Consider the following 57,041-nt stretch of genomic DNA (forward strand, 5'->3'; position numbering starts at 1 on the left):
TCTCGTCCATCGCCGCGAGCAGCACCAATTCGCTGGAGATGAACTGGTCACCCTTCTGTTGAGCCAGACGGTCAGCCTGGTTAAGCAGGCGCGCCAGATCCTGCGACATGTTGACGTCGCCGGTGGGGTTCTGGATTTTCGGTAATTGGTCGAGCTCTTTGGTCAGCTCTTTGCGCAAGCTGTTGACGTCGAAGCCCACCTGCATCAGCAGAGGTTTGATCGAACCACCCTGCTGTTCAAGCATGGCTTGCATCAAGTGCGCCGGCTCGATGGCCGGATGATCGTGGCCGACTGCCAACGACTGGGCGTCGGACAAGGCCAACTGTAATTTGCTGGTTAAACGGTCTATTCGCATAAGTCACCTTCCTTTTGAGCAGGCCGGACCTAAAAACCATCCTGAATAAAGAAACCTGCCAGATACCGCTATAGATGCGGTCGATTCTGCAAGATTCAAGCGTCAGGCAGTTGATGCAGATCAGACAGTCTAGCGGGTGAGCCAAACCAAGGAGGCGAAGCGACCGGTGCGTGAGGCACGACGATAGGAGAAGAAGCGCGGATCGGTCACGGTGCAGAAACCACCGCCGTAAACCGCTGTAACACCTCGGGCTGCCAGACGCAGGCGCGCCAGCAAATAGATGTCCGCCATGAACTTGCCGGCATTGTCGCTCGGTACAAACGCCTCTGCTGCTTCAGGCAGTTGATTGATGAAGACTTCCCGCACTTCCGGGCCGACTTCAAAGGCTTTCGGGCCAATCGCCGGACCGAGCCAGACCAGAACATCCTTGGGCGGAATATCGAGGCTATCGAGCGTGGCTTCAAGTACACCCGCCGCCAGACCACGCCAACCGGCATGGGCCGCCGCGATACGGGTTCCAGCGCGATCGCAGAACAACGCTGGCAAACAATCAGCCGTCATTGCCGCGCAGGCAATACCGGGCGTTGCCGTCCAGCTCGCATCGGCGGTCGCAACAATGCCCGGATCAGCATGCGCCACGGTAATCCCGTGCACTTGCTGCAACCAGGCAGGCTGTATAGAGAAGTGTTCGGTCAGGCGCCGACGGTTCTCGGCCACAGCCTCAGGACGATCATCGACATGATCGCCCAGATTGAGGCTATCGAACGGCGCCTCGCTGACACCGCCCTCGCGGGTGGTGACGCAGGCTTTGACGCTGGCCGGCGCAGGCCAGTCCGGCGTCAGCCAGTTCATCCGACGAATGCCTCGCGATCCTGCTTGAGCAGGGTCAGCAGCCAGACGAAATCTTCTGGCAGCGGCGATTCCCAGCTCATGCGTTCACCGGTCGTCGGATGATCCAGCTCAAGGAAGCGCGCGTGCAGGGCCTGACGCGGGAAATGCTTGAGCGATTCAACCATCGTCGGGTTCGCCGCTGGCGGAATGCGGAAACGACCGCCATACGCCGGATCGCCGACCAACGGGAAGTTGATGTGCGACATGTGCACGCGAATCTGGTGAGTACGACCGGTTTCCAGTTTCACCCGTACATGGGTGTGGGAACGGAAGCGCTCCAGCACGCGGTAGTGACTGACGGCTGGCTTGCCGCCTTCCATCACCGCCATGCGCTGGCGCTGCTGGCCGTGACGACCGATCGGGGCGTTGATCTTGCCACCGGCCGTCACCACGCCAATCACGATGCACTCATAGATACGGCTGACGCTGCGACTCTGCAACTGAGTAACCAGTTTGGTCTGCGCCTGAATGGTCTTGGCCACCACCATCAGACCGGTGGTGTCCTTGTCCAGACGATGCACGATACCGGCGCGCGGGACATTGATGATGTCCGGCACGTGGTGCAGCAAGGCGTTGAGCAAGGTGCCATCGGCGTGACCGGCAGCCGGGTGCACCACCAGGCCCGCAGGCTTGTTGATCACCAGGATGTCGTCGTCTTCATAGACGATATCGAGTTCGATGTCCTGGGCGATCCACTCGCCCTGGGCTTCCTGCTCGGCAGTCAGCTCAAGGATGGCACCGCCGTGCACGATGTCGCGCGGGCGGATGACCGCCCCGTCCACAGTCAGGCGACCTTCTTTGATCCAGGCGGAAAGGCGCGAGCGAGAGTGCTCAGCGAAGAGTTGGGCAGCGACTTGATCGAGGCGTTGGCCGCCCAATTCGGACGGCACCTCTGCGCGAAGTTCAATTTTATCGGACATGCTCTGACTGTGCGTCGGCACAGCTTTTGGTTTCGGCTGCGCGCTTGTGGTTAAATACGGCGTCTTTTGCCCCGAGGCTTTTCAACGGGGCGCTCATCATAACAGGACGGCCCCGCCCAAGACAGCGGCCGTCATAGGGACGCAAGCCGCCATGCAAGTGAAACACCTGCTGCTGATCGCCATCCTCGCATTGACCGCTGCTTGCTCATCGAAGGAAGTCGTAGACGAAAACCTCAGCGAAGCCGAGCTGTATCAGCAGGCTCAGACTGACCTGGACAACAACAGCTACACCAGCGCCACAGCCAAGCTGAAGGCTCTGGAGTCGCGTTATCCGTTCGGTCGCTACGCCGATCAGGCACAGCTGGAGCTGATCTACGCCAACTACAAGAACGCCGAGCCGGAAGCTGCAAAGTCTGCCGCCGAGCGTTTCATTCGTTTGCACCCGCAGCACCCGAACGTGGATTACGCGTACTACCTGAAAGGTCTGACCTCTTTCGACCAGGACGTCGGCCTGCTGGCGCGCTTCCTGCCGCTGGACATGACCAAGCGTGACCCGGGCGCCGCGCGCGACTCGTACAACGAGTTCGCCCAGCTGACCAGCCGCTACCCGAACAGCCGCTACGCGCCGGACGCCAAGCAGCGCATGATCTACCTGCGCAACCTGCTGGCGGCCTACGAAATTCACGTGGCCGACTACTACCTGACCCGTCAGGCTTATGTAGCCGCTGCCAACCGTGGCCGTTACGTCGTGGAAAACTTCCAGGAAACCCCATCGGTCGGCGACGGCCTGGCGGTGATGACTGAAGCCTATCAGCGTCTGCACCTGGACGAACTGGCGGCCACTAGCCTGGAAACCCTGAAGCTCAACTACCCGAACCACACAAGCCTGCAAGATGGCCAGTTCGTGCCACGGGTTGCCGAAGCCGACAACCGTTCGTTCCTGAGCAAAGCCACTTTGGGCCTGATCGAATCGCGTCCACCGCTGCCGCCGGGTGAAACCCGCGCCAACCAGGACGTGCAGAAGCAGTTCCAGGACGCGAAAGACGCGATCCCGAACGAGCTCAAGCCTAAGGACGAAAACGGCGACGTGATCGAAGAACCGGAGCCTGAGTCGAGCAGCACCGACCGCTCGTGGTTCAGCTACATGACTTTCGGCGTGTTCGACTGATCGCACTGGCAGTAGAGAAAAGGGAGATCTGCGGATCTCCCTTTTTTATTGCCACGCATTAATAGGCTGTGCGCTGGTCGGGAGCTTGGCTAAACTGCCGGATCATCAGTCGGAAAGCCGCTCATCATGCTTCGTTTATTGTTCTGGATCGTCGTGATTTTCGCCGCCATATGGTTGTGGCGTAAATTCAAGGCACCCGCCGCGTCCTCTCAGTCCAATCGCGCCCCTCGCGAACAGGACGCCCCGCCGATGGTGCGCTGCGCCCATTGCGGCGTGCATCTGCCGCGCGACCGCGCGCTGAGCGTGCAACAACAGTGGTATTGCAGCCAGGCTCACCTTGAGCAAGGCCCGGGTGCCAGTGATCGCTGAGGCCACCCACGCCGACAGCAAACAGGCTCAGCGCCTGCTGCGCCTTTATCATCTTTACCGTTTAAGCGTCGGCATCACCCTGGTGTTGCTGATCTCCAGCAACATGGACAACCGCCTGCTGACGTCGGCCAACGACGAACTGCTGCGCGGCGGCAGTTGGTTGTACCTGATCCTCAACATTCTGTTGGTGGTATTCCTGGAGAACACCCGACGGCCGGCGCAACTGTTCAGCCTGGCCCTCGTCGATGTCCTGCTTTTGTGCGGTGTATTCTTTGCGGCAGGCGGTGTTGGCAGTGCGCTGGGCAATTTGCTGATTGTCTCGGTGGCGATCAGCAACACCTTGCTACGCCGACGCATCGGCCTGTTGATCGCCGCCATCGGCGCGCTGGGCATCGTCGGTTCGAGTTTCCTGCTGAGCTTCAACCATCCCCTGAGCGCCAATGAATACCTGCAAGCCGGCACCCTCGGCGCCCTGTGCTTTGCCGCCTCGTTGTTGGTGCAGGGACTGATCCGGCGCCTGGAGGTCAGCGAAACACTGGCCGAACAGCGCGCCAGTGAAGTGGTCGGGCTCGAAGCGCTCAATGCGCTGATCCTGCAACGCATGCGCACCGGGATTCTGGTCCTCGACGAGGAGCGCCGGGTGCAACTGGCGAACCACAGCGCACAAACCCTGCTCGCGCAATCTCACCTTCAGGGACATTTGATCGACGACTATTCCAGTGCGCTGGTCGATCGCCTGCAACTGTGGATGAACAACCCGACCTTGCGCCCGCAAAGCCTGAAAATCCCCGGCAACGGCCTCGAACTGCAACCGAGCTTCATTGCCCTCGAGCAAAGTCCCAACCAGCAAACCCTGGTGTTTCTCGAAGACCTTGCGCAAATCGCCCAGCAGGCCCAGCAATTGAAACTGGCCGCGCTCGGGCGCTTGACCGCCGGGATCTCCCACGAGATCCGCAATCCGCTGGGTGCCATCAGTCACGCTGCACAGCTATTGGGGGAGTCCGAGGAACTCGACAGCGCCGATCGGCGTCTGACGCAGATCATTCAAGATCACTCCCAGCGCATGAACCGAGTCATCGAAAACGTCCTGCAACTGTCCCGGCGCCAACAGAGCGCGCCGCAACGACTGGATCTCAAGCCGTGGCTGGAGAATTTCGTTGCCGAAAGCCGCGAACAGGCGGGCGAGCGCCAGCAGATTCATCTGCGGATCAATTCAGGGGACTTCACCACGCTGATGGACCCCAACCAGCTCACGCAGATTCTCGACAATCTGTTACGCAATGGCTGGCGCCACAGCGCCCTGCTGCACGATCAGGCGCAAGTCTGGCTGGCCCTGTTCAGCGATCCCGACAGCCAGTTGGCGGTCCTCGAAGTGCAAGACAACGGCCCCGGCGTGCCTGCCGATGAACAGACACATCTGTTCGAACCGTTCTTCACCACCAGCAGCCAGGGCACCGGCCTTGGGCTTTATCTGTCCCGTGAGCTGTGCGAAAGCAACCAAGCGCGCCTAGACTTTCAATCACGCCAAGGCGGCGGCTGCTTTCGCATCACCTTTGCTCACGGACGGAAACAAAGTTGAACACGAGCCCACGGCAAAAATCCTCATCGTCGACGACGAACCGGACATCCGCGAACTCCTGGAAATCACCTTGGGACGGATGAAACTCGACACCTACAGCGCGCGCAATCTGACTGAAGCCCAGGCGCTGTTGCATCGCGAAACATTCGACCTGTGCCTGACCGACATGCGTCTGCCCGACGGCACGGGACTGGAACTGGTGCAGCACATTCAGCAGCGTTATCCACAACTGCCAGTGGCGATGATCACCGCCTATGGCAGCCTGGAAACGGCGATCAACGCCTTGAAAGCAGGCGCATTCGACTTTCTTACCAAACCAGTGGACCTCACTCGCTTGCGCGAGCTGGTCGGCACGGCACTACGCATGCCGGCGGCGGGCGGCAGCTCTACCTCGATTGATCGACGCTTGCTCGGCGATTCAGCACCGATGCGCAACCTGCGCAAACAGATCGACAAACTCGCCCGCAGCCAGGCACCGGTGTACATCAGCGGCGAATCCGGCAGCGGTAAAGAACTGGTCGCGCGACTGATCCACGAACAGGGGCCGCGCGCCAGCCAGCCGTTCGTACCGGTGAACTGCGGGGCGATTCCCTCGGAGCTGATGGAAAGCGAGTTTTTTGGTCATCGCAAAGGCAGTTTCACCGGCGCAGTCGAGGACAAACCCGGTCTGTTTCAGGCGGCCCATGGCGGCACCCTGTTTCTCGATGAAGTGGCGGATTTGCCGCTGTCGATGCAGGTGAAGTTACTGCGCGCGATTCAGGAAAAAGCCGTGCGCAGTGTCGGCGGCCAGCAGGAAAGCGTGGTCGATGTGCGGATTCTTTGCGCCACCCACAAGGATCTCGATGCAGAGGTCGCGGCCGAGCGTTTTCGTCAGGACCTTTATTACCGCCTGAACGTGATTGAATTGCGCGTGCCGTCGCTGCGTGAGCGCCGTGATGACATTGAAGTGCTGGCGGCACATATGCTCAAGCGTTTGGCCAAGGACACCGGCCAACAGGCAGCACGCTTGCATCCGCAGGCGTTGGAAGCGCTGAAGAACTACCGCTTTCCAGGGAATGTGCGGGAACTGGAGAACGTGCTCGAACGAGCGCACACCCTGTGTGAAAACCGCACGATCGAGGCTGAAGATTTACGTTTGAGTGAAGGCAACTGCGCGGCGGATGGTGGGATTGCCGATCTGACCCAGATCGATAATCTGGAAGATTATCTGGAGAACGTCGAACGCAAACTCATCTTGCAGGCGCTGGAGGAGACGCGCTGGAATCGTACGGCGGCGGCGCAGCGGTTGAGTCTTTCGTTCAGATCGATGCGCTACAGACTGAAGAAATTGGGCCTGGATTGAGGCCCCCCTTCGCGAGCAGGCTCGCTCCCACATTGGATTTTGTGAACGACAAAGATCAACTGTGGGAGCGAGCCTGCTCGCGAAAGCGATCTGCCAGACTACAGAGAAATACCTGACTAAATACGGCCTTCCGGTGCATACGGCGCCGGATCAATAATCGGCGCCCTTCCCAGCATCACATCGGCAAACAGCTGGCACGACGCTGGCGCCAGTACCAGCCCATTGCGGTAATGCCCGCAGTTCAACCACAACCCGTCGAACCCCGGCACCCGGCCAATATACGGAATGCCCTCCGGCGAGCCCGGACGCAACCCCGCCCAGTGCCCGACCACTTCGGCATCGGCCAACGCTGGCAATAACTCCACTGCCGAAGCCTTGAGGCTTTCCAGCGCAACGTCGGTCGGCGTCTTGTCGTAGCCTTCGTGCTCCAGCGTGCTGCCGATCAGAATATGGCCATCTCGGCGCGGGATCGCATAACGGCCCTTGGCCAATACCATGCTCGGCAGAAAATCCGCCGCACACTTGTAGAGAATCATCTGGCCTTTGACCGGTTCGACCGGCAATGTCAGATCCAGCGTCTTGAGCAGATCACCGCTCCACGCCCCAGCGGTCAGCACGACCTGATCGCCCTTGATCACACCCTTCGACGTCTCGACGCCAGTAACTCGCCCGTTCTCGCGGACAAACCCGCTGACTTCGCATTGTTCGTGAATGGTCACGTTCGGCAATGCCTGCAACGCCGCTTTCAGCGACTTGACCAGGCGCGGATTGCGCACGTTGGCGACATCCGCCATGTAGATCGCCCGGGAGAAACCACCACCGAGCACCGGCACCGCATCATGCGCCGCCGAGATATCCACAGCCCGCAACGGGCGATTTTCCCGCTCGGCCCAGGCCAGCGCTTCGGCTTCATCGTCCAGATCCAGCCAGTACAGGCCGGTGGTGTGTACTTCAGGATCCACCCCGGTGTCAGCGAACAAACGCTCGCCGAGCTGTGGATAAAAATCCTGCGACCAGTGCGCCAGCGCGGTGACTGCCGGGCTATAGCGCCACGGATACAGCGGCGAAACGATACCGCCGCCCGCCCAGGACGATTCCTGGCCGAGGTTCGAGCGATCGAGCAGCACCACGCTGCGCACTTCGGAGGCGAGATTGTAGGCGGTCAGCAGGCCAATCACCCCGCCACCGACAATCACCACTTGCTGTTGCCTGGTCATGTTTGTTCCAACCGTAAAAAAGACAGTGGGCGCAAAAGGCACCCGAAAGAAAGCGCCTCAGCGGCCCCAGCAATCCTTGGTGGTCAGCCCGGTGGTCGCGTTGTTCATGCTGCGCACACCGGTGTTGGTCAGGGTGAAGTCCCCGCACTTGTCGGTGGCCATCGACGTACCCGTCTTGCGGGTCGCGGTCAGCACAAAGGTCTGGTCAGCAATGGTCGGGGTGAGGGTGTAGAAGTCATTGCCCGTGCTGAGTCCGGTGATACCGGTGTAGACATTGTTCCTGGTGTAGAAACGCTCGAGGCTCTGCGCTTGCTCCGAGAGCAGCGACACCACTTCGGCGCGACGGCCCTTTTTCAGGTACTCGGTATAGCTCGGTGCGGCGATGGTGATGACGATCCCGATGATCGCAATCACGATCATGATTTCGATCAGGGTGAAACCTCGGTTGGATCTACGCATGCCTCAGACTCTCGCTTACTGTATTTGTCGCCACATGATACGACGACTGCCGCCGCCGCCCTTTTCCACCAGGGTGGTGATGTTACCGCTGGAATCGTTAACAATTTTGCGTGTTGCGCCGTTGACGATGGCGTTCAGGGTCGGAATGCCACCGGTAAATATCACACCACTGGAAATCGTGTCGCTGCTGTCAACCACTCCATCCCCGTTGGTATCGAACACCGCATAGTTGAGCATCTTACCGCTGAACGCATCGAGTTCGGCCACTTTGCCGGTTCCGAAACTGGAACAGGGATCGGTGGTATCGACGCTGGCGGTGGTGAAGACGATTCGCCCAAGCACCAGACTGGCCTGATTGATCACGCGCTCACCGATCAGCGCGTTGTTATACACCAAGGGCAGGTACCAGCCCTTCTCTCCCGGATAGGTCGTGTCGTTCTGGGTAGTTGTCACAAACTGCCCGGTACTGCCGGAGAACACGCCAGTCACCGCCTGCGCCTGCAAACTGCCAACAGTGATGTTTCCGGAGCCGCCATCGGCATCCCACACCGAATAGAACGCCTGCAAATCCTTGTTGGTTTTGTCAGCCGTCTCGTTGAATTTACCGGTACCGACGAAAATCTGTTTGCCGCCAAGCGCGTTGTCCGCCAGTAGCGGTTGCGCGGTGATCGGTTGAGTCGCCCCGCCCGCCGTGGTGAATAACGGCTTGCCGGAAAACGCTAAACCCCAACTGTCCGTCGAGGTCGCGCTCAAGTCGAACTTCCATAAGCGCCCTTTCAAATCACCGCCATAAGCGGCCTGCACGACGTTCTGTGAGTTGACCTTGAGTTTCACCGAGGACAAACCATTAGTGGTTTCGGTACTGTCGATGACGATTTTCTTGATCAGCGACCCATCACGTACGTCCAGCACATACAACGCCGCCACGCCGGAGTTGCTGCCGTAGCCATTGGCAATGAAAGCAGCCCAGCGACCATCGGCCAAGCGTGCCACTTCCGGGCGTGCGTAGGCGTAACCCAGATCATTGAAAGCGTTGGCGGTGCTTGCAGTCGCCGGCGCACTGACTTCCCACAATGCGCGCAAAACGTTACCCGCCGAAGCGTCAAACAGTTGCAGCGCGTAGAACGTCTTGCCTCCGGCACCGGTTCCGCCGATGGCCAGGGTTTTCCATGCGCTATTGAGCTGGGCGTCATACACGCCGACCTGGCCGTCGACCAGAAACTTGTGGCTGACGCCGTTGAAGTAGTTCGGATCGGCAATCAGCCGCAGCGACGGTAATACGCTGGAAGGCATATAAGCGTAACGACGGCTGCCGTTGGCCGAGTTGATGACGTTGACGAAACCGTCGTTGGCGTTCACCACCAGACTGGCATTCATGTTTGCCGCTTTGGTGGTCAGGTAAGCGGTGTACGTGGTGTCGCCCGACAGATCGGAGGCTGTCTTGTCCGTCGGTGAGGCCAGCACCAACGGCGAGTTGATGATGTCGCCGAGCAACACGCTACGCACTTTGAGCCCGGTCTTGTTGGTGCCTTTGCTCCACTCCACCAGATCACTACCGGTAATACCGGTGGTCAGGCCTTGGCTGAGTGTCGTCTGCTGGGGCGCGGAAAAATTACCATAGGCCAGCGCAACGGCGGCGTTGCTTGTAGTGTTCCACGACTGATAGGTCGGTGCGATCGCACTCGGTACGATAGTGGTGTCAGTGGTCCAGAGCACCGCAGAGGTATTCACCGCTCCGGATGCATTGAAGCCGAAGGACTTGATCGTGCCGCGCCAGTCCTTGGGGTCGTAACTGGTCTGAAAGTAACTGGAGCCGCTCGCCAGTGTGGTGCCGCTGGTGACACCACTACCGCCGGAACCGGCCTTGGAAGTGATATCACTCAACGCCGACGACAACGCGGCGTTGAGCCCGGTGCTGTCAGTCGCCTGGTAATACCTGCCCTGCCCGTAACTGGCCGCGTCCGACAGCATGTCGTTGTCGGCGGTGAAGCCCACGGTATAGGTGTTCATATTCTGCTTGGGAAAATCCACCGCGTTCCAACTCTTGCCCGCCGCGTCGGTACCGGTCGAGCGCATGTCGATATCGAAGGCGAACTTGGCGATATCATCCAGATACAACGTATCCCCTTCTTTGTCGCCATAGAGGTTGTTGCCGTCATTGCTGACACCGTCCCAGTTCGGTAACCGGCTGCCGCCCAATGGGTCGTTGCTCGGAAAGGTACGGTCGAAGGTCGGCAAGCCATCGGTTATCACCACGCCATAATTTTTCTGGCAGCGGTATTGGATCGGACTGGTATAGGTCGCGGGCGCGCTGTTGTAGTACGGCGCCATGCCGCGCATATAGCGGGTGATTTCATAGTAGGTTTCTGCCAACGGCGTGTTGGCCACGGCACTCAAACCATTGATCGATGAGATCAGCGCGTTGTAGTTGGTGTCTGCCTGCGCCTGCGTGACGCTCCCGGACACCGGCGCCAAGTCGCTGATCGAGCGGGCGATATAACCGCCATTACCAGAGTCGTTGTTGGTGACCGGGTTGAAAGTCGACAGGCCAATACGCAAAGTGCGATTGCTGGTGACCAGCGCCGTCGACACGTTACGCGCGACGTTGATTCGGTAGTCGTTGGGAATCGCCCCAGTGGTGAAATCGCGTGTGCCATTGTTGATGGCCAGACTGACGACGTAGGAAATGTAGTCGCCTGTATATCGCGTGTTGCCGCCACCCACAGGGTCCGGCAGTTTCAGACACAGTGGCGCGACACTGTTGTTGTAAAACGCGTACGCGCCACCCGAACACCCGGAGGTCGGAAGGCTTGATAAAAACACAGGATCGCCAGTGATCGTTGGCGCGTTCAGAGGGGTGCATAACCCGAGAAACGCATTGCACTGCCGCGCCGGCGTGCGATCAACCGTCGGGTCGAATCCAGCCGCATAAATGATGCTGTTCATACTCCCCGAATCGTCGATCAGCAGCATGACGTTGGGGGGAACCGCCGCTGCACTCAACAGCGGTGAATCGGAGGGGGTGAACGCATACGCCGGTGCCACCAGATAGAAGCTCAGCAGCATGCCGATCACCAGCGATGTCCAGCGTTCAATACTTCGCATAAACACTCTCCACCACGCTACGCGAAGTACCGGCGATGCCGACCGCTGTAACCCGATACAACGTCGCCGAGGTGTTGCTCGGTACGTTCACGGCCGTCAGAGTCGTACCGATGTTCTGTACTCCATAGAATCCATTGCCGGCCGCAATCCAGGTGACCCCGGAAGTCGAGTTCAGCCCCGCCGAGCTGACCACTGACGACTCCGCTGGCGGCGCGCATTGCGTGATACCGCTGCACACGGCCAGCGAATAACTGTCCAGTTGCACCGCACTTTCGCCAATCCGCAACGCCGCCTCGGCAGTCTGAAACGACTGATTACGCAGACTCACGCTGCCGGCCATTTTTTCCTGCAGGTTGGCGCTCTGCATCGACGACAAACCAATCAGGGTCAACAACAGCAGAAAGACCAGACTGACCAGCAACACCATGCCGTGCTGAGTCTGACGGGTGTGAAGAGAAATCCTCATCAGCGCGCCCTCACTGCAAGCGGTTGCGCAAAGCGGCAACCACGTTGAAGGTTTGACTGCGCACCCGATTGTTCGGATCGTTGAGGGTCAGGCTCAGGCGCACACTACGGATGCGCGCCGGATCACTGGGGTTGGCGCTATAAGTCGAAGCGGCCACATCTGTCGCGGAACTGGCCAGACCGAACATCACAGTGAACGCACTGACGTTGTTCACCAGCACCTGCTGCGTCGGTGTGCCGCTGCCGGTGCCCATGAGAATCTGATTGTTGCTGAAACTGTAGATCAGACGCCGGATCGGAAACGCGATCTGTCCGCTCGCCGGAGATCGCAAGCCGGTATACGCCGTCGCACTGTTACGGCAGTCGGAGAGCACCGTCCAGGTCGGCGTGCCCCCGCCGCTGCCGATATCGGCGGTGACCAGCGTCAGTTTCAGGTTGGCATTGTCCCAACTGATCGGCATGACCTGCGCAGCGTTGAAGTCGCCCGCGGAGCTCGAATCGAGGATCGTGCCCAGACAGCCGAACATCCCGACCATGCGAATTTCCTGAATCATTTTGCTCAACACGAACCGAGCGTCTTCCTGCATCGCGGCGGCGCTGTTCTGGCTGACATAAGTATTTTTCGCCGCGATGAAAATCTGCACCACGCCCAGCACCACAATCAGCCCCAGTGCCAGGGCGACGAGCATCTCGATCAGACCAAAACCACGCTGACCACGCCTCATGGTGTAGCCACCGGATCGACGGCGGCGCGGCTGGTCAGGACAAAACTGCGTTGAGCACTGGCGCTGTTGGCGGCTCGCGCATCGCTCCAGTTGATGGTAATCGTGTAAACCCGCTGATTGAGGGTGATGCTGCCTGTCGCGGTCGGGCCACCGAAGTTGACGATGTTGGTGGTGAAATCGTAGAGATCCTGGTCGCGCGCAACGCTGAGATTGGCCGAAGTCGGCGGCGTGACGGTGTAGTCGGCGCCGGAGTTGGCGCGGATGCGGTCCATCATGTCGTAGGCGATGAAACTGGCCTGGCTGGTCATCCGCGAGCTGTCGGTGTACTTCAGCGCATTCAGTTGCACCGCCGCCGCCCCCAGCAGCCCGACCGTCAGAATCAGCAACGCGACCAGCACCTCGATCAGCGTCATGCCCTGCTGTGTGTATTGACTCCCTGCCCTCATCCGCAACTTCCACCCAATTGAATTCGTCCGTTCAAACACACGTTCAGCGTCCTGCTTTGCGTTCCCAGCGTGTAACTGATGACCACCGCCGCCGACGGTGCCGCCAGACCGCCAAGGTTGTTGAAATCCAGTGCGGTCACTCCTGAGGGTAGCGTCAGAGTCGCGCCGCTGCTCATCGCGGGAACAACCCGCAACACATTGGCCGGATTGCCAGTACTGTCATAGACCGCCAGTTCACCGGTCCAGACGCTGCCACCAGCGGTTGGGCGCAGGCGTAGGGTGGTGCCACGGTCGATGGCTTCGAGCCTGGCGAAATTGATCGCCCTTTGCAGATCGCCCATCTCGGTATCAGCCTTGCTGCTCTGTATCGATCGGGTGAACGCCGGCACGGCCAAAGTGATCAGGATCACGAAGATCGCGAGTGCGACCAACAACTCGATCAGCGTGAAACCTTTTGTACGAAGATCCATCGATGCCCTCCGTTGCCGTCGGCTATACCTGCTTCTACACGCTAGAACATTCAACCGACCCGCGTCGGTTGATTTGCCCTGCCCGGCGCACGGAGCGCGCCGTTCATCACACTCCACGGAGGGAGCTTTCATGCCACAACAGGGGTTCAGCCTGATCGAACTGCTTATGGGACTGGCGATTGGCGCAATTGTTCTGTTGCTGGTCAGTCCGGCGTTTGCCACGCTCAGAGAAGCCAACTACCGGGACCAGGCGGCGCAATCCTTGCTCGATGGCCTGCGTAACGCTCGCAGCATGGCTATCACACGCAATCAGAGCGTGGTGATTCATGGCATCAATGGCGACTGGAGTCAGGGCTGGCGGATCATTCTGGATATCAGCGGCAAGGGGCCGAAAGACAGCAGCAACCCTCTGCTGGAGGAGCGGGCGAGTGACACGCAGGTGCCGATTGTCGGCAATTGGTCAGTGAGTCGTTACGTACGTTTCAGCAGTCTGGGGCAACCGCTGATGCCCGGGCGGGCGTTTCAGGCAGGGACATTACATGTCTGCTCGGCTCGCGAGCCGGTCAGCCAGCGCCAGATAGTGCTGGCGGCGACCGGTCGCGTGCGCCTGAGCAGCGAAGAAGCTGAGCAGGCGCTGTGTCAAAAAGCCAAAAGCGTCAGATCGAACGCACGCGCAGTTCTTTAGGCATCGAGAAGGTGATGTTCTCTTCACGCCCGGCCAATTCATCGGCACCGGTGGCGCCCCAGGCCTGCAATTGCTGAATCACGCCGCGCACCAGCACTTCCGGCGCAGAGGCACCGGCGGTGATACCGATACGCTCAACGCCATCGAACCAGCTCTTTTGCAGGTCTTCGGCACCGTCGATCAGGTAGGCCGGTGTGGCCATGCGCTCGGCGAGCTCACGCAGACGGTTGGAGTTGGAGCTGTTCGGGCTGCCGACTACCAGCACCACGTCGCACTCGTCGGCCAATTGCTTGACCGCGTCCTGACGGTTTTGCGTGGCGTAGCAGATGTCGTCCTTGCGCGGACCGCCGATGGCCGGGAAGCGCGTGCGCAAGGCATCGATGACGCGACTGGTGTCGTCCATCGACAGCGTGGTCTGAGTAACAAAAGCCAGTTTTTCCGGGTTGTGCACCTGCAACTCGGCAACGTCTTTCTCGTCTTCAACGAGGTAAATCGCGCCGCCATTGCTGCCGTCGTACTGGCCCATGGTGCCTTCGACTTCCGGGTGACCGGCGTGGCCGATCAGGATGCACTCGCGACCGTCGCGGCTGTATTTCGCCACTTCGATGTGCACCTTGGTCACCAGCGGGCAGGTGGCATCGAATACTTTCAGGCCACGACCGGCGGCTTCGGTACGCACGGCCTGGGATACGCCGTGAGCGCTGAAGATCACGATAACGTCATCCGGCACCTGATCCAGCTCTTCGACGAAGATCGCTCCGCGGCTGCGCAAGTCTTCAACGACGAACTTGTTGTGCACCACTTCATGGCGCACATAGATCGGCGGCCCGAAGACTTCCAGGGCGCGGTTGACGATTTCGATCGCCCGGTCCACGCCGGCGCAGAAGCCACGGGGGTTGGCGAGTTTGATTTGCATGCTGTGCCTCGTGTCTTGCGCGCGAAAACAATGAATTACCAACTGGGTGGGAGCGAGCCTGCTCGCGAAAGCTGACTGACATTCAACATCGACGTCGCCTGACACACCGCTTTCGCGAACAGGCTCGCTCCCACATTTTTACAGCGCTTTAACGTTGATGATCTCGACGTCAAAGGTCAGCGTCTTGCCCGCCAGCGGATGGTTGAAGTCGATGGTCACTTGCGTGTCGTCGAACTCTTTCACCACACCCGGCAGCTCAGTATTGGCCGCATCGTTGAAGATCACCAGCAAACCCGGCGACAACTCCATGTCGACGAACTGCGAACGCGGGATGATCTGCACGTTCTGCGGGTTCGGCTGGCCGAAAGCGTTTTCCGGCTCGACGGTCAGCGTGCGCTTGTCGCCGGCCTTGAAGCCGAACAGCGCCGCTTCGAAACCCGGCAGCAGGTTGCCGTCGCCGACCTTGAAGGTCGCCGGGGCTTTGTCGAACGTACTGTCTACGGTGTCGCCGTTCTCCAGGCGCAATGCAAAGTGCAAAGTGACTTCCGTGTTCTGGCCGATGCGTTGCTCAGCCAATACCTGTTCAGTCATGAACGGCTTCTCCGGTCTTTTTACTTTTGAACATATCCAGTGCCAGCATCACCGCGCCAACGGTAATCGCGCTGTCGGCGAAGTTGAACGCCGGGAAGTACCAGCGGTTCTGCCAGTGCACCAGAATGAAATCGATCACATGGCCCAGAGCAATGCGGTCATACAGATTGCCCAGCGCGCCGCCCAATACCAGCGCCAGCGCGACGGCCAGCCAGGTTTCATTGCGGCCCAGACGCTTGAGCCAGACCACCAGCACCGCACTGACCACAATTGCGATCAGGGCGAACAGCCAGCGCTGCCAGCCGGAGCTGTCAGCCAGGAAGCTGAACGCAGCGCCGGTGTTGTAGGCCAGGGTCCAGCTGAAGTAATCGGGAATGATCACGATCTGCTGGAACATTTCGAGCTTGCCTTCGAAGTAGAACTTGCTGGCCTGGTCGATGACCAGAACCAGCAAACTCAACCACAGCCAGCTCAACCGTCCGAAACGGCCAACGGCATTAGGCATAGTGACGAACCTCGCCAGCGCCGCTGATGTTGTCGACGCAACGACCGCAGATTTCCGGATGCTCCGGGTTCACGCCAACGTCCTCGCGGCAGTGCCAGCAACGTGCGCATTTCGGGAAGGCCGATTTGACGATTTTCAGCTTCAGGCCGCTGACTTCCGTCACTACTGCATCGGCCGGAGCCTGAACGAACGGCGCAACGCTTGCGGTCGAAGTGATCAGGACAAAGCGCAGTTCGTTGCTCAGCTTGGCCAGATCGGCGCTCAGCGCGTCTTCGGCGTACAGCGTCACTTCGGCTTGCAGGTTGCCACCGACAGCTTTCGCTGCGCGCTGGATTTCCATTTCTTTGTTGACCGCTACTTTGACCGCCATCACGCGTTCCCAGTAGTCGCGACCCAGTTCAACGTCGGCTGGCAGTTCGGTCAAACCTTCATACCAGGTGTTGAGCATGACCGATTCGTTGCGTTCGCCCGGCAGGTATTCCCACAGTTCGTCGGCGGTGAAGGCGAGGATCGGCGCGATCCAGCGCACCAGCGCTTCGGAGATGTGGAACAGCGCGGTTTGCGCCGAACGGCGGGCCTTACTGTTGGAGCCAGTGGTGTACTGACGGTCCTTGATGATGTCGAGGTAGAAACCGCCCAGCTCCTGCACGCAGAAGTTGTGGATCTTCGAGTAGACGTTCCAGAAACGGTATTCGCCGTAGTGCTCTTGCAACTCTCGTTGCAGCAGCAAAGTGCGGTCGACCGCCCAACGATCCAGCGCGAGCATTTCTTCGGCCGGCAAGATGTCGGTGGCCGGATTGAAACCGCTCAGGTTCGAAAGCAGGAAACGCGCGGTGTTACGGATACGACGATAGGCGTCCGCGCTGCGCTGCAGGATCTGGTCGGAAACCGCCATCTCGCCGGAGTAGTCAGTCGAAGCCACCCACAGACGCATGATGTCGGCGCCCAGCGTGTCGTTGACTTTCTGCGGCGCAATCACGTTGCCCAGCGATTTGGACATTTTGCGGCCGGCTTCGTCGACGGTGAAACCGTGAGTCAGCAGTTCGCGGTACGGCGCGTGGTTGTCGATGGCGCAACCGGTCAGCAACGACGAGTGGAACCAGCCACGGTGTTGGTCGGAACCTTCCAGGTACAGATCGGCACGCGGGCCGCTCTCGTGACCCATCGGGTGCGAACCGCGCAGGACGTGCCAGTGCGTGGTGCCCGAATCGAACCAGACGTCGAGGGTGTCGCTGATCTTGTCGTACAGCGGCGCTTCGTCACCGAGCAGTTCGGCAGCGTCCATCTTGAACCAGGCTTCGATGCCTTCGACTTCAACGCGCTTGGCGACTTCTTCCATCAACTCGACGGTGCGAGGGTGCAGTTCGCCGCTTTCCTTGTTGAGGAAGAACGGGATCGGCACGCCCCAGTTGCGCTGACGCGAGATGCACCAGTCCGGACGGTTGGCGATCATCGAGTGCAGGCGCGCCTGGCCCCAGGCCGGGACGAACTTGGTGTCTTCGATGGCTTTGAGCGAGCGCACCCGCAGGGTGTCGCCGCTGGTTGGCTCTTTGTCCATGCCGATGAACCACTGCGCAGTGGCGCGGTAGATCAGCGGGGTCTTGTGACGCCAGCAGTGCATGTAGCTGTGTTTGATGATGGCGGTGTGCAACAGCGCACCGACTTCGGTCAGCTTGTCGACGATGGCCGGGTTGGCCTTCCAGATGAACTGGCCGCCGAAGAACTCCAGCGACGGCGCGTAAACGCCGTTGCTCTGCACTGGATTAAGGATGTCGTCGTTGACCATGCCGTACTTCTTGCAGGTCACGAAGTCGTCCACGCCGTAGGCCGGAGCGGAGTGAACCACGCCGGTGCCAGCGCCCAGTTCGACGTAGTCAGCCAGGTACACCGGCGACAGACGGTCATAGAACGGGTGACGGAAATTGATCAGCTCCAGCTCTTTACCGGTGGTGGTCGCGATGACCGAACCTTCAACGCCGTAGCGAGTCAGGCAGGCTTCGACCAGCTCTTCAGCCAGCACCAGCAGCTTGTCGCCGACATCAACCAACGCGTAGTTGAATTCCGGGTGAACGTTCAGCGCCTGGTTGGCCGGGATGGTCCACGGGGTAGTGGTCCAGATCACGATCGAGGCAGGTTTGCTCAGCGACGGCAGACCGAACGCAGCAGCCAGTTGGGCTTCGTCAGCGATCGGGAAAGCAACGTCGATGGTCGAGGAGTCCTTGTTCTCGTACTCGACTTCCGCTTCAGCCAGGGCCGAACCGCAGTCGAAGCACCAGTTCACTGGCTTGAGGCCCTTGAACACGAAACCGCCCTTGACGATTTCGGCGAGGGCGCGGATTTCACCGGCCTCGTTCTTGAAATCCATGGTTTTGTACGGGTTGGCCCAATCGCCCAGCACGCCGAGACGGATGAATTCGGACTTCTGCCCTTCGATCTGCTCGGTGGCGTAGGCACGGCACAGTTCACGGGTCTTGTCCGCGCCCAGGTTCTTGCCGTGGGTCACTTCAACCTTGTGCTCGATCGGCAGGCCGTGGCAGTCCCAACCCGGAACATAAGGCGCGTCGAAACCCGACAGGGTCTTCGAGCGGATGATCATGTCCTTGAGAATCTTGTTCAGTGCGTGACCGATGTGGATCGTGCCGTTGGCATACGGAGGACCGTCGTGCAGAACGAACTTCGGACGATCCTTGCCAATCTCGCGCAACTTTCCGTACAGGCCAATACTGTCCCAGCGCTGCAGGATCTGCGGTTCGCGCTGTGGCAGGCCGGCCTTCATTGGGAAGGCGGTGTCCGGAAGGTTAAGCGTGGCTTTATAGTCGGTCATTTAAGGCTCTTCATTAGCGATGGGCGCTAGGTGCGGCTAGTGCACGGGCGGTGGCGACATCCGCATTGATCGCCGTTTTCAATGCCTCCAGAGAGGCGAAGCGCTGCTCTTCACGCAGCTTTTGGTGGAAAACCACCGTCAAACGCCGGTCATACAGATCGCCGGCAAAATCTAAAAGATGGACTTCAAGGTGGGCCTTGCCATCACCCTGTACCGTGGGCCGCACGCCGATATTGGCGACGCCGGGCCAGGTCTTGCCGTCGATATCGACATCCACCAGATACACCCCGGTGAACGGCACGCGACGACGCTTGAGTTGAATGTTGGCAGTGGGCGTACCCAGTTGCCGGGCCAGTTTCTGGCCGTGCAGCACGCGACCGGCAATCCGGTACGGGCGGCCGAGCAAACGTTCGGCCAAGGCAAAATCGGCGGCGGCCAATGCGTTACGCACCTGCGTGCTACTGACGCGAATGCCGTCCAGCTCGACGGTTTGCGCCGCTTCGACGGTAAAACCGTGCATCTGCCCGGCCTGCAACAGGAAATCGAAGTCGCCGAGGCGGTCGCAACCGAAACGGAAATCGTCACCGACCTCAAGATGCTGCACGCCAAGACCATCAACCAGGATGGTATCGACGAACTCACTGGCGCTGAGTTTGCTCAAGCGCTGGTTAAACGCCAGGCACAACACCCGGTCAACGCCTTCGGCGGCCAGCAGTTGCAGCTTGTCGCGCAAACGGGCCAGACGTGCCGGCGCGGTTTCGGGGGCAAAGAATTCCCGTGGCTGCGGCTCGAAAATCACCACGCAGCTGGGTACGCCCAACTCGAGCGCACGCTCACGCAGTCGGGCCAGGATAGCCTGGTGACCACGGTGAACACCGTCAAAGTTGCCAATAGTGGCGACGCAGCCCCGATGCTGGGGGCGCAAGTTGTGGAGGCCTCGAACCAGCTGCATAACGCGCTTCTTGCTCATAAAGTGGTCGATTATAACCACACCCGACGGCCGACGACAGGCAACACCGTAACGCAAAGTGAACGAGCCGACAAAACTGCCGGCCCGCGCCTGTTTATAAAGGGTAAAACCTTAACTCAAGGCCTTGCGATTGAAGTCACGCAAGCGGAAACCGAGCAGCAGCAACATACCGAAATAGGACACCACGCCCGCCGCGACCAATGCGCCCAGACGCAGGAAGCGCTCAAGCATGTGCCCTTGATCCCACGCCGGCATGAAATGCATGCCAAGCAGCAACACTGCCGACATCACCGCCACGGCGATCACCAGTTTGAAACCGAACTTGGCCCAACCCGGCTGCGGCTGATACATCTGTTGCTTGCGCAATTGATAGAACAGCAGCCCGGCATTCAGACAGGCACCGCCACTGATCGCCAAGGCCAGGCCGGCATGAGCCAGCGGACCAATCAGAACGAGGTTGAACAGTTGCGTAACGACCAGCGTGAAGATTGCGATTTTTACCGGCGTACGGATGTTCTGTTGCGCATAAAAGCCCGGTGCGAGCACTTTGATCACGATAATTCCGAGCAGGCCGACAGAATACGCAATCAGCGCACGCTGGGTCATTTCGGCGTCAAAGCCGCTGAACTGACCGTACTGAAACAGCGAAACCGTCAGCGGCTCAGCAAGAATCCCCAGCGCCAGCGCACAGGGCAGCACCAGCACAAAGCACAGACGCAGGCCCCAATCGAGAATCCGCGAGTATTCGTGGCGATCCTTGCTGGCATAGGTTTTCGCCAATGTCGGCAGCAGAATCGTCCCCAATGCCACGCCAAGCACGCCGGATGGCAACTCCATCAAGCGGTCGGCGTAATACATCCACGACACCGAGCCTGCGACCAGAAACGAGGCGAAGATGGTGTTGATGATCAGCGAAATCTGACTGACCGAGACACCGAGAATCGCCGGCAGCATCTGTTTCATCACCCGCCACACGCCGGTATCGCGCAGGTTCAGTCGCGGCAGTACCAGCATGCCGATCTTTTTCAGGTGCGGCAGTTGATAGAGCAACTGCGCCAGACCGCCGACCAAGACCGCCCAGCCCAGCGCCATCACCGGCGGATCGAAGTACGGCGTGAGGAACAGCGAAAACACGATCATGCTGACATTGAGCAGGGTCGGCACGAAGGCCGGCACCGAGAAGCGGTTCCAGGTATTGAGGATCGCGCCAGCCAGCGACGACAGCGAGATCAGCAATATATAGGGGAACGTCACCCGCAACAGATCAGAGGTGAGCTGGAATTTTTCCGGTGTATCGGTAAAGCCCGGAGCCGTTGCCCAGATCACCCAGGGTGCGGCGATCATGCCCAGCGCAGTCACTACCGCCAATACCAGCGTCAGCAGACCTGACACGTAAGCAATGAACGTGCGCGTCGCTACTTCACCCTGCTGACTTTTGTACTCGGCAAGAATCGGTACGAAAGCCTGAGAGAAAGCACCTTCGGCGAAGATCCTGCGCAGCAGATTGGGCAGTTTGAAGGCGATAAAGAAGGCGTCGGTCGCCATCCCGGCACCGAATATACGAGCAATCAGCGTGTCACGGACAAACCCCAAAATCCGGGAAAGCATCGTGATAGAGCTGACGGCGGCCAACGATTTGAGCAGATTCATTGAGGGAATTTGTGCCTGTCGATAAACAGCAGGCGAACAAAGCGCCTACTTGTGCGATACTCCGCGCCGCAGCAGCACAGAGCCAAAGCTCGCGAGTTTACAGGTCAAGCGCCGGAAATAAATATCCCGCCTCTTTATACCTACCACTTAGCGGAACGTTTCAAGTGCCCTTGACAAGACTTCAACTCATCGGCATGATTCGCGGCCTATTTTGTTTGCTATTTCCTAAAAAGTCTTTCGAGGAGCTCGACGGTGGCCAACTCACCTTCCGCCAAAAAACGTGCAAAACAGGCTGAGAAGCGTCGCAGCCACAACGCCAGCCTGCGTTCCATGGTTCGCACCTACATCAAGAATGTAGTTAAAGCCATCGACGCAAAAGACGCTGAAAAAGCTCAAGCTGCATACGTTCTGGCTGTGCCAGTTATCGACCGTATGGCCGATAAAGGCATCATCCACAAGAACAAGGCTGCTCGTCATAAGAGCCGTCTGAATGGCCACGTTAAAGCGCTGAAAGAAGCTGCTTAATCGACGTAGTCATTAAAAAACCGACCTTAGGGTCGGTTTTTTATTGCCTGTGATTTAACAAATCCAGCGCAAAAAAAATGTAGGAGTGAGCCTGCTCGCGATAGCTTTTAGTCAGATGTATATTTGCTGACTAACACACCGCTATCGCGAGCAGGCTCACTCCTACAGTTGGTTTTGCGGCGTTATTGCTGGACGGGTACCCACGGCAGGATCGGGATCGCGGTCACGGCATTCTGCGGGCTACCCTCGATCAAGCGATCGCTGTAGACCAGATACACCAGCGTATTGCGCTTCTTGTCGAGGAAACGCACCACCTGCATGGTTTTGAATACCAGCGAAGTGCGCTCCTTGAACACCTCATCGCCATCCTTCAGCTCGCCCTTGAACTTGATCGGGCCGACCTGGCGGCAAGCGATCGACGCTTCGGCGCGATCCTCAGCCAGACCCAGACCACCCTTCACACCGCCCGTCTTGGCGCGCGACAGGTAGCAGGTAACCCCTTCGACTTTCGGATCATCGAAAGCCTCGACCACAATGCGGTCGTTCGGGCCGACAAACTTGAACACTGTCGACACCTGACCGATTTCCTCGGCCGAGGCCAGCAATGGCATCGCCATCAGCAAGCCCAACAATCCTTTTGCTAAACGCATCGAGTTTTCCTTAAACCAGAATCAGGTTGTCACGGTGAACCAATTCAGGCTCCGCCATGTAACCGAGCAAACCGACAATCGCATCCGACGACTGACCGATGATTTTTTGTGCCTCCAGCGCGCTGTAGTTGGCCAGGCCACGGGCAATCTCACGACCATCCGGCGCCACACAGACCACCATTTCGCCGCGACGGAAACTGCCCTGCACCAATTTCACCCCCACGGGCAGCAAACTCTTGTTGCCCTGAGACAACGCCGACACTGCACCATCATCCAGCACCAGCGTGCCACGGGTCTGCAGATGCCCGGCCAGCCATTGCTTGCGCGCCGCGAGCATGCCTCGCTCAGGCGACAACAACGTACCGATGCGCTCACCCGCCTTCAAGCGATCAAGCACGCGCTCAAGGCGCCCACCGACGATAATGGTGTGCGCACCGGAACGCGCCGCCAGCCGTGCCGCACGCAGCTTGGTCTGCATGCCGCCACGCCCCAGCGCACCACCCGTGCCACCCGCGACCGCATCCAGCGTCGGATCATCAGCGCGCGCCTCGTAAATCATCTGCGCATCGGGATTATTACGCGGATCGGCGTCGAACATGCCGTCGCGATCAGTAAGGATCACCAGCAGGTCCGCCTCGACCAGGTTAGCCACCAGCGCCGCCAGCGTGTCGTTGTCGCCGAAACGGATTTCGTCAGTGACCACGGTGTCGTTCTCGTTGATCACCGGGATGACTTTCAGCTCAACCAATGCGCGCAGGGTGCTGCGGGCGTTGAGGTAACGCTTGCGGTCGGACAGGTCGTCATGGGTCAGGAGAATCTGCGCTGTGTGCCGACCATGCTCGGCGAAGCTTGATTCCCACGCCTGCACCAAGCCCATCTGGCCGATAGCCGCAGCCGCCTGAAGCTCATGCATCGCACTGGGTCGTGCGGTCCAGCCCAAACGACTCATGCCGGCCGCCACCGCCCCCGAGGACACCAGCACCAACTCGACGCCAGCCTCATGCAAGGCCACCATCTGCTCGACCCAGACACCCATTGCCGCGCGATCCAGCCCTTTGCCATCAGCTGTCAGCAAAGCGCTGCCGATCTTCACGACCCAACGCTGCGCACCTGTCACCTTGCTCCGCATCATCTTCAACCTTAGCTTGAGGGCTGCGCGACCCAGCGCCGCCCATGACGTTATTTGTGACTTGCGATTTCCAGATACTAAAACGCCGCTCGGTTGAGCGGCGCTTAAGTTTACTGCAACGAATCAGTCACGCACGTAAATGATTTCCGGACCGTCTTCGTCATCCACATCTTCTTCGTCCCAGTCATCATCGCCAATGTCATGGACCGACTTCACGCCGCTGCGACGCAGGGCACGCTTGTCATCCAGCGCCTGCAGTTGCGCGCGGGCTTCGTCTTCGATGCGCTGATCGAGATCGGCCAGCTCTTCCTTGTAAGCCGGGTCATTGGCCAGACGATCAGCACGATCTTCCATGTAACGCATGATGTCGTGGCACAGACGCTCGGTGCCAATCTTGGCGATGGCCGAGATCACGTAGACCGGACCGGTCCACTCCAGGCGCTCAACGATTTCCTTGACGCGCTCATCGTGCTCTTCTTCAAGGATCTGGTCGCACTTGTTCAGCACCAGCCAGCGATCACGCTCCGCCAGGGACGGGCTGAATTTGATCAGCTCGTTGACGATCACTTCAGCGGCATCCGGTGCACTGCTGTCATCCAGAGGCGCCATGTCGACGAGGTGCAGCAACAGACGGGTACGCGCCAAGTGCTTGAGGAAGCGAATGCCCAGACCGGCACCGTCGGAAGCGCCTTCGATCAGACCCGGAATGTCGGCAATGACGAAGCTCTTCCAGCGATCGACGCTGACCACACCCAGGTTCGGCACCAGCGTGGTGAACGGGTAGTCGGCGACTTTTGGCTTGGCCGCCGAAACGGAGCGGATAAAGGTACTTTTACCGGCGTTCGGCAAACCCAGCAGACCGACGTCAGCCAGTACTTTCATTTCCAGTTTCAGATCACGCTGCTCACCCGGCTTACCCGGCGTGGTCTGACGCGGCGCACGATTGGTACTGGATTTGAAACGGGTGTTACCCAGACCGTGCCAGCCACCCTGCACTACCATCAGTTTCTGGCCAGCCTTGGTCAGGTCGCCGATCACTTCCTGGGTAGCAGAGTCGATCACCGTGGTGCCGACCGGCACGCGCAGGATCAGGTCCTCGCCTTTTTTACCGGTGCAGTCAGTGCTGCCACCGTTGGAGCCACGCTCGGCGTCGAAGTGCCGGGTGTAACGGTAGTCGACCAGGGTGTTGAGGTTTTCGTCAGCCATCATGTAGATGGAACCGCCGTCACCGCCATCACCGCCGTTCGGGCCACCGTTTTCGATGAATTTTTCCCGACGGAAACTCATGGCGCCATTGCCGCCGTCACCAGCCTTTACGCGAATCGATACTTCATCAACAAACTTCATAACCAACGCCTCTCGCCATACGGACGAGCCGAAAAACAATCAAGACATAAGACTCTTGCAAAAATGAGCGCAGCGACCCCAAAACACGACCTGCATCGCACGCCGACAGCCCATACAAACAGTTTTGCAAGAGACTCACCCCACAAACGAAAAAGCCCCGTCGCGAGACAGGGCTTTTCCAGCGATCGCGCAATTAAGCTGCGACAACGCTCACGTAACGGCGGTTGAACGCGCCTTTTACTTCAAACTTGATCACGCCTTCGATTTTCGCGAAGAGGGTGTGATCCTTACCCATGCCAACGCCGTAGCCAGCGTGGAATTGGGTGCCGCGCTGACGCACGATGATGTTGCCCGGAATGATTTTCTGGCCGCCATACATCTTAACGCCAAGGCGTTTGGCTTCTGAGTCGCGACCGTTACGGGTACTACCACCAGCTTTTTTGTGTGCCATGAGTCAATTCTCCTAGTGAGGAATTAGGCTGAAATTAAGCCTGAATACCGGTGATTTTGATCTCGGTGTACCACTGGCGGTGGCCCATACGCTTCATGTGGTGCTTACGACGACGGAACTTGATGATGCGAACTTTATCGTGACGACCTTGGGAGATCACTTCAGCCACAACGGTAGCGCCAGCAACAACTGGAGCGCCGATATTCACGTCGTCGCCATTGGCAACCAACAGAACGCGATCAAAGGTAACGGATTCGCCGGTAGCGATTTCCAGTTTTTCGATCTTCAGGTATTCACCTGGGGCGACTTTGTACTGCTTGCCGCCAGTAACGATTACTGCATAAGACATGGTATTTCTCCGATAATCCTGCTCACCCAGCTCTTTATAAGAAGAGGTATTGGCTGGCATGGCTGCATAAGGCTGGAAGGCCCGTTGCAATTGCGTAAGGCAGGTGCTGCCCAGGAAGTTCAGGGTGCGCGATTGTACGCAAGCCGCGAGAGACGCGCAAGTAGCCGTCCATCGCGCCTTGACAGCTCTGGATGTGAGTCCTAGCATGCCGCGCAACCCTTCTGGAGCGACTCTCGCTGATGCAACCCCAAGCTTTCTACCGCGCGGTGGCGGACGATTTTAGCGCCGTCGACGGCATCATCAAGAAGCAGCTGACTTCCCGAGTACCGCTGGTATCGAAAATCGGCGATTACATTACCTCGGCCGGCGGCAAACGTCTGCGTCCTTTATTAGTGTTGCTGTGTGGCAAGGCCCTTGGTCGCGAAGGCGACGACATGCGTCTTTTGGCCGCCACCATCGAATTCCTGCACACTGCGACCCTGCTGCATGACGACGTGGTCGACATGTCCGGCATGCGCCGTGGCCGCTCGACCGCCAACGCCATGTGGGGCAACGCCCCAAGCGTGCTGGTCGGCGACTTCCTGTACTCACGCTCGTTCGAAATGATGGTCGAACTGGGCTCGATGCCAGTGATGAAGATTCTGTCCCAGGCCACGCGGATCATCGCCGAAGGCGAAGTGCTGCAACTGTCCAAGGTGCGCGACGCCAGCACTACCGAAGAAACCTACATGGAAGTCATCCGCGGCAAAACCGCGATGCTCTTCGAAGCCTCGACTCACAGTGCTGCGGCACTGGCCGGTGCCTCCGCCGAGCAGAGCGAAGCGCTGCGTACTTTCGGTGATCACCTCGGTGTGGCGTTCCAGTTGGTCGACGACCTGCTCGACTACAAGGGCGACGCGGAAACCCTGGGCAAGAACGTCGGTGACGATCTGGCCGAAGGCAAGCCGACCCTGCCGCTGATCTACACCATGCGTGAAGGTACGGCTGAACAGGCTGCTCTGGTGCGTCAGGCGATCCAGAAAGGCGGGATCGAAGACCTGGAAAGCATCCGCATTGCTGTGGAAGCCTCCGGCTCGCTTGAGTACACCGCGCAACTGGCCCGTGATTACGTGGCCCGTGCGATCAAGTGCCTCGATGCACTGCCGGCCAGTGAATATCGGGATGCGCTGGTTGAACTGAGTGAGTTTGCGGTCGCCCGTACGCACTGATTCTGCCCACTGTGGGAGCGAGCCTGCTCGCGAAAGCGATCTGCCAGTCGACTTCAATGTTGACTGACCTGACGCCTTCGCGAGCAGGTCGAATCGTCGCACCGTCGCTCCCACAGTTGTTTCTGCGCTATGCCCTCCCTCGCGTAAAACCCTATACAATGTGCGACTTTTAGCGATCCACATCCCAAGGAGCCTTAGTGAGCACGTTGCCACCCTGCCCGAAATGCAATTCCGAATACACCTACGAAGACGGCACCCAACTGGTGTGCCCGGAGTGCGCCCACGAGTGGTCTGCCAGCGGCGAAGCCGAAGTGGCGTCCGATGATGCCGTGAAGAAAGATTCGGTCGGCAACGTCCTGCAGGACGGCGACACCATCACCGTGATCAAGGATCTGAAGGTCAAGGGCACCTCGCTGGTGGTCAAGGTCGGCACCAAGGTCAAGAACATCCGTCTGTGCGATGGCGACCACGACATCGACTGCAAGATCGACGGTATCGGCCCGATGAAGCTCAAATCCGAGTTCGTCAGAAAGGTCTGATTCCACTGTCATCCATCCCGCGCCAGCCGTGGGATGGAGCTTCGCCCTCCCCGCTCCGCCCCAGCAAAACCAAGCAATAACCAAACGCCAGCCGTTTTGACCTTACGCAATCTTTACCCGGAAAATTTCACAATCCGCCAATAGACGCTTGCTATTTGACGAATAAGAATTATTCTCATTGAAACCCTACAAGGAGATGAGAACCATGACTTATTTGATCGACGCGTGGCTGGATCGCCCACACCCTTACCTCAGAATCCTCCATCGGGAAACCGGTGAAGTCTGTGCGGTGCTTGAAGAAGAAGCCCTGCATGAACTGCAAGACCAAGGGGATCTGGACGTCAGCAGCCTCAATTCCAGCGAGCCATTGGTGCTCAAGGAGCTGGTGCGCAATCTGTTCCTGTTCTGCTATGCCCGGGCGTTGCGCCCGACCAGTGAGCTGCATCACAAGATAGAACTATGAGCAGTAATACAAAACCTGTGGGAGCGAGCTTGCTCGCGAAGGCTTCAACTCGAATCTCAAGTTAGATCCAGTCGCCTGCATTCGCGAGCAAGCTCGCTCCCACAAAGGTCTTACAGAACGTCCAGCAGCTCGACGTCGAATACCAGAACGCTGTGCGGCGGGATGCTGCCAACGCCTTGAGCGCCGTAAGCCAGTTCGCTCGGCACGTACAGACGCCATTTGCTGCCGGCATTCATCAGTTGCAGGGCTTCGGTCCAGCCAGCGATCACGCCGCCAACCGGGAATTCTGCAGGCTGGCCACGCTCGTAGGAGCTGTCGAACACAGTGCCGTCGATCAGGGTGCCGTGGTAGTGAGTACGTACTTGATCTTCACGGGTCGGCTTGGCGCCTTCGCCCTGAGTCAGCACTTCGAATTGCAGGCCGGAAGCCAGGGTGGTGATGCCGTCACGCTTGGCGTTTTCAGCCAGGAAGGCCAGGCCTTCGCCAGCAGCGGCTTCAGCTTTGGCAGCGGCTTCGGCTTGCATGATTTCGCGGATAACCTTGAAGCTGGCGGACATTTCTTCCTGACCCACACGGCTTTCCTTACCGGCGAAAGCGTCGGTCAGACCGGCCAGGATGGCGTCCAGGCTAACGCCCGGTGGCGGGTTGTCGCGCAGCTGGTCACCCAGCTGACGGCCGATGCCGTAGCTGACGCGGGTTTCGTCGGTGGACAGATTTACTTCGGACATGACACTGCTCCGCTGTGCGGACGGCCACAAGACTTGCCGTGCGTGCACAGCGCGTCCCGGCGCGCCCGGAACCAAAAGGGCGAGCAGACTAGCACAGATGTTCCGGCGATGGCGCGCAACGCCTACAGGGCTGAACGCCAGGCGAGCGGCACCTTCAGGCTTTCCTCGCCACTGGGACCCAGACCACACATTTCGTCATGTACCGAGGTGTGTACAAGGTTGAATGGCAATACCGGAAAGGCATGCAACAAATCCCGCGCGTGCTCAACCGAGCGTAGCGTCAGCATGTTGCCTTTGAGATCACTCAACGGATACGCCGCGCCATGCATCCGTGCTTCGAGCAGGTAAATCCCGCCTTCCATGGAGATCAGGTTCAACTCATCAACCTTCCTGGCGATGGCAAACGCATTCAACTCTTGCAGGTTCATGAACGCACCTCACAACGTGGCGAGTCAGGACCTCTACAGGGATATGCCCGCGCGCACCAAAGCACAAGCCACAAACAACACCGCCCGTCTGTTTCGCAACAGACGGGCGGTGTTTTTGCAGCGATCAACGGTTGATCAGTGCTTGGTGACCTTGTCCAGGTAACCCATGGCGAACGCCGAAACGACGAAGGTCATGTGGATGATCACGTACCACATCAAGTGCTCGGGATCGACGTTCTTGGCGTCCATGAAGATGCGCAGCAGGTGGATCGAGGAGATCGCCACGATTGAGGCTGCCACTTTCATCTTCAGCGACGAAGAGTCCATGGTGCCGAGCCAGCTGAGCTTTTCCTTGCCTTCATCGATGTTCAGTTCAGAGACGAAGTTCTCGTACCCGGAAATCATCACCATGACCAGCAGGCCGCCGACCAGCGCCATATCGATCAGCGACAGCAGCACCAGAATCAGTTCCGACTCGGCCATCGAGAACACGTTGGGCAGGATGTGGAAAACTTCCTGGAAAAATTTCAGTGCCAGCGCCAGCAATCCGAGGGACAGCCCGATATAGATTGGCGCCAGCAGCCAGCGCGAGGCGTACATTGCGTTTTCGATAAAGCGTTCCATTGAGTCTCACACAGGGGGGCTGGAAATGGCGGCGAGTATAACAGCCACCTATGACAGCCAGAAACCGCCGAAAAATCCGCCACCTGCGTGTGTGAGTGATTTTTTTTCTGCTAGTGTCCAAACCATTGACAGCCCAGTGACTGTAGACAGGACGCGTGGAAATGGATGTGCGATTACCGATAACGACGGCCGGAATCTGCCTTGCACTGTTGATCAGCGGTTGCTCGCCTGGCGACGAGAAGCACGCCGCCAGCCTTGAAGAAAAGACCGCAACGTTCGAACAGTCGCTGGACGCCATCACCGATCCGAAACTCAAGGACGCCATCACCGAACTTGGCGGCTCACTGCTGTTGCTTGAACGGGCGCAACTCAAGCTGAGCGACAATCCACCGCGCACCGAATACGGCGAAGACGCACTCGCCGTGCTCAAGCACTACCCTGCCCCGCAGACGCTGGTCGACACTTTTATCAATGGCCTGTTCGTGCTGCACAAGGACGCCAGCTCCGATTACCTCACCGACCTGCAACCGGTGTTCCCCTTCAACCTGAACATTCCCGGCGGTTTCCTGTTTCCCCATGGGGTGGAATGGCAGTCGGTAACGTTGAGCAACAAACGCGTGATCGCTTATCAGCCGGAATGGTCGGAAACCGATCCGGGTATTCAGCTCAGCCCCTCCAGCTCCAACGTCACCAACCCCGATGACCTGACCGTAACCTACCCGTTCATTGACGGACTGGATGTGGACAAGAAGACCCTGCCGCAACCGGTCAGCCTCCAAGGGCGGATCGAAGTCATCGCGCCGCGCCGCCTGTACAGCTTCGACCTGACGCAAAAGGACGTCGGCCAGACCCGCACCAACGACAATCTCAGCGTCAAACTGCTGAAGCTTGAAAAGGACTACGCCGAGGTCGAATTCAGCAACAACCTGCCGCTGGCCGCGGAAGTCGCCGATGCCCAACTCAATCCGCTGATCGTCCAGGCCCGCGATAAAACCGGCCAGTATCTGGTGCGTGCCGGCTCGATCAACGAGAGTCCGGAGCAAGTCGCCTTCTACCAGAAACAACTGGCGTACCTGCAACAGCAGAAGAGCTGGAGCGATACGCTGGAAAAGCAGCTCACGCAAGAGCAGCAGGCATTCGAGGAGAAACATCCACGTCGCTATAACAAGGTCTACTTCAACGGCCCGATCGATACCCTGGAAGTCAGCGTGCTGGATTTTTCCTCGGCGACCGTGACGCGTAAACCGCTGGATCTGCCGATTCGCACGTTCAATCAGCACACCACGGAGAAAACCATCCAGCCACTGGATCCGTCAGTGACGGTTTACGACGACCTGGCGGTCAACTGGCTCAAGGGTGCGAGCCTCACCGAAGAACAACTGAAGGCCGGCATTCGCATCCATCAATCCGTGGAAGAACCGAGCGCTGCCCGCATCGAGTTCTCCCATCGCCGCACGTTCAACGATGAATTGCTGGGCGATGACTTCAGTCCGGGTGTCAGCCCCGTCACGTTTTTCACCGAAAAGCGCAGCGGCAAGCTCGATGAGCCGATCGAACTGCCGCCCGAGGCGTATCAAGTCGATCCGCTGCGCGCGACGATTACTTACGATTTGAATCTGTTCCCGGAAACCCCGGCGATTGCCGTCGGCTCAATGCCGCTGTTTCTCGCCACGGTGGCGAAACAGACGTACGACGCCAAGTCACTGCCCAAAGGCCTGGAGATCAAGAACAACATGCTGGTGGTGGACCTGAAACTGTTTGCGCCCAACGAATGGCGTTTCTTCGTCAAGGATGACAGCGGCAGCTATCTCAAGCAGATCCTTTCAGTCAGCCACGACGCGGGCGCAGAAGGCCCGGCGTTGTTTGGCGTGCATTACTTTTATGGCCGCCCAAGCCACGTGGAAACCTATCAGCGAACCGACCTCGCTACCGTGCAATACGGCTTTGAGGTCAAACTCGACAAGGCGCCAATGCCTGAGACTGCGCCTTGAAGTGCAGGATCAAAAGATCGCAGCCTGCGGCAGCTCCTGCAGGCGTAGATCCTAATTCAGGCTGCGGCCACGTCCACCGTTGATCTGCCGCAGCTGGGCTTGCAGGTGCAGGCTCCAGATCTGCGGATCGTCGGCCAGTTCGTAACCATGCAAGGTCAGGCTTTCGACAATGGTGTCGAGTATCGATTCAGCGGCGACCGGCCCATGAAACGGGCCCTGCGCCTTGATGGCGGAAGGTTGTTCGCCGGCCATGCCGGCGGCGAAGAGCAGCGTCCACATGCCGTTATCGCCGGCCAACGGCTTGATGGCGCATTCGATTCGGGTCACCAGACCCAGACATTGACGGGTGAGACAGAGGTTGCGCGACATGGCGGCGACCCTCGGTGAAGCCGGTATTCAGCCCCCACGGGAGGACTGGCTCGATCCAGTGATACTGTCGATATCCTTGAGCTGAGAATAGAAGAAAAGTGCGCTGCGCAAGCTGGATAGAACCAGAAGGCGCCGAATGGTCATTGTGTGAATATTGGCGTCAGAGATGTGGCGAATTCCCTGAAGATCAACACAAAACAAATGTAGGAGTGAGCCTGCTCGCGAATGCGGAGTGTCAGGCAACTTATTCGTCGTCTGATACAGCGTTTTCGCGAGCAGGCTCGCTCCCACAGTTTGTGACCGCGTTTAGGCTCAGGCCGGTTTGGCTTCGGCCAAAGCCTCCTGCGCCAGTTCTTTCTCGGCTTCCTTGAGGTCTTCTTCGCTGATCATCTCAGCGATGTCGCGCAAGCGCTCGACCACCCGTGCGTTGATACTGCCTTCCGGGAATTCGCCGTCGGCATTCGGCTCACCGGCCGGCTCGCCCACTAGCAGACTTAGCGCCTCGTCAGCCTGACGCACCGCGTACACGTGGAACTGCCCGGCACGCACCGCCGCCAGGACCTTCTCATCGAGCATCAGCGTGGCAACGTTGGCCTGCGGAATGATCGCGCCCTGCTCGCCGGTCAAGCCGCGTGCTTCGCAGAGGCGGAAGAAGCCTTCGATCTTCTCGTTGACTCCGCCCACTGCCTGCACTTCACCGAACTGGTTGATCGAACCGGTGATCGCGAAGCACTGCTTCAACGGCGTTTTCGACAGCGCCGAAATCAGTGTGCACGCCTCGCCCAACGACGCACTGTCGCCATCGACGTAACCGTAGGATTGCTCGAGTGCGATGCTCGCGGAAATCGCCAGCGGGAATTCCTGAGCGTAACGGCTGCCCAGATACCCGGTGAGGATCATCACGCCTTTGGAGTGGATCGGTTGACCAAGGTTAACCTCACGCTCGATGTCGACGATGCCGCTGCCGCCCGGGTACACCGTGGCGGAAATCCGCGCCGGCACACCGAACGCCGAATCGCCGACTTCGAGTACGGTCAGACCGTTGCACTTGCCGACCGCCGCGCCATCGGTGTCGATGAGGATGATCCCGGCGAGCATGTCGTCGAGAATCCGCGCCGACACACGACCAGTCCGTGTGGCTTTGGCTTTCAGCGCGCGTTCGATGTGCCCGGCATCGGTCATTTCATCGCCAGCCAGATGACGGATGAAATCCGCCTCGCTGACCAGTTGGAACAGATCGCCGATGCGCGCCGACAAACGCCCTTGGTGTTCGGCCAGACGTGCGCTGTAAGTGGCCAGACGCGCCACCGCATCGGCAGTCAGCGGTGCCATGCCTTCTTCCGAGGTACGGGTTTTCAAGAGCTGGGCAAATTGCTCCAGGCTCTCGTCGACCATCGGGATGTCTTCGTCGAAATCCACCAGAACGCGGAACATCTCCTGGAAGTCCGGATCGAGGTCTTGCAGCGTGTAGTAAAGCGAACGCGCACCGATAATGATGACTTTGACCTGCAACGGAATGTGCTGCGGGTTGAGGGTCACGGTGGCGAAACGGCCCATCTCGCCCAGCGGTGATTCCATTTTCAGTTTGCGCGATTGCAGGGCGCGTTTCAGCGCGTCCCACACGAACGGCTCGCTGAGCATTTTTTCCGCTTCAAGAATCAGGAAACCGCCGTTGGCGCGGTGCAAGGCACCCGGACGCAACTGGCGATAGGTGGTGTAGAGCGCCCCCTGATCGGTGGTGTATTCGATGCGACCGAAGAGGTTTTCGTAAGTCGGGTGCGGCTCGAACACCACCGGCGCACCGCCGCTGACCGGATGACCAACCACCAGGCTCGGCGCGTATTGCTCTTCCAGCAGCTTGCGCGCAACGGCGTCGGTCTTGCTGTCGTCGACCAGTTGCTCGACCACGGTTTTCAACAGATAGACCTGCATCGCTTGCAGGTAACCGCACACCGCAGCGTTTTCCGCGTACTTCTCCGACAACGGCGACAACAATGGCTGCAAGGCCAGGGTGATGGTTTCTTCGTTGAGCGAGCGCAGTTGATTGTTCGACTCGCGCTTCCATTGCGGCAGGCTGGCGAGTTCTTCGTTCAGACGTTCTTCGAGGCCGGAAATGTCATCGTGGAAACGCTCACGATCGGCTTCCGGCAACTGAGCGAATTCCGCTTCGTCCAGCGCTTTACCGTCGAGCATCGGTGTGAAGGCAATGTTGCTGGCGTCGCGGTACAAGGCGACGTCTTTTTCCAGGGCCAGGCGCTCGATGATGTCGAGGGCCTTGTCGTAGCGCTGGTTGAAGGCGCGGTCGATGGCGCTTTTCTTCTGCTGGTAGGAAGGGTGCTCGAACACCGCGGGAAATGTCGCCAGCAGGTTGTCGATCAAGCCGTTGATGTCACCGATAAAGGCGCCGGCCGTGCCCGAAGGCAACTCCAGGGCTCGCGGTTCGCGCGGCTCATCGAAATTGTTGACGTAGACCCAGTCCGCCGGGGTCTGCAGGCGTTTGCCTTCGGCCTTCAGGTAGCGTTTGACGAACGAGAAGCGGCCGGTGCCGGGCTCGCCCATGACAAAGACGTTGTAACCGGGGCGTGGCATGGCCACACCGAACTGCAAGGCTTCGACCGCGCGTTCCTGGCCAAGCACACCGCGAAAGGGCTCCAGATCATTGGTGGTAGTGAAGCTGAACTGTTCAGCGGAAAACGGACGGGTCAGCGCTTCGGGCGCAAGACGCAAGCTGGCAGCAACAGGATCAGGCATCGGGCTTCCTTAACAATCAGGCGGGGCAGATAGCGGCATTCTGGCGCCGCCCGTGCCCCACTGGCAAGGCGCGCCATGTGACAAAGCATAGACAACCGCGCCTCTGCACAGCAGCCCCCCTGAAACCGGGGTCATTACCGAATCTTTTGTAAAAAATCACGGAACCGCAGGAACGTGCCTAAACTCCAAACTGCGCGGCTGGAACTAATACCGGCCCACTGGCTTCGTTTGGGTCTGTCTTGTACAGAGCTTGGGGGCCAGAACCCTGTCCATTGGTATGCACACAAAGAGAAAAAAGCTATGAAACGGATTCTTCTCGGTACTCTCTTCACCGCTGTATCCATCAACGCAATGGCGCAAGCTCCAGGCGGCCCGGATTGCGGTTGGGGCAACATGCTGTTCGAAGGTCAGCGTGGCACCCCTGCTCACTTCCTCGCTTCCACCACCAACGGCACTTCCGGTAACGCCACCTTCGGGATGACGTCCGGCACCAACGGCTGCTCGACCAACGCTTCGCTGACCTACGGCGGCAAATCCTGGTTTGCCATGAATGGCATGATGAACGAGCTGTCCGAAGACATGGCCAAAGGCAACGGCGAAGCGCTGACGACTTATGCCGTGGTACTGGGCGTGGCGCCGGAAGATCGCGCGCACTTCGCGGCTGTGACTCACGAGCACTTCCAGCAGATCTTCAGCAAGGCTGACGTGACCGCTGAAGACGTGCATACCAACACCCTGGCCGTACTGAAATCGGATCCTCGTCTGGCCAAGTACGCAACTCAGGCTTAAGCTCGACCTCGCCCGCTTCCTTCGGGAAGCGGGTTTTGTTTTTTCGGCCCGTCCCTCCTTGGGTCTTTATTTCTTTCCTGTTCAAGTTGCCGACTATGCTCAAACGCCTTGCCTGGCTGGCGCTCTGTGTCTGCGCCCCGCTGTCCGCCGCGCCAACCATCGACCCTCAACGTTTGCAGCAACTGGCCAACGACCGCTTCTGGATTTCCCTCGGTCATTACGAAACCGCCAAACTCGGCGGCTGGCGCAGCTATGTCAGCGACAAGAAATTCTTTCTCGCGCCCGATGGCAATGAACATCCCGATCATGAACTGGCGGCCACCGTGCAAGCGCTGTACGCCCCGGCCAGTCTCGGCGAGCAACATGCGCAATGCGTTTATCCGGCGCGCACTCGCTGGTTGAAAGCGCAGCTCAACCTGACCGATCTGCCGACGCCCGAGTGCGCCGAGTACAAAAAATGGTTCAAGGATGTCTCGCCGCACAGCGCGGTGATGATCTTTCCGGCTGCGTACTTGAACAGTCCGTCGTCGATGTTCGGCCATACCCTGCTGCGTATCGATCAGGCTGACGTGCAGGCCGACAAAACGTCGCTGCTCAGTTACGCGATCAACTTCGGCGCCTACATCGAAGGCTCGGACAACAGCATTCTTTACGCCTGGAAAGGCTTGATGGGCGGTTATCCCGGCCTGTTCGCACTGGTGCCGTATCAGGAAAAACTCTCCGAATACCGCAGCCTGGAAAACCGCGATCTGTGGGAATACCGACTGAATCTGACGCAAGAAGAAACCGCACGCATGGTTGAACATGTGTGGGAGCTGAAGCAGATCCAGTTCGACTATTTCTTCTTCGATGAAAACTGCTCGTATCGTCTGCTGGAACTGCTGCAAGTCGCACGGCCGAGTCTGCGCCTGACCGAACAATTCCCGTTGACCGCGATTCCCACCGACACCGTCAAAGCGGTGAAAGAAGCCGGGCTGGTGGAAAGCATCGAATATCGCCCGTCCCGTGAGCGCGAACTGCTCAGCCGCGCCGAACCGTTGAGCGACGAAGAACAGCAATGGGTGCTGAAAGTCAGCGCCGACCAGCACGTGTTGCAGGATCCGGCTTTCAAAGCCCTGCCACGCGACCGTCAGGCGTTGATCATCGACGCGGCGTATCGCCTGGAGCGTTACCGTGCCAACGGTCAGGAGCGTGATCCGCAACGGGCGCAGCGCAGTTTCGAATTGCTGCGGGCGATCAATAAGAACCCCGCACCCGAGCTGGAAATTCCGCAACCGGGCCTGCCGGAAGACGGCCATGAATCACGCACCTGGCAAGCGGGTCTCGGCACCCGTGGTGATCGTGCATTCGGCGAATACGGCTTGCGCATGGCCTATCACGATCTCAACGACAACGCCGAAAGCTTCCCGCTTGGCGCGCAGATCGAGATCCTGCAGATGAAGTTGCGTCAATACGAAGGCAATCACTGGCAGTTCCAGCAACTGGATCTGGCGACGATTCGCTCGCTGACACCGCGCAATGAGCTGCTGCAACCGCTGTCGTGGCAAGTCACTGGCGGTCTTGAGCGCGTACCGGGCAAGCATGATGACGAAACGCTGGTCAGCCACGTCAACGGTGGTGGCGGCGGCACGTGGGCGCTGGGTGACGATGTGCTGGGTTTTGCCCTCGGCACCGTGCGCGTTGAACACAACAATGATTTCGCCGAGTTTGTATCCCCGGCCGGCGGTTTCAATACCGGCGTGTTGTGGAAAAACCCCCTGGGCAATCTGAGCATGGAAGCCAAAGGTGATTACTTCTTCAATGGCGAAGTGCGTCGTAGCCTGAGCCTGAATCAGCAGTGGGAGTTGTCGCGTAATCTGGGTTTGCGCCTGAGTGCGCAGCGTGAGTTCAGCCATCTCGCCACGCCGGAAACCGAAGTCATGCTTGAAGTGAAGTGGTATCACTATTGATCCTGAACACATCCCCCTTGTAGGAGTGAGCCTGCTCGCGATAGCAATTCATAAGTCACTGTTGCGGTGACTGATACACCGCTATCGCGAGCAGGCTCACTCCTACAGGGGATTTGTGGCGCTCAACGAATTACTCACACGCCTTTCACCAACGCCCGACGAATCCCCTTCTAGACTTTCCCCATAAGCCGGACAACCGGCGCGGGAGAGTGCGATGTGGCGGTGTGCGGGTTTGTTGGGTGTTGTTTTGTTGCTGGGCGGTTGCCAGACCACCCATGAAGATTTGATCGCGAAGGGTTATCCACCGGCCTTCGCCGACGGCTTTGACGATGGTTGCATCAGCGGCCGTCAGGCGGCCGGTTCGATCAGCGGCGAGTTCCGCAAAAACGTGCCGCGCTATCTCAAGGACAAGCAATACGCCGAAGGCTGGACCGACGGTTTTCGCCAGTGTCAGGCAATGCTCGAAAACAAGGATCGCGAGCAATACCGCAACGAACACTGGGATGAACGCGAACGTGCCTGGCAGCAACAGAAAGACCAGGACGCCGGGCGGGCCTATCGCTCGCAATAGGTCGCTCCCAGACATCCATTGAAACCAAATGCCTGCGAGCATGGCCCAAACCTCATACGAGGAGGACACCATGAGTCGCGCATTCGTCAACGAAGACAACGCCGCCGCGCAAGCCGATCAGCCGGTCGAACGCCAGGTCAGTGACCAGCCCAATTACGTCACGCCGCAAGGCTTGGCGCAGTTGCAGGCGAAGGTCGCTGAACTGCAAACCTTGCACGCCGAACAATCAGCCAAAGGCGAGCAGGCCGACAAACAACGGCTGGCCGATTTGCAAAGGGATTTGCGTTATTTCAATCAGCGCCTGAGCAGCGCACAAGTGGCGGTTGCCGCTACGTCCAGGGACAAAGTGCAGATCGGCAGTTGGGTGACCTACGCCGATGAGCACGACACCGAACGCCGCGTGCAACTGGTCGGCGAGGATCAGGCCGATGCCAGCAAAGGCCTGATCAATTGGGGCTCACCGCTGGGCCGGGCGCTGCTGGGTGCCCGGCTCAATGACGAGGTGCTGTGGCAGCGCCCCGCCGGTGATCAAGTGATTGAAGTGATCCGCATCGAACCGGCTTAAACCACACCCTGCGCCAACATCGCGTCGGCGACTTTGACGAAGCCGGCGATGTTAGCGCCTTTGACGTAGTTGATCCGCCCGTTCTCTTCGCCGTAATGCACGCACGCGTGGTGAATCGATTGCATGATCGCGTGCAGCTTGCTGTCGACCTCGCCCGCCGTCCACAGCAGACGCATGGCGTTCTGTGACATTTCCAGACCGCTCACCGCCACGCCGCCAGCGTTGGATGCCTTGCCTGGGGCGAAGAGAATGCCGGCCTCGATAAAGATATCCACAGCCTCCAGCGTGGTCGGCATGTTCGCGCCTTCGGCCACGCATACGCAGCCATTGCGCAGCAGCGTGCGTGCAGCCTCAGCGTCGAGTTCGTTCTGCGTAGCGCACGGCAGCGCGATGTCGCACTGCAACGACCATGGCAGTTGACCGGCGCGGAACTCCAGACCGAACGCTGCCGCCAGTTCGCTGATGCGACCGCGTTTGACGTTTTTCAGCTCCAGCAACGCCAGCCATTGTTCTTCGCTCAACCCGGCTTCGCAGTACAACGTGCCTTCGGAGTCGGACAGGGAAATCACTTTGCCGCCCAGATCCATGACCTTGCGCGCCGCGTATTGCGCCACGTTGCCGGAACCGGAGATCGCCACGCGTTTGCCTTCGACGGTCTGCTCGCGGCGCTTGAGCATTTCTTCAGCGAAGTACACGCAACCGAAACCCGTGGCTTCCGGACGAATCAGGCTGCCACCGTAGGTCATGCCTTTGCCGGTGAGGACGCTGGTGAACTGGTTGCTCAGCCGTTTGTACTGGCCGAACAGGAAGCCGATCTCGCGCGCACCGACGCCAATATCACCGGCGGGTACGTCAACGTCGGCGCCAATGTGGCGATACAACTCGCTCATGAACGCCTGACAGAAACGCATGACCTCGGCGTCGCTCTTGCCCTTCGGATCGAAGTCAGAACCGCCCTTGCCGCCGCCCATAGGCAGCGAAGTCAGGGAGTTTTTGAAGGTCTGTTCGAAGGCGAGGAATTTCAGCACGCCCAGGTTCACCGAAGGATGGAAGCGCAAACCGCCCTTGTACGGGCCGATGGCGCTATTCATCTGGATGCGGAAACCGCGATTGACCTGGACTTTGCCCTGATCGTCGACCCATGACACGCGGAACACCACGGCACGCTCCGGCTCGCAGATGCGCTCCAGAATCCCCGAGTCCAGGTAATGCGGATTGGCTTCGAGAAACGGCCACAGGCTGCGCAGGACTTCTTCGACGGCCTGGTGGAATTCGGGTTGATCCGGGTCGCGTTTTTTCAGACGGGCAAGGAAGGATTCGACGGATTCGATCATGGGAAAAGTCTCGGCAAATTTATTGTCGTTGGAGGAGATTGGGCCGGACTGTAACAAACGGATCGCGCACAGGAACAGAGCAAAATGTCGCAGTTATGAAATTAAATGGTGCAAAGGATATAAATCGGAAGGATTTTTAGCCGATTTTGCACCTGAATGGTGAGACCAAATTTAAGATCTGCACCAAAAGTCATACCGCTTTCGCGAGCAGGCTCGCTCCCACAGGGGAATGCATTTCAAATGTGGGAGCGAGCCTGCTCGCGAAGGGATCGCCTCGGTCCCGCTGACAAAACCCGGGCAAAAAAAACGGAGCCCGAAGGCTCCGCTTTTTCATGCAACCAACCCGAATCAGGCCAGTTTCTTGTGACGTACCCGGTGTGGCTGGGCAGCCGCTTCGCCGAGACGCTTTTTGCGATCAGCTTCGTACTCGGTGTAGTTGCCTTCGAAGAAGATCGCTTGCGAGTCGTCTTCGTACGCCAGGATGTGTGTCGCCACGCGGTCAAGGAACCACCGATCGTGAGAGATCACAATGGCGGCGCCCGGGAAGTCCAGCAGGGCTTCCTCCAGGGAACGCAGGGTTTCAACGTCGAGGTCGTTGGACGGTTCGTCGAGCAGCAGGACGTTGCCGCCCTCCTTCAGGGTCAGCGCCAGGTGCAGACGACCGCGCTCACCACCGGACAGGTCCTTGACGAACTTCTGCTGGTCGCCGCCCTTGAAGTTGAAGCGACCGACGTAGGTGCGCGACGGGATCTCGTAGTTGCCGATGCGGATCTGGTCGGAACCGTCGGAGATTTGCTGGAACACAGTCTTGCTGCCATCCAGGTCATCGCGGCTCTGATCGACGCAGGCCAGTTGCACGGTTTCGCCGACTTCGATGCTGCCCGAATCCGGTGTTTCCTTGCCCATCAGCATGCGGAACAGGGTCGATTTACCGGCACCGTTACCGCCGATCACGCCAACAATGGCGCCCTTCGGCATCGAGAACGACAAGTTGTCGATCAGGACGCGATCGCCGTAGCCCTTGGTGACGTTCTTGAACTCGATGACCTTGTCGCCCAGGCGTGGACCGGCCGGGATGTAGATCTCGTTGGTTTCGCTGCGCTTCTGGAATTCCTGCGATTGCATTTCTTCGAAGCGTTGCAGACGAGCCTTGGATTTCGACTGGCGGGCCTTGGCGCCTTTGCGCACCCACTCCAGTTCTTCTTTCATGGCTTTTTCGTGGGCCGACTGCTGCTTGGATTCGGCAGCCAGACGATCGGACTTGGCTTCGAGCCAACCCGAGTAGTTGCCTTCGTACGGAATGCCTGCGCCGCGGTCGAGTTCCAGAATCCAGCCAGCGACGTTGTCGAGGAAGTAACGGTCGTGCGTGATCGCAACCACGGTGCCCGGGAAGTCGTGCAGGAAGTGCTCCAGCCACGCCACCGAATCGGCGTCCAAGTGGTTGGTTGGTTCGTCGAGCAGCAGCATGTCCGGCGCGGACAGCAGCAGACGGCACAGGGCCACACGACGTTTTTCACCACCGGAGAGGAATTCGACCTTGGCGTCCCAGGCCGGCAGACGCAGCGCATCAGCGGCGACTTCCAGCTGGCGCTCAAGGTTGTGACCATCGCTGGCCTGCAGGATCGCTTCGAGTTTGGCTTGCTCGGCGGCGAGCTTGTCGAAGTCGGCATCCGGATCGGCGTAGGCCGCGTAGACCTCGTCCAGACGCGCTTGCGCATCCTTGATCACGCTGACCGCTTCCTCGACCACTTCACGCACGGTCTTGGTCGGATCAAGTTGCGGCTCTTGCGGCAGATAACCGATGTTCAGGTCCGGCATCGGACGGGCTTCGCCCTCGAATTCGGTGTCGACGCCGGCCATGATTTTCAGCAGCGTGGACTTACCCGAACCGTTGAGGCCGAGTACGCCAATCTTGGCGCCCGGGAAGAACGACAGCGAAATGTTTTTGAGAATTTCCCGCTTCGGCGGAACAACTTTGCCCAGCCGATGCATGGTGAAGACGTATTGAGCCATGGAGAACCTTGGGTCAGTGACAGATGAATGATTGCAGCGCAGGCGAAGCCCGGCCAGACCATGCGCGTCGTTCACTTGATGGTTATCAATGCGTGCGCGCTGAAAAAGTCTGAGTCTAGGAGCTGGAACGCTCCCGCGTAACCGGCAAAGCTACCTTAATGACCGGTGGCAGTCCAGCCGCGCGGGGCTGGCACTTCGCCACGACTCAAGGCATGCTAGCCGCCCTTTGGGCGTCCGGCTTATAGTGCACGTCGCGCCAGTCCAGCCAAACCGCAGGATTACAGCTTGTCCAATGTCACTCCGCCAGCTTCTGTGAGCAGCACCCCACCGGCGCCCGGCTCGTCCCTGCGCGGTACATTAAAGGGTGCGCTGGCGACACTCGTGCTTTTGTTGCTCGCGTTGCTGTTCTGGCAACTGCTCGATCAACTGCGCGAAACCCAGAAAAACCAGCGTCAGTACACCATCGATTACACCGCCGACCTCGCCTCGCAGGTCAGCCTGAACATGGCGCTGAACGCGCAAATCGCCCTCAATCTGCTACCGATCGTCGAACAGCCGCAATCAGCCGACGAACAGCAGGCACTGCTGCGCAAGCTTCAGCAGTCGCTGCCCGATCTGCGCAGCATGGCGTTGCTCAGTCCTTCCGGGCGGATTATCAGCGACAGCGCCGTCGACAGCGCCGTCGACAGCGACGACGCCAACTACCTGACCGAACTGGTGCGCCGCAGTCGCGCCCAGGCGCATTATTTCAGCAACGCCGATGACGGCTCGGTGGTGCATCTATTACTCCATCAGGCTAGCGGCAGCACCCGCGGCTATTGGGCGTTGCGCCTGACCCCGACGTTCTTCGACTCGCTGACCAAACAGGGTGATACCGGTTTGCGTCCGCTGTGGCTGGTGGAAAACCGCATCAACCATCAAATCATCAGCCGCGACGAAGCGCTGCCTTCAGCCAAACCCGGCGTGCTGACCCCGGACGATCTGGCCAACACCGTGCTGACCGTGCCGCTGAGCAGCAGCGATTGGCAGTTGCGCGGCCTGTTCGACCGCCAGCGCGTGCTGGAAGAATTGCTGCCGGCGTTCATCGGCAAATGCCTGTTGGGCCTGGCATTCTCGATGCTGCCGGTGATCGCGCTGTTGAACATGCGCCGCCGTCAACGCCAGTTACATGAGGGTCGCCGACGCTATCAGGACATTTTCGAAGGCACCGGTGTGGCCCTGTGTGTGCTGGACCTGTCCGGCCTCAAGCAGGTCTTCGACAAGGCGCAGATCCAGACCAGCGATCAGCTCAAGGCGTGGCTCGACCAACCGCAGCAACGCCAGCAACTGCTGCAGGAACTGCGCGTCACCGAGGTCAACCAGGTCGCGTTGCAACTGCTCAACGTCAACTCTTGCGAGCACGCCTGGCAACTGCTGATCGACGGCCATCCGCACCGCCAGTGCGCGATCGGCAATCAAGTCCTCGATGCCGTGCTGCAGCAACAAAAGCAGCTGGAACTGGAAATCAAACTGCCGGACATCAATGGCCGCGATCAACACCTGTGGATGGTGTTGCGCCTGCCGACCGAGCAGCACGACTACAAAGCGGTGATCCTCAGCATCAACGACATCACCAGCCGCAAGCTGATCGAACTGTCGCTGCTCGAACGCGAAGGTTTCTGGTCCGACGTGGTGCGCACCGTGCCGGATCATCTGTACGTGCAAGACGTGATCAGCCAGCGGATGATTTTCAGCAACCACCATCTCGGCCAGACCCTCGGCTACAACCGCACCGAATTGCACCAGATGGGCGAGTACTTCTGGGAGATCCTGCTACACCCGGAAGACGCCGACTACTACCATCGCTCGCGCCAGTTGCAGCGCCACGCCGGTTACAGTCAGTTGCTGCAATGCCAGTTGCGTTTCCGTCATCGCGACGGCAAGTGGCGGCGTTTCGATATTCGCGAACAGGCCCTGGCCCGCGACAAACATGATCAGGTCACGCGGATCATCGGCGTGGCCAAGGACATCACCGAACAGATCGAAGCCAGCGAATCGCTGCGTGACAGCGAGCAGCGCTACCGCATGCTCGCCGAAAGCATCAGCGACGTGATTTTCTCCACCGACAGCAAGCTCTCGCTGAACTACGTCAGCCCGTCGGTGCAGGCTGTGCTGGGTTACGACGCCGAGTGGATTTTCCAGAACGGCTGGCAATCGACCATCGCCAACCCGCAGCAACTGAGCGGCATCTACACGCTGATGGATCGCGTCAGCAAGGCGTTGGACAAACCCGAGCAACTGGCCATTTTGCGTAGCCAGGTGCAGACGCAATTGTTCCTGTTCGACTGCCTGCGTGCCGATGGCCGCAAGATCCCGATCGAGCTGCGTCTGGTGCTGGTGTGGGACGAGCATGGCGCGTTTGAAGGCGTGCTCGGCGTCGGTCGCGACATCAGTCAGCAGCGCCGCGCCGAAAAAGACCTGCGCATGGCCGCCACGGTTTTCGAGCATTCGACCTCGGCGATTCTGATCACCGATCCGGCCGGCTACATCGTTCAGGCCAACGAGGCTTTCAGCCGCGTCAGCGGGTACGCGGTGAGCGAAGTGCTCGACCAGTTGCCGAACATGCTCACGGTCGACGAACAACAGGACGCGCACCTGCGTTATGTGATCAAGCAATTGCACGAGCACAACACGTGGGAAGGCGAAGTCTGGATGAAGCGCCGTAACGGCGAGCACTACCCGGCGTGGGTCGGCATCACCGCGGTGCTCGACGACGAGGGTGATCTGGCCAGTTACGTGTGCTTCTTCAGCGACATCAGCGAGCGCAAGGCCAGCGAGCAGCGCATTCACCGCCTCGCCTACTACGACGCCCTGACCCATTTGCCGAACCGCACGCTGTTCCAGGATCGCCTGCACACCGCGCTGCAATCGGCCGAACGGCAGAAGTCGTGGGTGGTGCTGATGTTCCTCGACCTCGACCGCTTCAAGCCGATCAACGACTCCCTCGGCCACGCTGCCGGCGACCGCATGTTGAAAGACATGGCCACGCGCCTGCTGGCCTGTGTCGACGATGACGACACCGTGGCGCGCATGGGCGGCGACGAATTCACGCTGCTGCTGCAACACCGCTCCAGCCGCGAAATGGCGCTGAACCGGGCGATTCATGTCGCCGAGCAGATCCTTGGCAGCCTGGTGCGACCGTTCGTGCTCGAAGGCCGCGAGTTCTTTGTCACCGCGAGTATCGGCATCGCCCTGAGTCCGCAGGACGGCAACGAACTCAGCCAGTTGATGAAAAACGCCGACACCGCGATGTACCACGCCAAGGAGCGCGGCAAGAACAACTTCCAGTTCTATCAGGCCGACATGAACGCCAGTGCGCTGGAGCGTCTGGAACTGGAAAGCGACCTGCGCCACGCCTTGGAACAGAACGAATTCGTCCTGTATTACCAGCCGCAGTTCAGCGGCGACGGCAAGCGTCTGACCGGCGCTGAAGCGCTGTTGCGCTGGCGCCATCCACGTCGTGGACTGGTGCCGCCGGGAGATTTCATTCCGGTGCTCGAAGAACTCGGTCTGGTGGTCGACGTTGGCGACTGGGTGATCAGCGAGGCTTGCCGCCAACTGAAGACCTGGCACCAGAACCGCGTGCGTGTACCGAAGGTCTCGGTGAACATCTCCGCGCGGCAATTCTCCGATGGCCAGCTCGGCACGCGGATCGCCACGATCCTGCGCGAAACCGGCCTGCCGCCGGCGTGTCTGGAACTGGAACTGACCGAAAGTATCCTGATGCGCGAAGTCAGCGAAGCGATGCAGATTCTTGCCGGGTTGAAAAACCTCGGCCTGAGCATTGCGGTCGATGACTTCGGCACCGGCTACTCATCGCTGAACTACCTCAAGCAATTCCCGATCGACGTGCTGAAAATCGACCGCACGTTTGTCGACGGCCTGCCGTCCGGCGAGCAAGACGCGCAAATTGCCCGGGCGATCATCGCCATGGCGCACAGCCTGAATCTGGCGGTAATCGCCGAAGGCGTGGAAACCCATGAACAGCTGGACTTCCTGCGTGAGCACGGTTGCGATGAGGTTCAGGGCTATCTGTTCGGGCGGCCGATGCCAGCGGGGCGTTTTGAGGCGCAGTTCAGCAATGACGCGCTGTTCATGTTCGACTGAAGTCCTGCGGCGCGGCCATCGCGAGCAGGGCTCGCCCCCAAAAGGGATTGATGTCGGTCAGAAAATCGCAAGAGCACCTCGGTTACTGTGGGAGCGAGCCTGCTCGCGAAGCGGCCTTCAAAAGCACCGCACATCTGTCATGAACGCCACTTGTCTGCGACATGATGTCGTTTCATATGCCATCCAAAACCCATTGGGTTAGAATGCCTCCCTTTTCTGCCCCCCGATCCTTGAGGACCGCCATGTTCAGCCGTGATTTGACTATTGCCAAGTACGACGCCGACCTTTTTGCCGCCATGGAGCAAGAAGCTCAGCGCCAGGAAGAACACATTGAGCTGATCGCTTCGGAAAACTACACCAGCCCAGCGGTGATGGAAGCTCAAGGCTCGGTCCTGACCAACAAGTACGCCGAAGGCTACCCAGGCAAGCGCTACTACGGTGGTTGCGAGTACGTCGACATCGTTGAGCAACTGGCTATCGACCGTGCAAAAGAACTGTTCGGCGCCGATTACGCCAACGTTCAGCCGCACGCCGGTTCGCAAGCCAACGCTGCGGTCTACCTGGCTCTGCTGCAAGGTGGCGACACCATTCTGGGCATGAGCCTGGCTCACGGTGGTCACCTGACTCACGGCGCCAGCGTTTCCTCCTCGGGCAAACTGTACAACGCTGTGCAGTACGGCATCGACGCCAACGGTCTGATCGACTACGACGAAGTCGAGCGCCTGGCGGTTGAGCACAAGCCGAAAATGATCGTGGCCGGTTTCTCTGCCTACTCGCAGATTCTCGACTTCCCACGCTTCCGCGCCATCGCGGACAAAGTCGGTGCTTACCTGTTCGTCGACATGGCTCACGTAGCCGGTCTGGTTGCCGCGGGTGTTTACCCGAACCCGGTGCCTTTCGCTGACGTCGTGACCACCACCACGCACAAGACCCTGCGCGGTCCACGTGGCGGCCTGATCCTGGCTCGCGCCAACGCCGACATCGAGAAGAAGCTCAACTCCGCGGTATTCCCGGGCGCCCAGGGTGGCCCGCTGGAGCACGTGATCGCCGCTAAAGCGATCTGCTTCAAGGAAGCGCTGCAGCCAGAGTTCAAGGCCTACCAGGAACAAGTGGTGCTGAACGCCCAGGCCATGGCCGAAGTGTTCATCGAGCGCGGTTTCGACGTAGTTTCCGGTGGCACCAAGAACCACCTGTTCCTGCTGTCGCTGATCAAGCAGGACATCTCCGGGAAAGATGCTGACGCCGCTCTGGGCAAAGCGTTCATCACCGTGAACAAGAACTCCGTGCCAAACGACCCACGCTCGCCGTTCGTCACTTCCGGCCTGCGCTTCGGTACTCCGGCTGTGACCACTCGTGGCTTCAAGCAAGCCGAGTGCAAAGAGCTGGCCGGCTGGATCTGCGACATCCTGGCTGACCTGAACAACGAAGCGGTGATTGACGCCGTTCGTGAGAAAGTCAAAGCCATCTGCAAGAAACTGCCGGTATACGGCGCTTGATTGCGACGTTAAACCCGCAGCATGAAAAACCGGCCAAGTGATTGGCCGGTTTTTTTTCGCCCCTGATTTCCCGTGTAGGCGCTGCCGAAGGCTGCGATCTTTTGATCTGGATCTTAAAAACAAGATCAAAAGATCGCAGCCTTCGGCAGCGCCTACACGTGGCTATGGCCACTGGTCAGACCGGTCATGCCAATTTTGCTGTTTTCACTTGTCATCCCGAAAAAACCGAGCGTAGACTGCACCCGCACTGGACATACCGGTAAGACCACAATAATTAAGTCCTGAATCTGAGCGTGCAAGCGCCAGCAGCCAGGACACCGACCAGGATTCCTCCCATGCTCAGATGGTGCTCGCGTTCAATCTTCCTCCAAGTGGTTCTCGGACTGGTGCTCGGCATCGTCTGCGGGCTGACCCTCCCTGAATACTCGGCCCAGCTCAAACCGCTCGGCGACGGCTTCATCAAACTGATCAAGATGCTCATCGGCCTCATCGTGTTCTGCGTGGTGGTCAGCGGTATCAGCGGCGCCGGCGATCTGAAGAAGGTCGGGCGCATCGGCCTCAAGTCGGTGATCTACTTCGAAGTGTTGACCACCATCGCGCTAGTGATCGGTCTGGTCTTCGCCTTCAGCACCGGTATTGGCAGCGGCGCGAATATTCATCTCGAGCAACTGTCTGCGGCCGACATGGGCGATCTCGCCGAACGCAGCCAGCACATGCACACCACCACGCAGTTCCTCATGGACCTGATCCCGACTTCGGTGATCGGCGCCTTTGCCGACAACAACATCCTGCAGGTGCTGCTGTTCTCGGTACTGTTCGGCAGCGCGTTGAATCTGGTGGGTGAGGCGGCTTCCGGGATCTCGCGACTGATCAACGAACTGAGCCATGTGATCTTCCGCATCATGGGCATGATCGTGCGTCTGGCGCCGATCGGCGTGTTCGGCGCTATCGCGTTTACCACCAGCAAATATGGCCTCGATTCCCTGCAACACCTGGGCAGTCTGGTCGGTTTGTTCTACCTGACCTGCATCGCTTTCGTCAGCGTGATTCTCGGTCTGGTGATGCGTGCTTCCGGCCTGCGCATGTGGCCGCTGCTCAAGTACCTGCGCGAAGAACTGCTGATCGTCATGGGCACCGCCTCGTCCGACGCCGTGTTGCCACAGATCATGCGCAAACTCGAACACCTCGGCATTGGCAGCTCGACCGTGGGCCTGGTGATTCCGACCGGGTACTCGTTCAACCTCGACGGTTTTTCGATCTACCTGACCCTAGCCATCGTCTTCATCGCCAACGCCACCGGCACTCCGCTGGCGATGACTGATTTGCTGACGATTCTGCTGGTGTCGCTGATCACCTCCAAAGGGGCACACGGCATTCCAGGTTCGGCACTGGTGATTCTGGCTGCCACGCTGACAGCGATTCCGGCAATTCCGGTGGTCGGTCTGGTGCTGGTGTTGGCAGTGGACTGGTTCATGGGCATCGGCCGGGCACTCACCAATCTCATCGGCAACTGCGTCGCCACTGTCGCCATTGCACGTTGGGAAAAAGACATCGACGTGCAACGCGCCAACAAAGTACTCAGCGGCCAGCAGGGCTACACCTTTCAGCCGCGTAAACCAGCAACTCCGGCGCACCAGCAGGAGTTCTGATTTCAACCCTATCGGCGCTGCCGCAAATGGCGATCTCTTGATTTCGGTTTGCGGCGCCCCTTTGGGCACATGGAGCAAGACAAGTGATTACTACATCAACCGTCGTCAACTCAGTCGTAGAAAAACTCCGTGCGGCGCTCGCCCGTGGCCAGTGGCGCTCCGGCGACATGCTGCCGGGCCAGCGCGAACTGGCCGAACAACTGGGCATCAGCCGCCCGAGCCTGCGCGAAGCGGTGATCGTCCTGGAAACCCTTGGTCTGGTGCGTTCGATGCCGGGCAAAGGCGTTGTCGTACTTGATGCGCATCTCAGCGACAGCCAGAGCCACGACAGCGCAGTCGCCGGCGCCAGCCTCGAAGACGTGCTGCAACTGCGTTACACCCTTGAACCCTTCATCGTCGGCCTGGTCGCGCAGTCGATCAGCAGCAAGGAAGTCGGCCAGTTGCGCCTGACCCTGATGGACATGCGCGAAGCCCTCGAGGCCGGCGACAGTGACGCCGGCGTCAGCGCCTACATCGCCTTCCACGAAGAGTTGTTCACGCTCACCTCGAATCCGATCTTCCAGAGCGTGGTGCAGCAAACCAGCAACGCCCTCAAGCAAAGCGCCGAGGTGTTGCGCAATTCGCCGGAGCATCTGGCCGAGCGGCTGGAAGAAAACGAGGCCGTGGTGCGCGCGATCCGCAGCAAGAACAGCGCCCAGGCCAGCGCCGAAATGCGTCGGCACATTTTGCGCGAAGGCCAGCGGATGGGGATTGAGTTGAATATTCCGGAAGACAACCTGAGTCGCTGATTTCTATTGGAGACAGGCCATGAACAGTTTCGCTTCACCGTCGCAAACCCACCCGACCACCGCGCCCCTGCCCTTCTCCCGCGTAAGAGTGCCGGCGGAGGATCTGTACCCGCGACTGTTCGACGCGATTCTCGAGCAGCGCATCGATCCGGCCAGCCGTTTCACCGAGGACAGTTTGAAAGAGATGTTCGGCGTCAGTCGTGCGGATGTGCGGCGGGTGCTGACGCAGTTGTCGCTTGAGCAAGTCATTGTGCTGCGGGCCAATCATCGACCACGGATTGCCGCACCTGATCGGGAACAAACGCGGCAGGCCCTGCATGCGCGGCGTCTGGCCGAAAGCACGCTGGTGCGTCTGGCCTGCCAGCGTCCGCAAGCGGAAGGGTTGAAACGCTTGCGCGGGCTGATCGAACGCGAACGTCAGGCCGTTGAGCAGGATCGGCGGGGTGCGGCGATTCGCTTGTCCGGGGAGTTTCATCTGCACTTGGCGCAGATGGCGGGGAATGCACCGTTGGCGCATTTTCTCGGCAGCCTTGTGCCGCTGACGTCGTTGGCGATTGCCCGAAGTCCGTGTGAGACGCACAGTTGTTGCGCGTGGCAGGAACATTTGGCGTTGGCTGAGGCAGTGGAGCGTGGCGACGCTTCCAAGGCTGGCATGATGATGAATCGGCATCTGGATCATCTTGAGCAGACATTGCTGGGTTCAGACCTTGAGCATTGTGCTGTCGGTTAGGACCGCCTTCGCGAGCAGGCTCGCTCCCACAGTGGACCGCGTTGTGTCAGGAAGAATGCAATTCACTGTGGGAGCGAGCCTGCTCGCGAAGAGGCCATCACTGACAACCAAGATCCATCAGGCAGAAGCCACTCTGGCAAACCCCGCCCGAATCTTCTCTTCCGGCAAATCATCAGCAATAAACACAATCACACTCTCCCGCGCCTCACCCTCGGCCCATTCGGTGTCCCAGTCGAAACCGTAAAGTTTTAACACGCCCTGAAACACCAAGCGCCGATCCTCACCGGCAATGTTCAGCACGCCCTTGTACCGCAGCAATTGCTTGCCGTGTTCTTCCAGCAGCTCATTCATGAACTCACTGAGCTGATCGATATCCAGCGGCTGATCGGTGCGCAGCACCAGACTGGAAATGCGATCAATCGATGGCGCCTTGCTCACCGGACGCAGGCTCAATCCACCGCCGAGATCAGCATTGAGGTTGAAGCCGCGCACATCCAGCAGTTCAGCCAGATCAATGCTGCCGTGCTCGACCACACGGATCGGTGCGCGACGGTTGATCCGCGTCAGCCGTTCGCTCAGCGCGTTGAACGTGGCTTCGTCGACCAGATCGGTCTTGCTCACCAGCAATCGGTCGGCAAAACCGATCTGCGCCTGGGCGATGGTCTGGGTCAGGTGTACATCCGCGTGCGCGGCATCGACCAGGGTGATGATGCCGTCGAGCAGATAACGCTCGCGCAGTTCTTCGTCGATGAAAAACGTCTGTGCCACTGGCGCCGGATCGGCCAGTCCGGTGCACTCGATGACCAGGCGATCAAACGCAATCTCGCCGCTGTCCAGCCGCTCCAGCAGCAGATACAACGCCTTGGTCAGGTCGGTGTGAATGGTGCAGCAGACACAGCCATTGGCCAGGGTCATGACTTGCACGGGTTCATCGCCGAGCAACTGCGTGTCGATGCCGGCGTCGCTGAATTCGTTTTCGATCACGGCGATTTTCAGGCCGTGCTCGGCTTTCAGAATATGGCGCAGCAAAGTGGTCTTGCCGGCGCCGAGGAAACCGCTGAGTACCGTTACAGGTATGGGAGAAGACAAAACAGATCCCCTTCACAAAATGAATGAACAACACAAAAACAACTGTGGGAGCGAGCCTGCTTGCGAAAGCGGTGTGCCAGTCAAATCATTCATCAACTGACACTCCGTATTCGCGAGCAGGCTCGCTCCCACAGGGGGGATTGCATCAACCGCAGGCTGTCAGCTCAACAGCACTTCGGCCCACCCTTGCCACCGTAACGGGCTTCCTGACGTTCGCGGAAGAACATCTCGTAGCTCATCACCGGTTTGTCCGGGTGCTTGGTTTGCATATGCTCGACGTAGGTGTCGTAGTCGGGCATGCCGACCATCAGGCGCGCGGCCTGACCGAGGTATTTACCGAGGCGACTCAGGTCATTGAACATGCTGCAATCCTCTGGTTACGCATCCGGCAGAGCCTGGAATGGCGATTCTTTATCCGTGCGCTCTTTTTTGCCCCAGGCGGCGATGCCGACCTTGAGCGCATAGAACAGGATGCTGAAGACCACGAACAGGAACAGCGCGGTGAGCGTTGCGTTGGTGTAGGCGTTGAAGATCACGTGCTGCATCTGCTCGACGCTTTTTGCCGGTGCCAGCACCTGACCATTGGCCAGCGCATCGCTGTACTTCTTGGCCAGCGACAGGAAGCCGATCGCCGGGTTGGCATCGAACAGTTTGATGAAGCCTGCAGTCGTGGTGCAAATCAGCAGCCAGGTAGCCGGCAGCAGGGTGACCCAGATGTAGCGCTGGCGCTTCATTTTGATCAGGACCACGGTGCCGAGCATCAGCGCGATACCGGCCAGCATCTGGTTGGAGATACCGAACAGTGGCCACAAGGTGTTGATGCCGCCCAGTGGATCGATCACGCCTTGGTAGAGCAACCAGCCCCACATCGCCACACAACCGGCAGTGGCGATCAGGTTGGCGGTCCACGATTCGGTGCGTTTCAGCGCCGGAACGAAGGAGCCGAGCAGATCCTGCAGCATGAAACGCCCGGCACGGGTACCGGCATCGACAGCGGTGAGGATGAACAGCGCTTCAAACAGGATCGCAAAGTGGTACCAGAATGCCATGGTGTTTTCACCCGGCAGGACACTGTGCAGAATCTGCGCGATACCGACCGCCAGGGTCGGCGCACCACCGGCTCGCGCCAGGATGGTGGTTTCGCCAATGTCATGCGCCACGGCTTGCAGCGCTTCCGGCGTGATCGCGAAGCCCCAGCTGGAAACCACTTGCGCAACCGATGCGACATCACTGCCGACCACAGCGGCCGGGCTGTTCATGGCGAAGTACACGCCAGGCTCGATCACCGAAGCGGCAACCATGGCCATGATCGCGACGAACGATTCCATCAGCATGCCGCCGTAACCGATGTAACGGGCGTTGGTTTCGTTATCCAGCAGCTTCGGCGTGGTGCCCGAAGAAATCAGCGCGTGGAAACCGGAAACCGCACCGCAAGCGATGGTGATGAACAGGAACGGGAACAGACCGCCCTTCCATACCGGGCCGGTGCCGTCGACGAACTGGGTCAGCGCCGGCATTTTCAGCTCGGGCATGGTGATCAGAATACCGATCGCCAGGGCGACGATGGTGCCGATCTTGAGGAACGTCGACAGATAGTCACGCGGTGCCAGAATCAGCCACACCGGCAACGATGCCGCGACGAAACCGTAACCGACCAGCATCCAGGTAATCTGCACGCCGGTGAAGGTGAACGCCTTGGCCCACACCGGATCGGCGGCAATCTGCCCACCGAGCCAGATCGAACCGAGCAGCAGCAACACACCGACCACGGAGATTTCGCCAATGCGGCCCGGGCGGATGTAGCGCATGTAAATGCCCATGAACATCGCGATCGGGATGGTCGCCATCACGGTGAAGATGCCCCATGGGCTCTCCGCCAGCGCTTTAACCACAATCAGCGCCAGCACCGCGAGGATGATGATCATGATCAGGAAGCAGCCGAACAAGGCGATGGTGCCGGGCACGCGGCCCATTTCTTCACGCACCATGTCGCCCAGGGAACGGCCGTTGCGCCGGGTCGACATGAACAGAACCATGAAGTCCTGCACCGCGCCCGCCAGCACCACACCGGCAATCAGCCAGAGCGTGCCGGGCAAGTAGCCCATCTGCGCCGCCAATACCGGGCCGACCAGAGGCCCCGCGCCAGCGATGGCAGCGAAGTGGTGACCGAAAAGAATGTGTTTGTTGGTCGGCACATAGTCCAGACCGTCGTTGTTGAGCACGGCGGGGGTGGCCCGACGCGGATCGAGTTGCATCACATTGTTAGCGATGAACAGGCTGTAGTAACGGTACGCAACCAGATAAATGGCCACAGCGGCGACCACAATCCACAAGGCATTGATCGCCTCGCCTCGGCGCAATGCCACTACGCCCAGGGCGCACGCTCCTACGATTGCCAGCACTAGCCAGGGTAAGTGGCGTAGCAGGCTATTATTATTTTTCATTTTATTATTCCAGCCAGGGTGGACAAGAAAGACAGCCACCCCGAGTTTAGCGCTTACGGCGCCAAAGGCCATACCCCGACGTTGGTCTAGACGCTTTAGCGACTGGCTGGCGCCCGCATTCGCGGTCTATAGTCAGCGAACCTTCATGAGGATTGCGCCATGAGCGAGCACCCCGCCAATCGACGTCGTTTCCAACGTATTGCGTTCGATGCCAGAACCGAGCTGAGTCAGGGCGAGTACATCTGGCCGGTCAAGCTGATCGACCTGTCGCTCAAGGGACTGCTGATCGAGCGGCCGGAGCCTTGGCTGGGGGACAAGTCGCAGGACTTTCTCGTCGACATTCATTTGAGCGATGACGTCGATATCGAGATGGATGTGCAGTTGGCCCATGAAGAAAAAGGCCAGTTGGGCTTTGTCTGCCGACATATAAGCCTGGAATCGATCCAGCGCTTGCGACGGTTGATCGAGTTGAATCTGGCGGATGAGGCCGAACTGGAGCGCGAGTTGGGCGCCCTGATCGAAATCTAGAATCCACCACAGATCAAATGTAGGAGTGAGCCTGCTCGCGATAGCGTTTTTACATTCAACACTTCAGTTGGCTGATGTACCGCTATCGCGAGCAGGCTCACTCCTACAGAGGTCGGTGGTTTATTCGAAAAGGGCGTCGAGGGCCTGTTCGAGGCGGGTCACGGCAATGATCTGCAAGCCTGGTGGGGATTCCTTCGGCGCATTGCCCTTCGGCACGATCGCCCGTTTGAAGCCATGCTTCGCCGCTTCCTTCAACCGCTCTTGACCGCTCGGCACTGGGCGCACTTCGCCGGACAGGCCGACCTCACCGAACACCAGCAGATCATGCGGCAACGGTCGGTTGCGCAAACTCGACATCACCGCCGCCATCAACGCCAGGTCAGACGCCGTTTCCAGCACCTTCACCCCGCCCACCACGTTGAGGAACACATCCTGGTCGTGCGTCGGAATCCCGCCATGGCGGTGCAACACCGCGAGCAACATCGCCAAACGGTTCTGATCCAGTCCCAGCGTCACCCGACGCGGATTGGCCAGATGACTGTCATCGACCAGCGCCTGCACTTCCACCAGCATCGGTCGCGTGCCTTCCCACGTTGCCATGACCACACTGCCCGGGACTTCTTCCTGCGCACGAGTAAGAAAAATCGCCGACGGGTTGGAGACTTCTTTCAAGCCCTTGTCAGTCATGCCGAACACGCCCAATTCGTTGACCGCACCGAAACGGTTTTTCACCGCGCGCAGCAAACGCAGGCGCCCATCGGACTCGCCTTCGAAATACAGCACGGTGTCGACCATGTGCTCGAGAACTCGAGGCCCCGCCAGCGCGCCTTCCTTGGTCACGTGGCCGACGAGGAAAATCGCCGTGCCGCTCTGCTTGGCATAACGCACCAGCAACGCCGCACTCTCACGCACCTGGGAAACACCGCCAGGTGCCGATTGCAGTTGTTCGGTGAAGATCGTCTGGATCGAGTCGATCACCATCACCTTGGGCTTTTCCTGACGAGCGGTGGCGATGATGGTTTCGATGCAGGTTTCGGTCATCACCCGCAGTTGATCCTGCGGCAAGCCGAGACGGCGGGCGCGCATGGCCACTTGCTGCTGGGATTCTTCGCCAGTGACGTACAGGGCCGGCATGCTCTTGGCGAGGTTGCACAGGGTCTGTAACAGAATCGTCGATTTGCCGATGCCCGGATCGCCGCCGATCAGCACCACCGAGCCATCGACCAGACCGCCACCGAGCACGCGATCGAGTTCACCAGACGCGGTGGAGAAGCGCGGAATCTCTTCGATGCTGACTTCAGCCAGGGTTTTGATCTGTGCCTGCTGTCCGGCCCAACCGGTGCGGCCGGTCGGTGCCGTGGCGCCGCCGCTTTCGATCATGGTCTCGGTCAGGGTGTTCCAGGCACCACACTCACCGCACTGACCGGCCCACTTGGGAAAGGTTGCGCCGCACTCGGTGCAGCCGTACATGCGCTTGGCCTTGGCCATCAGAACCCCCGACAAAAACCGCGATGATAACGCACGGGCCGCCGATCAGCGCGGCGCAGCATTGCGGATTTCGCCGCTGGCCAGACGCGCGGCGCTATTGCCCAACGGATCCTCGGCATTCAAGTCAGCACCCTTGGCCTTCAGCGCATCGAGCAATTCCAGGCGCTTGAACAAACCGGCGTACATGGCCGCCGTCTGCCCGGCGCCGTTACGCTGATCGGGGCTGCAATCGGTGGTCATCAGGCGGCGGGCAATCTG

General features: G+C 59.3%; 53 protein-coding genes (2 of these 53 cut by a window edge). 20 read left to right on the forward strand and 33 right to left on the reverse strand.

Features of this window, described 5'->3' with window-relative positions:
* From clpB to rluD, 3 genes are all read right to left on the reverse strand, one after another.
* Positions 1-355, reverse strand: partial view of an ATP-dependent chaperone ClpB gene (gene clpB / locus AB4N44_RS12915; RefSeq protein ID WP_127929824.1) — the start only. Its footprint begins 2,210 nt before the window's first position; only the first 355 of its 2,565 coding nucleotides appear in the window; it begins with the start codon at positions 353-355; the stop codon falls past the left edge of the window.
* Between the two features lie 129 nt (positions 356-484).
* Positions 485-1,207, reverse strand: a complete 723-nt coding sequence (gene pgeF, locus AB4N44_RS12920) for a peptidoglycan editing factor PgeF (RefSeq protein ID WP_460108752.1) — start codon at positions 1,205-1,207, stop codon at positions 485-487.
* Positions 1,204-2,166 carry a 23S rRNA pseudouridine(1911/1915/1917) synthase RluD gene (rluD, locus tag AB4N44_RS12925; protein ID WP_016986220.1) on the reverse strand — a complete coding sequence of 321 codons (963 nt, stop codon included), beginning with the start codon at positions 2,164-2,166 and terminating at the stop codon, positions 1,204-1,206. The genes pgeF and rluD overlap by 4 nt, the downstream gene beginning before the upstream one ends.
* A gap of 151 nt (positions 2,167-2,317) precedes the next feature.
* On the opposite strand from rluD, the gene AB4N44_RS12930 reads away from it, so the two are divergent.
* The 4 genes from AB4N44_RS12930 to AB4N44_RS12945 all read left to right on the forward strand — a co-directional run bounded on the left by AB4N44_RS12930 (position 2,318) and on the right by AB4N44_RS12945 (position 6,624).
* Positions 2,318-3,334, forward strand: coding sequence for an outer membrane protein assembly factor BamD (locus AB4N44_RS12930; protein WP_460108751.1), 1,017 nt, complete (start codon positions 2,318-2,320; stop codon positions 3,332-3,334).
* Positions 3,335-3,460: 126 nt separating this feature from the next.
* Positions 3,461-3,703 carry a PP0621 family protein gene (locus AB4N44_RS12935; protein WP_127929827.1) on the forward strand — a complete coding sequence of 81 codons (243 nt, stop codon included), beginning with the start codon at positions 3,461-3,463 and terminating at the stop codon, positions 3,701-3,703.
* Complete coding sequence (locus tag AB4N44_RS12940; RefSeq protein WP_160042586.1) at positions 3,693-5,282, forward strand: sensor histidine kinase; 1,590 nt, start codon at positions 3,693-3,695, stop codon at positions 5,280-5,282. Before AB4N44_RS12935 ends, AB4N44_RS12940 begins: the two co-directional genes overlap by 11 nt.
* Positions 5,257-6,624 carry a sigma-54-dependent transcriptional regulator gene (locus AB4N44_RS12945; RefSeq protein ID WP_460158217.1) on the forward strand — a complete coding sequence of 456 codons (1,368 nt, stop codon included), beginning with the start codon at positions 5,257-5,259 and terminating at the stop codon, positions 6,622-6,624. The genes AB4N44_RS12940 and AB4N44_RS12945 overlap by 26 nt, the downstream gene beginning before the upstream one ends.
* Before the next feature lie 116 nt (positions 6,625-6,740).
* Here AB4N44_RS12945 and thiO read toward each other — a convergent pair whose 3' ends face one another.
* From thiO to AB4N44_RS12980, 7 genes are read right to left on the reverse strand one after another with little or no spacing between them, the layout of a single operon-like run.
* On the reverse strand, positions 6,741-7,841 hold the full coding sequence (gene thiO / locus AB4N44_RS12950; protein WP_127929829.1) for a glycine oxidase ThiO: 1,101 nt from the start codon (positions 7,839-7,841) through the stop codon (positions 6,741-6,743).
* 57 nt (positions 7,842-7,898) lie between these two features.
* Positions 7,899-8,300: a type IV pilin protein gene (locus AB4N44_RS12955; RefSeq protein ID WP_160041876.1), complete on the reverse strand. Its 402-nt coding sequence runs from the start codon at positions 8,298-8,300 to the stop codon at positions 7,899-7,901.
* Between the two features lie 15 nt (positions 8,301-8,315).
* Entirely contained in the window at positions 8,316-11,405 is a 3,090-nt protein-coding gene (locus tag AB4N44_RS12960) for a pilus assembly protein (RefSeq protein WP_460158218.1), read from the reverse strand.
* Positions 11,392-11,871 (reverse strand): pilus assembly PilX family protein, encoded by a 480-nt coding sequence (locus AB4N44_RS12965; RefSeq protein WP_150751701.1) that lies wholly within the window; start codon positions 11,869-11,871, stop codon positions 11,392-11,394. Before AB4N44_RS12965 ends, AB4N44_RS12960 begins: the two co-directional genes overlap by 14 nt.
* Before the next feature lie 10 nt (positions 11,872-11,881).
* On the reverse strand, positions 11,882-12,595 hold the full coding sequence (locus tag AB4N44_RS12970) for a PilW family protein (RefSeq protein WP_095121755.1): 714 nt from the start codon (positions 12,593-12,595) through the stop codon (positions 11,882-11,884).
* Positions 12,592-13,041, reverse strand: a complete 450-nt coding sequence (gene pilV / locus AB4N44_RS12975; RefSeq protein ID WP_460108748.1) for a type IV pilus modification protein PilV — start codon at positions 13,039-13,041, stop codon at positions 12,592-12,594. The genes AB4N44_RS12970 and pilV overlap by 4 nt, the downstream gene beginning before the upstream one ends.
* Positions 13,038-13,511, reverse strand: coding sequence for a GspH/FimT family pseudopilin (locus AB4N44_RS12980; RefSeq protein WP_460108747.1), 474 nt, complete (start codon positions 13,509-13,511; stop codon positions 13,038-13,040). The genes pilV and AB4N44_RS12980 overlap by 4 nt, the downstream gene beginning before the upstream one ends.
* Positions 13,512-13,641: 130 nt before the next feature.
* On the opposite strand from AB4N44_RS12980, the gene AB4N44_RS12985 reads away from it, so the two are divergent.
* Positions 13,642-14,196, forward strand: coding sequence for a GspH/FimT family pseudopilin (locus tag AB4N44_RS12985; protein ID WP_150751705.1), 555 nt, complete (start codon positions 13,642-13,644; stop codon positions 14,194-14,196).
* On the opposite strand, the gene ispH is transcribed toward AB4N44_RS12985, so the two are convergent.
* From ispH to murJ, 6 genes are all read right to left on the reverse strand, one after another.
* Complete coding sequence (gene ispH / locus AB4N44_RS12990) at positions 14,168-15,112, reverse strand: 4-hydroxy-3-methylbut-2-enyl diphosphate reductase (protein ID WP_034153853.1); 945 nt, start codon at positions 15,110-15,112, stop codon at positions 14,168-14,170. The two genes, AB4N44_RS12985 and ispH, sit on opposite strands and share 29 nt — an antisense overlap.
* Positions 15,113-15,250: 138 nt before the next feature.
* Complete coding sequence (gene fkpB / locus AB4N44_RS12995; protein ID WP_174245140.1) at positions 15,251-15,688, reverse strand: FKBP-type peptidyl-prolyl cis-trans isomerase; 438 nt, start codon at positions 15,686-15,688, stop codon at positions 15,251-15,253.
* A 7-nt stretch (positions 15,689-15,695) separates the two neighbouring features.
* The gene (gene lspA / locus AB4N44_RS13000) at positions 15,696-16,208 is read right to left on the reverse strand and encodes a signal peptidase II (RefSeq protein WP_007909836.1); all 513 of its coding nucleotides are present in this window, start codon (positions 16,206-16,208) and stop codon (positions 15,696-15,698) included.
* The gene (ileS, locus tag AB4N44_RS13005) at positions 16,201-19,032 is read right to left on the reverse strand and encodes an isoleucine--tRNA ligase (RefSeq protein ID WP_316917130.1); all 2,832 of its coding nucleotides are present in this window, start codon (positions 19,030-19,032) and stop codon (positions 16,201-16,203) included. Before ileS ends, lspA begins: the two co-directional genes overlap by 8 nt.
* Positions 19,033-19,045: 13 nt before the next feature.
* Positions 19,046-19,984, reverse strand: a complete 939-nt coding sequence (gene ribF, locus AB4N44_RS13010; protein ID WP_008078544.1) for a bifunctional riboflavin kinase/FAD synthetase — start codon at positions 19,982-19,984, stop codon at positions 19,046-19,048.
* Positions 19,985-20,113: 129 nt separating this feature from the next.
* Positions 20,114-21,652 (reverse strand): murein biosynthesis integral membrane protein MurJ, encoded by a 1,539-nt coding sequence (murJ, locus tag AB4N44_RS13015; RefSeq protein WP_460108745.1) that lies wholly within the window; start codon positions 21,650-21,652, stop codon positions 20,114-20,116.
* Positions 21,653-21,904: 252 nt separating this feature from the next.
* On the opposite strand from murJ, the gene rpsT reads away from it, so the two are divergent.
* Positions 21,905-22,177, forward strand: a complete 273-nt coding sequence (gene rpsT / locus AB4N44_RS13020) for a 30S ribosomal protein S20 (RefSeq protein ID WP_003228351.1) — start codon at positions 21,905-21,907, stop codon at positions 22,175-22,177.
* Positions 22,178-22,359: 182 nt separating this feature from the next.
* Here the strand turns inward: rpsT and AB4N44_RS13025 are convergent, their stop codons facing one another.
* The 5 genes from AB4N44_RS13025 to rplU all read right to left on the reverse strand — a co-directional run bounded on the left by AB4N44_RS13025 (position 22,360) and on the right by rplU (position 26,103).
* On the reverse strand, positions 22,360-22,827 hold the full coding sequence (locus AB4N44_RS13025) for a CreA family protein (RefSeq protein ID WP_064392406.1): 468 nt from the start codon (positions 22,825-22,827) through the stop codon (positions 22,360-22,362).
* 10 nt (positions 22,828-22,837) lie between these two features.
* A complete protein-coding gene (proB, locus tag AB4N44_RS13030; RefSeq protein WP_150751790.1) occupies positions 22,838-23,956 on the reverse strand; it encodes a glutamate 5-kinase in 1,119 nt (372 codons plus the stop codon).
* A 123-nt stretch (positions 23,957-24,079) separates the two neighbouring features.
* Positions 24,080-25,303, reverse strand: coding sequence for an Obg family GTPase CgtA (gene cgtA / locus AB4N44_RS13035; protein WP_150706882.1), 1,224 nt, complete (start codon positions 25,301-25,303; stop codon positions 24,080-24,082).
* Positions 25,304-25,496: 193 nt separating this feature from the next.
* Entirely contained in the window at positions 25,497-25,754 is a 258-nt protein-coding gene (rpmA, locus tag AB4N44_RS13040; RefSeq protein ID WP_003176049.1) for a 50S ribosomal protein L27, read from the reverse strand.
* 34 nt (positions 25,755-25,788) lie between these two features.
* A complete protein-coding gene (gene rplU, locus AB4N44_RS13045; RefSeq protein WP_003176051.1) occupies positions 25,789-26,103 on the reverse strand; it encodes a 50S ribosomal protein L21 in 315 nt (104 codons plus the stop codon).
* Between the two features lie 239 nt (positions 26,104-26,342).
* On the opposite strand from rplU, the gene AB4N44_RS13050 reads away from it, so the two are divergent.
* The 3 genes from AB4N44_RS13050 to AB4N44_RS13060 all read left to right on the forward strand — a co-directional run bounded on the left by AB4N44_RS13050 (position 26,343) and on the right by AB4N44_RS13060 (position 28,313).
* On the forward strand, positions 26,343-27,311 hold the full coding sequence (locus AB4N44_RS13050; RefSeq protein ID WP_127929839.1) for a polyprenyl synthetase family protein: 969 nt from the start codon (positions 26,343-26,345) through the stop codon (positions 27,309-27,311).
* Positions 27,312-27,508: 197 nt separating this feature from the next.
* Positions 27,509-27,850: a zinc ribbon domain-containing protein YjdM gene (locus tag AB4N44_RS13055; RefSeq protein ID WP_016986200.1), complete on the forward strand. Its 342-nt coding sequence runs from the start codon at positions 27,509-27,511 to the stop codon at positions 27,848-27,850.
* 205 nt (positions 27,851-28,055) lie between these two features.
* On the forward strand, positions 28,056-28,313 hold the full coding sequence (locus AB4N44_RS13060) for a PA4570 family protein (protein WP_034153845.1): 258 nt from the start codon (positions 28,056-28,058) through the stop codon (positions 28,311-28,313).
* 110 nt (positions 28,314-28,423) lie between these two features.
* Here AB4N44_RS13060 and AB4N44_RS13065 read toward each other — a convergent pair whose 3' ends face one another.
* The 3 genes from AB4N44_RS13065 to AB4N44_RS13075 form a co-directional block, all read right to left on the reverse strand.
* Positions 28,424-29,041 (reverse strand): FKBP-type peptidyl-prolyl cis-trans isomerase, encoded by a 618-nt coding sequence (locus tag AB4N44_RS13065; protein WP_008078561.1) that lies wholly within the window; start codon positions 29,039-29,041, stop codon positions 28,424-28,426.
* A gap of 122 nt (positions 29,042-29,163) precedes the next feature.
* The gene (locus tag AB4N44_RS13070; RefSeq protein WP_095121727.1) at positions 29,164-29,469 is read right to left on the reverse strand and encodes a DUF6482 family protein; all 306 of its coding nucleotides are present in this window, start codon (positions 29,467-29,469) and stop codon (positions 29,164-29,166) included.
* Between the two features lie 135 nt (positions 29,470-29,604).
* Positions 29,605-30,093 (reverse strand): TIGR00645 family protein, encoded by a 489-nt coding sequence (locus AB4N44_RS13075; RefSeq protein WP_007909801.1) that lies wholly within the window; start codon positions 30,091-30,093, stop codon positions 29,605-29,607.
* A 161-nt stretch (positions 30,094-30,254) separates the two neighbouring features.
* Between AB4N44_RS13075 and AB4N44_RS13080 the strand changes: the two genes are divergently transcribed.
* Entirely contained in the window at positions 30,255-32,084 is a 1,830-nt protein-coding gene (locus AB4N44_RS13080) for a hypothetical protein (protein ID WP_316917132.1), read from the forward strand.
* Positions 32,085-32,135: 51 nt separating this feature from the next.
* Here the strand turns inward: AB4N44_RS13080 and AB4N44_RS13085 are convergent, their stop codons facing one another.
* Both AB4N44_RS13085 and AB4N44_RS13090 read right to left on the reverse strand, forming a co-directional pair.
* Entirely contained in the window at positions 32,136-32,453 is a 318-nt protein-coding gene (locus AB4N44_RS13085) for a PA4575 family protein (RefSeq protein ID WP_095121723.1), read from the reverse strand.
* A 312-nt stretch (positions 32,454-32,765) separates the two neighbouring features.
* Complete coding sequence (locus AB4N44_RS13090) at positions 32,766-35,204, reverse strand: Lon protease family protein (protein ID WP_095121721.1); 2,439 nt, start codon at positions 35,202-35,204, stop codon at positions 32,766-32,768.
* A 300-nt stretch (positions 35,205-35,504) separates the two neighbouring features.
* On the opposite strand from AB4N44_RS13090, the gene AB4N44_RS13095 reads away from it, so the two are divergent.
* The 4 genes from AB4N44_RS13095 to AB4N44_RS13110 all read left to right on the forward strand — a co-directional run bounded on the left by AB4N44_RS13095 (position 35,505) and on the right by AB4N44_RS13110 (position 39,078).
* Positions 35,505-35,993 (forward strand): DUF3015 domain-containing protein, encoded by a 489-nt coding sequence (locus tag AB4N44_RS13095; RefSeq protein WP_007909797.1) that lies wholly within the window; start codon positions 35,505-35,507, stop codon positions 35,991-35,993.
* A gap of 95 nt (positions 35,994-36,088) precedes the next feature.
* Positions 36,089-37,942: an Lnb N-terminal periplasmic domain-containing protein gene (locus AB4N44_RS13100; RefSeq protein WP_460108742.1), complete on the forward strand. Its 1,854-nt coding sequence runs from the start codon at positions 36,089-36,091 to the stop codon at positions 37,940-37,942.
* Between the two features lie 214 nt (positions 37,943-38,156).
* Positions 38,157-38,513 carry a hypothetical protein gene (locus AB4N44_RS13105; RefSeq protein WP_038361731.1) on the forward strand — a complete coding sequence of 119 codons (357 nt, stop codon included), beginning with the start codon at positions 38,157-38,159 and terminating at the stop codon, positions 38,511-38,513.
* 70 nt (positions 38,514-38,583) lie between these two features.
* The gene (locus AB4N44_RS13110) at positions 38,584-39,078 is read left to right on the forward strand and encodes a GreA/GreB family elongation factor (protein ID WP_127929843.1); all 495 of its coding nucleotides are present in this window, start codon (positions 38,584-38,586) and stop codon (positions 39,076-39,078) included.
* Here the strand turns inward: AB4N44_RS13110 and gdhA are convergent.
* The gene (gene gdhA / locus AB4N44_RS13115; RefSeq protein ID WP_460108740.1) at positions 39,075-40,412 is read right to left on the reverse strand and encodes an NADP-specific glutamate dehydrogenase; all 1,338 of its coding nucleotides are present in this window, start codon (positions 40,410-40,412) and stop codon (positions 39,075-39,077) included. The two genes, AB4N44_RS13110 and gdhA, sit on opposite strands and share 4 nt — an antisense overlap.
* A 348-nt stretch (positions 40,413-40,760) precedes the next feature.
* Positions 40,761-42,425, reverse strand: a complete 1,665-nt coding sequence (ettA, locus tag AB4N44_RS13120) for an energy-dependent translational throttle protein EttA (protein ID WP_127929845.1) — start codon at positions 42,423-42,425, stop codon at positions 40,761-40,763.
* A gap of 285 nt (positions 42,426-42,710) precedes the next feature.
* On the opposite strand from ettA, the gene morA reads away from it, so the two are divergent.
* The 5 genes from morA (at position 42,711) to AB4N44_RS13145 (ending at position 51,234) form a co-directional block, all read left to right on the forward strand.
* Entirely contained in the window at positions 42,711-46,571 is a 3,861-nt protein-coding gene (gene morA / locus AB4N44_RS13125) for a cyclic di-GMP receptor MorA (RefSeq protein ID WP_460108739.1), read from the forward strand.
* A 242-nt stretch (positions 46,572-46,813) separates the two neighbouring features.
* Positions 46,814-48,067 carry a serine hydroxymethyltransferase gene (gene glyA / locus AB4N44_RS13130; RefSeq protein ID WP_007909785.1) on the forward strand — a complete coding sequence of 418 codons (1,254 nt, stop codon included), beginning with the start codon at positions 46,814-46,816 and terminating at the stop codon, positions 48,065-48,067.
* A gap of 335 nt (positions 48,068-48,402) precedes the next feature.
* Complete coding sequence (locus AB4N44_RS13135; protein WP_122599747.1) at positions 48,403-49,716, forward strand: C4-dicarboxylate transporter DctA; 1,314 nt, start codon at positions 48,403-48,405, stop codon at positions 49,714-49,716.
* An 83-nt stretch (positions 49,717-49,799) separates the two neighbouring features.
* The gene (locus AB4N44_RS13140; RefSeq protein WP_150751711.1) at positions 49,800-50,504 is read left to right on the forward strand and encodes a FadR/GntR family transcriptional regulator; all 705 of its coding nucleotides are present in this window, start codon (positions 49,800-49,802) and stop codon (positions 50,502-50,504) included.
* 19 nt (positions 50,505-50,523) lie between these two features.
* Positions 50,524-51,234: a GntR family transcriptional regulator gene (locus AB4N44_RS13145; RefSeq protein WP_460108738.1), complete on the forward strand. Its 711-nt coding sequence runs from the start codon at positions 50,524-50,526 to the stop codon at positions 51,232-51,234.
* Between the two features lie 117 nt (positions 51,235-51,351).
* Here AB4N44_RS13145 and yjiA read toward each other — a convergent pair whose 3' ends face one another.
* The 3 genes from yjiA to AB4N44_RS13160 form a co-directional block, all read right to left on the reverse strand.
* Positions 51,352-52,323 (reverse strand): GTPase, encoded by a 972-nt coding sequence (gene yjiA / locus AB4N44_RS13150; RefSeq protein ID WP_102899948.1) that lies wholly within the window; start codon positions 52,321-52,323, stop codon positions 51,352-51,354.
* A 164-nt stretch (positions 52,324-52,487) separates the two neighbouring features.
* The gene (locus AB4N44_RS13155) at positions 52,488-52,685 is read right to left on the reverse strand and encodes a YbdD/YjiX family protein (protein WP_003228401.1); all 198 of its coding nucleotides are present in this window, start codon (positions 52,683-52,685) and stop codon (positions 52,488-52,490) included.
* A 15-nt stretch (positions 52,686-52,700) separates the two neighbouring features.
* The gene (locus AB4N44_RS13160; protein WP_095121699.1) at positions 52,701-54,767 is read right to left on the reverse strand and encodes a carbon starvation CstA family protein; all 2,067 of its coding nucleotides are present in this window, start codon (positions 54,765-54,767) and stop codon (positions 52,701-52,703) included.
* Between the two features lie 159 nt (positions 54,768-54,926).
* Between AB4N44_RS13160 and AB4N44_RS13165 the strand changes: the two genes are divergently transcribed.
* The gene (locus AB4N44_RS13165; RefSeq protein ID WP_127929851.1) at positions 54,927-55,295 is read left to right on the forward strand and encodes a PilZ domain-containing protein; all 369 of its coding nucleotides are present in this window, start codon (positions 54,927-54,929) and stop codon (positions 55,293-55,295) included.
* A gap of 120 nt (positions 55,296-55,415) precedes the next feature.
* Here AB4N44_RS13165 and radA read toward each other — a convergent pair whose 3' ends face one another.
* The gene (radA, locus tag AB4N44_RS13170; RefSeq protein WP_007909773.1) at positions 55,416-56,783 is read right to left on the reverse strand and encodes a DNA repair protein RadA; all 1,368 of its coding nucleotides are present in this window, start codon (positions 56,781-56,783) and stop codon (positions 55,416-55,418) included.
* Positions 56,784-56,828: 45 nt separating this feature from the next.
* A protein-coding gene (locus tag AB4N44_RS13175) for an ankyrin repeat domain-containing protein (protein WP_150775717.1) crosses the window boundary here: on the reverse strand, positions 56,829-57,041 show its final stretch. It continues 333 nt past the right edge of the window; only the last 213 of its 546 coding nucleotides appear in the window; its start codon lies beyond the right edge, outside the window; it ends in the stop codon at positions 56,829-56,831.

It is taken from the genome of Pseudomonas sp. S3_C06 (assembly GCF_054667675.1).

Coding starts and splice junctions, on each gene's coding strand:
- AB4N44_RS12970 (WP_095121755.1), bottom strand. CDS start 12,595: ATGAGGCGTGGTCAGCGTGGTTTTGGTCTGATCGAGATGCTCGTCGCC.
- AB4N44_RS12985 (WP_150751705.1), top strand. CDS start 13,642: ATGCCACAACAGGGGTTCAGCCTGATCGAACTGCTTATGGGACTGGCG.
- rplU (WP_003176051.1), bottom strand. CDS start 26,103: ATGTCTTATGCAGTAATCGTTACTGGCGGCAAGCAGTACAAAGTCGCC.
- AB4N44_RS12965 (WP_150751701.1), bottom strand. CDS start 11,871: ATGAGGATTTCTCTTCACACCCGTCAGACTCAGCACGGCATGGTGTTG.
- AB4N44_RS13105 (WP_038361731.1), top strand. CDS start 38,157: ATGTGGCGGTGTGCGGGTTTGTTGGGTGTTGTTTTGTTGCTGGGCGGT.
- AB4N44_RS13025 (WP_064392406.1), bottom strand. CDS start 22,827: ATGCGTTTAGCAAAAGGATTGTTGGGCTTGCTGATGGCGATGCCATTG.
- pilV (WP_460108748.1), bottom strand. CDS start 13,041: ATGAGGGCAGGGAGTCAATACACACAGCAGGGCATGACGCTGATCGAG.
- AB4N44_RS13135 (WP_122599747.1), top strand. CDS start 48,403: ATGCTCAGATGGTGCTCGCGTTCAATCTTCCTCCAAGTGGTTCTCGGA.
- AB4N44_RS13060 (WP_034153845.1), top strand. CDS start 28,056: ATGACTTATTTGATCGACGCGTGGCTGGATCGCCCACACCCTTACCTC.
- AB4N44_RS12930 (WP_460108751.1), top strand. CDS start 2,318: ATGCAAGTGAAACACCTGCTGCTGATCGCCATCCTCGCATTGACCGCT.
- rpmA (WP_003176049.1), bottom strand. CDS start 25,754: ATGGCACACAAAAAAGCTGGTGGTAGTACCCGTAACGGTCGCGACTCA.
- AB4N44_RS13065 (WP_008078561.1), bottom strand. CDS start 29,041: ATGTCCGAAGTAAATCTGTCCACCGACGAAACCCGCGTCAGCTACGGC.
- ribF (WP_008078544.1), bottom strand. CDS start 19,984: ATGCAGCTGGTTCGAGGCCTCCACAACTTGCGCCCCCAGCATCGGGGC.
- lspA (WP_007909836.1), bottom strand. CDS start 16,208: ATGCCTAATGCCGTTGGCCGTTTCGGACGGTTGAGCTGGCTGTGGTTG.
- AB4N44_RS13050 (WP_127929839.1), top strand. CDS start 26,343: ATGCAACCCCAAGCTTTCTACCGCGCGGTGGCGGACGATTTTAGCGCC.
- AB4N44_RS13155 (WP_003228401.1), bottom strand. CDS start 52,685: ATGTTCAATGACCTGAGTCGCCTCGGTAAATACCTCGGTCAGGCCGCG.
- glyA (WP_007909785.1), top strand. CDS start 46,814: ATGTTCAGCCGTGATTTGACTATTGCCAAGTACGACGCCGACCTTTTT.
- AB4N44_RS13070 (WP_095121727.1), bottom strand. CDS start 29,469: ATGAACCTGCAAGAGTTGAATGCGTTTGCCATCGCCAGGAAGGTTGAT.
- thiO (WP_127929829.1), bottom strand. CDS start 7,841: ATGACCAGGCAACAGCAAGTGGTGATTGTCGGTGGCGGGGTGATTGGC.
- AB4N44_RS13145 (WP_460108738.1), top strand. CDS start 50,524: ATGAACAGTTTCGCTTCACCGTCGCAAACCCACCCGACCACCGCGCCC.
- ileS (WP_316917130.1), bottom strand. CDS start 19,032: ATGACCGACTATAAAGCCACGCTTAACCTTCCGGACACCGCCTTCCCA.
- AB4N44_RS12980 (WP_460108747.1), bottom strand. CDS start 13,511: ATGGATCTTCGTACAAAAGGTTTCACGCTGATCGAGTTGTTGGTCGCA.
- pgeF (WP_460108752.1), bottom strand. CDS start 1,207: ATGAACTGGCTGACGCCGGACTGGCCTGCGCCGGCCAGCGTCAAAGCC.
- AB4N44_RS13160 (WP_095121699.1), bottom strand. CDS start 54,767: ATGAAAAATAATAATAGCCTGCTACGCCACTTACCCTGGCTAGTGCTG.
- murJ (WP_460108745.1), bottom strand. CDS start 21,652: ATGAATCTGCTCAAATCGTTGGCCGCCGTCAGCTCTATCACGATGCTT.
- AB4N44_RS12960 (WP_460158218.1), bottom strand. CDS start 11,405: ATGCGAAGTATTGAACGCTGGACATCGCTGGTGATCGGCATGCTGCTG.
- AB4N44_RS13075 (WP_007909801.1), bottom strand. CDS start 30,093: ATGGAACGCTTTATCGAAAACGCAATGTACGCCTCGCGCTGGCTGCTG.
- AB4N44_RS13165 (WP_127929851.1), top strand. CDS start 54,927: ATGAGCGAGCACCCCGCCAATCGACGTCGTTTCCAACGTATTGCGTTC.
- cgtA (WP_150706882.1), bottom strand. CDS start 25,303: ATGAAGTTTGTTGATGAAGTATCGATTCGCGTAAAGGCTGGTGACGGC.
- AB4N44_RS12955 (WP_160041876.1), bottom strand. CDS start 8,300: ATGCGTAGATCCAACCGAGGTTTCACCCTGATCGAAATCATGATCGTG.
- proB (WP_150751790.1), bottom strand. CDS start 23,956: ATGCGGAGCAAGGTGACAGGTGCGCAGCGTTGGGTCGTGAAGATCGGC.
- gdhA (WP_460108740.1), bottom strand. CDS start 40,412: ATGATCGAATCCGTCGAATCCTTCCTTGCCCGTCTGAAAAAACGCGAC.
- AB4N44_RS13095 (WP_007909797.1), top strand. CDS start 35,505: ATGAAACGGATTCTTCTCGGTACTCTCTTCACCGCTGTATCCATCAAC.
- rluD (WP_016986220.1), bottom strand. CDS start 2,166: ATGTCCGATAAAATTGAACTTCGCGCAGAGGTGCCGTCCGAATTGGGC.
- ettA (WP_127929845.1), bottom strand. CDS start 42,425: ATGGCTCAATACGTCTTCACCATGCATCGGCTGGGCAAAGTTGTTCCG.
- radA (WP_007909773.1), bottom strand. CDS start 56,783: ATGGCCAAGGCCAAGCGCATGTACGGCTGCACCGAGTGCGGCGCAACC.
- ispH (WP_034153853.1), bottom strand. CDS start 15,112: ATGCAAATCAAACTCGCCAACCCCCGTGGCTTCTGCGCCGGCGTGGAC.
- AB4N44_RS13100 (WP_460108742.1), top strand. CDS start 36,089: ATGCTCAAACGCCTTGCCTGGCTGGCGCTCTGTGTCTGCGCCCCGCTG.
- AB4N44_RS13090 (WP_095121721.1), bottom strand. CDS start 35,204: ATGCCTGATCCTGTTGCTGCCAGCTTGCGTCTTGCGCCCGAAGCGCTG.
- AB4N44_RS12935 (WP_127929827.1), top strand. CDS start 3,461: ATGCTTCGTTTATTGTTCTGGATCGTCGTGATTTTCGCCGCCATATGG.
- AB4N44_RS13110 (WP_127929843.1), top strand. CDS start 38,584: ATGAGTCGCGCATTCGTCAACGAAGACAACGCCGCCGCGCAAGCCGAT.
- AB4N44_RS13080 (WP_316917132.1), top strand. CDS start 30,255: ATGGATGTGCGATTACCGATAACGACGGCCGGAATCTGCCTTGCACTG.
- AB4N44_RS13085 (WP_095121723.1), bottom strand. CDS start 32,453: ATGTCGCGCAACCTCTGTCTCACCCGTCAATGTCTGGGTCTGGTGACC.